This is a genomic window from Acidobacteriota bacterium (assembly GCA_039030395.1).
Taxonomy (GTDB): domain Bacteria; phylum Acidobacteriota; class Thermoanaerobaculia; order Multivoradales; family JBCCEF01; genus JBCCEF01.
Genome location: JBCCEF010000020.1, coordinates 57,672 through 99,081, shown reverse-complemented (window position 1 = coordinate 99,081; position 41,410 = coordinate 57,672). Strand labels below are relative to the sequence as shown.

Annotated in this window: 32 protein-coding genes and 1 tRNA gene (1 of these 33 running past the window's edge); 23 read left to right on the top strand and 10 right to left on the bottom strand. The window is 66.7% G+C overall.

From position 1 onward, the window contains the following. Positions 1 to 365 precede the first annotated feature (365 nt). A complete protein-coding gene (locus AAF481_16315) occupies positions 366 to 659 on the top strand; it encodes a hypothetical protein (protein ID MEM7482740.1) in 294 nt (97 codons plus the stop codon). 5 nt (positions 660 to 664) lie between these two features. On the opposite strand, the gene AAF481_16310 is transcribed toward AAF481_16315, so the two are convergent. From AAF481_16310 to AAF481_16295, 4 genes are read right to left on the bottom strand one after another with little or no spacing between them, the layout of a single operon-like run. After that, positions 665 to 1,684: an endonuclease/exonuclease/phosphatase family protein gene (locus AAF481_16310; GenBank protein MEM7482739.1), complete on the bottom strand. Its 1,020-nt coding sequence runs from the start codon at positions 1,682 to 1,684 to the stop codon at positions 665 to 667. 10 nt (positions 1,685 to 1,694) lie between these two features. Continuing rightward, a complete protein-coding gene (locus AAF481_16305; GenBank protein MEM7482738.1) occupies positions 1,695 to 3,131 on the bottom strand; it encodes a sulfatase in 1,437 nt (478 codons plus the stop codon). Position 3,132: 1 nt separating this feature from the next. Further along, positions 3,133 to 4,197, bottom strand: coding sequence for a uroporphyrinogen decarboxylase (hemE, locus tag AAF481_16300; GenBank protein MEM7482737.1), 1,065 nt, complete (start codon positions 4,195 to 4,197; stop codon positions 3,133 to 3,135). Positions 4,198 to 4,239: 42 nt separating this feature from the next. Then, positions 4,240 to 5,322: a class I SAM-dependent methyltransferase gene (locus AAF481_16295; GenBank protein ID MEM7482736.1), complete on the bottom strand. Its 1,083-nt coding sequence runs from the start codon at positions 5,320 to 5,322 to the stop codon at positions 4,240 to 4,242. 218 nt (positions 5,323 to 5,540) lie between these two features. Here AAF481_16295 and hutH point away from each other — a divergent pair, with 218 nt between their 5' ends. The 16 genes from hutH to AAF481_16215 all read left to right on the top strand — a co-directional run bounded on the left by hutH (position 5,541) and on the right by AAF481_16215 (position 32,254). After that, on the top strand, positions 5,541 to 7,094 hold the full coding sequence (hutH, locus tag AAF481_16290) for a histidine ammonia-lyase (GenBank protein MEM7482735.1): 1,554 nt from the start codon (positions 5,541 to 5,543) through the stop codon (positions 7,092 to 7,094). Further along, positions 7,094 to 8,899 (top strand): sigma 54-interacting transcriptional regulator, encoded by a 1,806-nt coding sequence (locus AAF481_16285; GenBank protein ID MEM7482734.1) that lies wholly within the window; start codon positions 7,094 to 7,096, stop codon positions 8,897 to 8,899. Before hutH ends, AAF481_16285 begins: the two co-directional genes overlap by 1 nt. Positions 8,900 to 9,097: 198 nt before the next feature. Beyond that, the gene (hutU, locus tag AAF481_16280; protein ID MEM7482733.1) at positions 9,098 to 10,783 is read left to right on the top strand and encodes a urocanate hydratase; all 1,686 of its coding nucleotides are present in this window, start codon (positions 9,098 to 9,100) and stop codon (positions 10,781 to 10,783) included. Positions 10,784 to 10,846: 63 nt separating this feature from the next. After that, complete coding sequence (locus AAF481_16275) at positions 10,847 to 14,821, top strand: ATP-binding protein (GenBank protein MEM7482732.1); 3,975 nt, start codon at positions 10,847 to 10,849, stop codon at positions 14,819 to 14,821. A 33-nt stretch (positions 14,822 to 14,854) separates the two neighbouring features. Further along, a complete protein-coding gene (locus AAF481_16270) occupies positions 14,855 to 16,327 on the top strand; it encodes a hypothetical protein (protein MEM7482731.1) in 1,473 nt (490 codons plus the stop codon). A 136-nt stretch (positions 16,328 to 16,463) separates the two neighbouring features. Next, positions 16,464 to 18,584 carry a S9 family peptidase gene (locus AAF481_16265; GenBank protein MEM7482730.1) on the top strand — a complete coding sequence of 707 codons (2,121 nt, stop codon included), beginning with the start codon at positions 16,464 to 16,466 and terminating at the stop codon, positions 18,582 to 18,584. Between the two features lie 6 nt (positions 18,585 to 18,590). Further along, positions 18,591 to 20,528, top strand: a complete 1,938-nt coding sequence (locus AAF481_16260; protein MEM7482729.1) for an oligopeptide transporter, OPT family — start codon at positions 18,591 to 18,593, stop codon at positions 20,526 to 20,528. After that, positions 20,518 to 21,384, top strand: coding sequence for a glutaminyl-peptide cyclotransferase (locus tag AAF481_16255; GenBank protein ID MEM7482728.1), 867 nt, complete (start codon positions 20,518 to 20,520; stop codon positions 21,382 to 21,384). Before AAF481_16260 ends, AAF481_16255 begins: the two co-directional genes overlap by 11 nt. 76 nt (positions 21,385 to 21,460) lie before the next feature. Beyond that, entirely contained in the window at positions 21,461 to 22,486 is a 1,026-nt protein-coding gene (locus AAF481_16250) for a TIGR00266 family protein (GenBank protein MEM7482727.1), read from the top strand. Between the two features lie 51 nt (positions 22,487 to 22,537). Then, positions 22,538 to 23,311, top strand: a complete 774-nt coding sequence (locus tag AAF481_16245; GenBank protein ID MEM7482726.1) for an ion channel — start codon at positions 22,538 to 22,540, stop codon at positions 23,309 to 23,311. 157 nt (positions 23,312 to 23,468) lie between these two features. Beyond that, a complete protein-coding gene (locus tag AAF481_16240; protein MEM7482725.1) occupies positions 23,469 to 24,176 on the top strand; it encodes a response regulator transcription factor in 708 nt (235 codons plus the stop codon). Then, positions 24,177 to 25,511, top strand: a complete 1,335-nt coding sequence (locus tag AAF481_16235; GenBank protein MEM7482724.1) for an ATP-binding protein — start codon at positions 24,177 to 24,179, stop codon at positions 25,509 to 25,511. It abuts the gene before it with no gap. A 105-nt stretch (positions 25,512 to 25,616) separates the two neighbouring features. Beyond that, positions 25,617 to 26,492, top strand: coding sequence for a DUF6268 family outer membrane beta-barrel protein (locus AAF481_16230; GenBank protein MEM7482723.1), 876 nt, complete (start codon positions 25,617 to 25,619; stop codon positions 26,490 to 26,492). Next, positions 26,492 to 27,841 carry a TolC family protein gene (locus tag AAF481_16225; GenBank protein ID MEM7482722.1) on the top strand — a complete coding sequence of 450 codons (1,350 nt, stop codon included), beginning with the start codon at positions 26,492 to 26,494 and terminating at the stop codon, positions 27,839 to 27,841. Before AAF481_16230 ends, AAF481_16225 begins: the two co-directional genes overlap by 1 nt. Beyond that, a complete protein-coding gene (locus tag AAF481_16220) occupies positions 27,838 to 29,013 on the top strand; it encodes an efflux RND transporter periplasmic adaptor subunit (protein MEM7482721.1) in 1,176 nt (391 codons plus the stop codon). The genes AAF481_16225 and AAF481_16220 overlap by 4 nt, the downstream gene beginning before the upstream one ends. Positions 29,014 to 29,074: 61 nt before the next feature. Then, positions 29,075 to 32,254, top strand: a complete 3,180-nt coding sequence (locus AAF481_16215; GenBank protein MEM7482720.1) for an efflux RND transporter permease subunit — start codon at positions 29,075 to 29,077, stop codon at positions 32,252 to 32,254. 121 nt (positions 32,255 to 32,375) lie between these two features. On the opposite strand, the gene AAF481_16210 is transcribed toward AAF481_16215, so the two are convergent. Next, positions 32,376 to 32,705, bottom strand: a complete 330-nt coding sequence (locus AAF481_16210; protein ID MEM7482719.1) for a hypothetical protein — start codon at positions 32,703 to 32,705, stop codon at positions 32,376 to 32,378. Positions 32,706 to 32,831: 126 nt separating this feature from the next. Here AAF481_16210 and AAF481_16205 point away from each other — a divergent pair. The 3 genes from AAF481_16205 (at position 32,832) to ald (ending at position 34,678) form a co-directional block, all read left to right on the top strand. After that, positions 32,832 to 32,907: transfer RNA gene (locus tag AAF481_16205), tRNA-Gly, on the top strand. Between the two features lie 164 nt (positions 32,908 to 33,071). Further along, positions 33,072 to 33,566, top strand: coding sequence for a polymer-forming cytoskeletal protein (locus AAF481_16200; protein ID MEM7482718.1), 495 nt, complete (start codon positions 33,072 to 33,074; stop codon positions 33,564 to 33,566). Further along, positions 33,563 to 34,678, top strand: a complete 1,116-nt coding sequence (gene ald / locus AAF481_16195) for an alanine dehydrogenase (GenBank protein MEM7482717.1) — start codon at positions 33,563 to 33,565, stop codon at positions 34,676 to 34,678. The genes AAF481_16200 and ald overlap by 4 nt, the downstream gene beginning before the upstream one ends. A 14-nt stretch (positions 34,679 to 34,692) precedes the next feature. On the opposite strand, the gene AAF481_16190 is transcribed toward ald, so the two are convergent. The 5 genes from AAF481_16190 to AAF481_16170 all read right to left on the bottom strand — a co-directional run bounded on the left by AAF481_16190 (position 34,693) and on the right by AAF481_16170 (position 39,648). After that, positions 34,693 to 35,658, bottom strand: a complete 966-nt coding sequence (locus tag AAF481_16190) for an RluA family pseudouridine synthase (protein ID MEM7482716.1) — start codon at positions 35,656 to 35,658, stop codon at positions 34,693 to 34,695. Continuing rightward, a complete protein-coding gene (gene lspA / locus AAF481_16185; protein MEM7482715.1) occupies positions 35,648 to 36,133 on the bottom strand; it encodes a signal peptidase II in 486 nt (161 codons plus the stop codon). The genes AAF481_16190 and lspA overlap by 11 nt, the downstream gene beginning before the upstream one ends. A gap of 101 nt (positions 36,134 to 36,234) precedes the next feature. Beyond that, entirely contained in the window at positions 36,235 to 36,846 is a 612-nt protein-coding gene (locus AAF481_16180) for a thiamine phosphate synthase (protein ID MEM7482714.1), read from the bottom strand. After that, positions 36,843 to 37,106, bottom strand: coding sequence for a hypothetical protein (locus AAF481_16175; protein MEM7482713.1), 264 nt, complete (start codon positions 37,104 to 37,106; stop codon positions 36,843 to 36,845). The genes AAF481_16180 and AAF481_16175 overlap by 4 nt, the downstream gene beginning before the upstream one ends. A 103-nt stretch (positions 37,107 to 37,209) precedes the next feature. Continuing rightward, positions 37,210 to 39,648, bottom strand: a complete 2,439-nt coding sequence (locus AAF481_16170) for a DUF6600 domain-containing protein (GenBank protein MEM7482712.1) — start codon at positions 39,646 to 39,648, stop codon at positions 37,210 to 37,212. A gap of 271 nt (positions 39,649 to 39,919) precedes the next feature. Here AAF481_16170 and AAF481_16165 point away from each other — a divergent pair, with 271 nt between their 5' ends. The 3 genes in view from AAF481_16165 to AAF481_16155 are tightly spaced (at most 55 nt apart) and all read left to right on the top strand, a layout consistent with a single transcriptional unit that may run on beyond the window. Then, positions 39,920 to 40,795 carry a cyclic nucleotide-binding domain-containing protein gene (locus AAF481_16165; protein ID MEM7482711.1) on the top strand — a complete coding sequence of 292 codons (876 nt, stop codon included), beginning with the start codon at positions 39,920 to 39,922 and terminating at the stop codon, positions 40,793 to 40,795. A 55-nt stretch (positions 40,796 to 40,850) separates the two neighbouring features. Then, positions 40,851 to 41,378: a peptide deformylase gene (gene def / locus AAF481_16160; GenBank protein MEM7482710.1), complete on the top strand. Its 528-nt coding sequence runs from the start codon at positions 40,851 to 40,853 to the stop codon at positions 41,376 to 41,378. After that, positions 41,375 to 41,410, top strand: the start of a protein-coding gene (locus tag AAF481_16155) for a cohesin domain-containing protein (GenBank protein MEM7482709.1). It continues 552 nt past the right edge of the window; the window shows 36 of its 588 coding nt (coding positions 1–36); its start codon is at positions 41,375 to 41,377; its stop codon lies off the right edge, out of view. Before def ends, AAF481_16155 begins: the two co-directional genes overlap by 4 nt.

Sequence of the window (41,410 nt, the reverse complement as noted above, 5' to 3'; positions counted from 1 at the left end):
TCTACAAACACCTGGGTGAGGGGGCCTCCCCCGAAAACGCTCTACAGATGGCGCAGCTCGAGATGTTCTTCGAAAAAGGCAATCTCTCGGATCCTTTCTTCTGGGCGGGCTTTGTCGTCGTCGGCGGTTCCCCCTAGAGAGTACGAGAACGCTTCCGATCTACCGGAATACCTCAGCGAAGTGATCCGTAGAAAGGGTTGCGCGCACTTTGTAGTAATAAAGAAAAACTCTTTGCCTGTCGTCTAAGGAGGTATACGCGCTACCGGCATGGGCCCTGAGACCGGTTTCCATCTCGTCGAACCCATGCGGTAGGCAGTCACGAACGTTCGTGACGAGATCGTGAAAATCATCGGATGGGAGGCGCAATGACAACGACGGAAAATTACCTTTCTTCTGATCGTCGGCAAGAACCCTCGCCACCTCGACACCCCCCTGAAGAACTGACCGAAGCCAGCCTGAAAATTACCGCACATCTCTTCCGCGACCTCATCGAAGAGTGGGGCGACGAATGGACGGACACTCAGAGCCAGTGGATGAAGTACGTCCACGGGCTGATCGATGACCTATCGAACGTGGTTCAGAGCGCTCGGGATGGCGCGCGACCCAGGACGGAGCAGACGCCCGTCTCCCAAAAGGAAAAGCTCAACGGGCACCACTAACGCGTTCAGTATTCCCGTAGCCGCACCAGGAGCGGCAGGTGGTCGCTGGGGCCGCCCTGGTGCTTTCCTCGGGAGTAGGTTCTAAAAGGTTCCCCTTCGCGCAGCAGGCGGTCGCTGCGGAGCACGCGGAAGCCGCCGCGGCGGGGAAGTCCATAGCCTTGGCGGTCGAGCAGGCCCGGCGAGACGATGATGTGGTCTAGGCGGTTCCAATCGTCGCGGTAGACGTAGGTGCCGGGTACCTTGCTCAGCCCCCACAAATTGAACAGGGCACCGGGCTGTGCGGCCGTCGCCTGGCGCTCGGTGAAGGCCCGCAGGCCTTCAGTGACCGATGGATCCTCGGGTTCGTCATTGAGGTCCCCGAGTACCAGGATGTCGGCGACCGGGTCGTTCTCCAGGAGCAGGTCGATCTCTCGCCGTAGCACCTGAGCCACCTGCATGCGGACCTCCGGCGGGTTCCGCCGCGAGGGCCAGTGGTTGGCGAAGACGTAGAGGCGATCGCCCGATTCGGTCCGTTCGAAGGTGGCGGCCAGAATGTCGCGGGTGGTGTCGCCTTCGAGGGCGATAGCGACCGGTCGGGCGTCGATCTGCCGCAGATGGGCGGGATCCCAGGCGAGGGCGACGTCGATGCCTCGTTCGTCCGGCGACTCGAAGGCCGTGACCCGATAGTCGGGACGTTCCAGGATCTGGTGGAAGAGGGTTTCCACCAGATCCTTGTGCTCGACCTCACAGAGCGCCACGAGAGGCGGTAGCGCCGGGAGATCCCTTACCGTCAGGGCGAGTGAGTCGAACTTGGCGCGCAGGCGCTTTTCGGTCCAGGCCAGCCGGCCCTCAGGGGTGAAGTCGTCGTCGCGGGTCGGATCGTCGACGGTGTCGAAGAGGTTCTCGACGTTCCACCAAAGGACCCACAGTTCGTTGTCTGCCGGCCGGCACGACAGGCTCGCCAGCAGCAGGGCGGTGAGGAGCACGAAGGATCGGGCGAATCCGCGGACCTTCTTGTCCGAGGGAACTTGCTCAGAAGCGGCCATGGCGACGAGTCTACCGACCTTCCTCGGCGGGCGCGGCCGGCGCCTGCGCCAAGCCCCGGCGGGGGTGGAGATTCGGCGGTAGCTGGCGCTCCCGGAGCTCCTCCTCGGGAGTGTCGATCTGCAGGTAGCCGAGGGCGGCCAAGCCCTCGCGTAGCTCGTCGTCCATCACCTCGATCTTGCGGCCAAAGGCGTCGGCGGAAAGTGCGTTGTAGCCGTCCAAGAGCTGGCGACGGAGGTTCTTTCCGCGTTCGTCCAGCACGTTCCAACCGTTCTCCTCGGCCGGGTCTCGGGCGAGGTCGAACAGTTCGTCATGCGGCGCCTGCGTGCGATGGATCAATTTCCAAGGAGGCTCGAAGAGGGCCAGCGCTCCGCGTTGATCGAGATCGAGGTGAAAGCGGAGAGGCCCGGTATCCCTCGCCTGGGAATCGATGACCTGCGCCCAACGGTCCTCCCCGTCGAGGGCCTCCGGCGCCCTCACCCCGAGGGCGGCCAGGACGGTGGGCAGGAAATCGACCTGATGGAATGGATGGTCGGTGCTTCGTGGTCCGAGGGCCGGCGAGGCCCACAGGATGAAGGGCACCCGCAGCACCTCCTCGTAGAGGGTGCGACCGTGCTTCAAGCCGCCGTGCTCGCCAAATTCTTCGCCGTGGTCAGAGGTGATCAGTACCAGGGTACCCTCCAGCCTGCCGGAGGAGCGCAGTCCCTCGAACAGGCGCTCGATCTCGCGGTCCATCTCCCGGATTTCGCCGTCGTAGGCGTCGCGCAGACGGGCGAGATCCTGAGCGCTGAAGGGACGACCGTGATCGAACCGGTCCGGCTGGAGCAGGGAAGCGCGCGGAACATTCTCTCGGGCGCCCCAGGGCCGGCGTGGCTGGTAGGGGTCGTGCGGGTCGATGTAGTGGGCGTAGAGAAAGTAGCGGCCGGTGGTTTCGTTGGCCAGGGCGAGCGCCCAATCGGTGACCCGCGCGGCGTCCACCTTACGGGCGCCTCTTGACTGCCGAAAGGCGTCGAAGCCACGGTCGAAGCCCCACTTCCGGCCGACGTTCATGTTGCCGACGTAGGCCGCGGTGGAGAAGCCGTGTTCCTTGAGCAGAGCGGGCAAATAGGGGGCGGCCACCGGCAGGCCGTCGCTGCGAGCGATGGCCTGGTGTCGCTCCGGGTGGAGGCCGGTCAACAGGGTGGCGACGGAGGGCCGAGTCCAGGAGGATGCCGAATACCCCTGGAGCTGCACACCCTCCGCGGCCAGTCGATGGAGAAACGGCGCTGTGTCGCGCTCGTAGCCGTAGCTCGGCAGGTGATCGCTGCGCAGGGTGTCGATCATCACCACCAGGAGATTTTGGTAAGCCGGCGGTGGGGGCGACCCCTCGCGCCCGCAAGCGAGTGCCCACAGCGCACCGACGAGGAGCAGGCCGGAGCCGGCGCTCTGCCATCGCGAAGGGCCGCTCAACTCAGCCTCCGGAGGAAGTGCCCTGGACGGCTCGCACGAAGGCCTGGGCGTGCTCGACGGGCGTCGATTTGATGATGCCGTGGCCGAGATTGACGATGTGCCGGGTGCCGCGGCCGGCCTCGACCAGGTCGCGGGCGAGGGATTCGATGTGTGGGACCGGACCCAGGAGCGCCGCCGGGTCCAGGTTGCCCTGGATCACCTTGTCCGGACCGATCAGGGACCGGGCCTCCGCCAAGGGCAGGCGCCAATCCACCGAGATGCCGTCCACCGGCAGTTGCCGCGCCGCCTCCAGCAGATGGCTGCCGCCCTGCACATAGTAGATCAGCGGAGTAGCCGGAGCCTGAGCCCGCAATCCCTCGATGATGCGGGCCAGTGGCGGCATAGCCACCTGCCGCCAGCGCCCGGCGGAGAGCAGCCCGCCCCAACTGTCGAAAAGCTGAAGGGCATCGGCACCGGCCTCGACCTGGCCGAGGAGGTACTCCGTCGAGACTTCGGCAATGCGTTCCAGCAGTTGGCCCAGGCCCGCCGGGTCGCGGTAGCTCCATTCGAGGAGGTGGGGATACTGCTTGGAACCGCTGCCCTCCACCAGGTAGGCGGCGAGGGTCCAGGGGGTGCCGCCGAAGCCGAGCACCGGCACCCGGCCGGCGAGTGCCCGGCGCACCGCCCGCAGGGCATCGAACACGTAGCCGAGGGTGCCCTCCACGGAGGGCGCCCGCAGGCGGGAGAGGTCTTCCCGACGGCGCACCGGATCCGGAAACGTGGGGCCGTCGCCCTTGACGAATTTCAGTTCCGCGCCCATCGCTTCGAGGGGAAGAAGGATGTCGGCGAACAGGATCGCCGCGTCCACGCCGAGAATGTCGATCGGCTGCACCGTCACCTCGGCGGCGAGGTCCGGGGTCTTGCAGAGGGTGAGGAAGTCCACCCGCTGGCGGATGGCCCGATATTCCGGCAGGTAGCGGCCCGCCTGGCGCATAATCCACACCGGAGGGCGGTCGACCGATTCGCCGCGGAAGACGCGCAGGAGGCGGTCGTTCTGAAGTTGCGATGGCGGTTGTTGATCGGTCACGGCGGGGAGGATACCAGCGCCTTGGCGCGATGCGGCAGGAGACTACCGCGACTTGTCGATGCGCACCCAAAGATACTCGGCAAAGGGCCGCAGCAGCCGCGGGAACAGCCGTTCGAGGAAGCCGAGCCGCCGCGCCGCCGGAGTCGAGGAACCGAAGACCTTCTCGAATTCGTCCTTGCGCAGCAAGCGGAGGGTTCGTAGAAACACCCGACCGCCGGCCCGTCGTCCGGCGCGGCGCCACCAGGCGGTGGGCCGGAGGTGGCAGTAGAGGGTCGACGGCGGCTGCACCTTCTCCGCTGTGCTGTCGCTTTGGGCATCTCCACCGGGCCAGCGCCGCAGCAGCCCATGGAGCAGCCGGCCGGCCGGTCCCGGAGCGACGTTGGTCAGGATCGAAAGGCTGGAACCACCGGCGAGTACCCGCACCAATTCCGCCAGGGCAGCTTCCTGATCCGCGGCGTCGATGTGCTGCAGCGTGTAGCCCGAGACGGCGCCCTGGAACAGGCCGTCCGGGAAAGGCAGGCGCTTCATGTCGGCCCGCAGGCAGAGGCCGTGGTCGCCGAGGCGGGCGGAGACCTCGCCGAGGGCGGTGATGGAAAGGTCCACGCACACACGGTAGTCATAGAACCACGAGTACGCCCGATATTCCGGATGAGCGAGGGCGCCGCTGGCGGCATCGAGCAAATAGGTGCCACCGGGGAGGTGATCGAGGATTCGCAGGTGGGAACTCATCTCGTACAGGCCGTGCCCGGCGGCGCCCTGTTGGGAGAAGAGGCCGGTGTCGCCCAGTTCTCCAGAATCCGTCCGCTGCCAGCCGAAATCGTCGTACCAGCTACGTACCGCTTCCCGCACCTCGCCGGATGAGGGAGCAGCCGGCATATCCGCGCCTTGCCTCAAGGGCAGGGCGTCGCTTTCCAGAAAGCAGGCGGTGCGGCCGGCCACCGGAAAGGCCAGCTCACCGCCGCGGGTCACCAGCGCCGAATCGGCCTCCGCCGGAAGCCGCTCCGCCCCCCGAGGGGTGAGGAGTTCGAGCAGCCGCTGCCGCGACACGGCTTCGAGGGCCGCGCCGGTGTACGGGCAGCGGGTGATCTTCGCGAAATGGCGAGCGGCGGTGGTAGGTGTGTTCATCGATTGAGGCAGGTTGCGCTGAGAACCTTCGAAAGGTCGGCAGGATAACAACTTGTCCGCGCGAGGTGGGACCGGGTCGGCAATGGACCGACGAGGAGACGAGTGCATATACTCGAATCTCAACGAGCACGCGAGCGCACCAGGCGGCAGATGAAGGGTTACCGAGCACCGGAAAGGGCTTTGGACTGGCGTCTTTTCTTCGCGATGGAGGGTCGAAGTTGCTGGAAATCACCGGACATGGGCTCCGCTTAGAGGACTTTGCCGCCATCGTTCGGGATGGCGAGGGCTGCCGGCTCGGCGACGACGCCCGCACGGCGATGGAACGTGCCTGCCGGGTGATCGGGCGGGCGGCTGCGGGTGGGGGCGCGGTGTACGGCGTGAACACCGGTTTCGGAGATCTAGCGCGGGTGCGTATTCCTTCGGAGCAGCTCTCCAGCCTGCAGGCCCGGCTGCTGTTGAGCCACGCGGCCGGTATCGGCGAGGCGCTGCCCGACGAGGCGATACGCGGCATGTTGCTGCTGCGCTCGAGCACCCTGGCGCAGGGCAATTCCGGCATTCGGCCGCGGGTGGTGGAATCGCTCCTGACCTTGCTGGACAAGGACATCCTGCCGACGGTGCCGAGCCGGGGCTCGGTGGGAGCCAGTGGCGATCTGGCGCCCCTTTCGCACCTGGCACTACCGATCATCGGCCGCGGCCAGGTGCATCTCGGCGAGCGTGCCGTGGGTGGGCCGGACTCTGCGCCGATGCCCGCCAGCGAGGGCCTGCGGCTGGCCGGTCTGGAGCCCCTCGATCTGGGTCCCAAGGAGGGCCTGGCGCTGATCAACGGCACCCAGGCGATGACCTCGCTGCTCGCCCTGGCGGTGCTCGACGCCCGCCGGCTGGCGCGCATCGCGGACCTGGTGGGTGCCCTGGCAACGGATGCCCTGCGGGGAACGGATTCCGCCTTCGATGCGAGGATTCACGCCCTCCGCCCGCATCCCGGCCAGGGAGCGAGCGCCGGCAACCTGTGGCGGCTGCTCGCCGGCTCGGAGATTCGCGAATCGCACCGTGGCGAGAGCGATCTCCGGGTGCAGGATCCCTACAGTGTCCGCTGCATGCCGCAGGTCCACGGCGCGGCGCGGGATCTGCTGGCGGATATCGCCGCCAAGGTCGAGATCGAGATGAACTCGGTGACCGACAATCCGCTGGTCTTTGCAGCGGACGACGAGGCGGCGGGCGAGATCATTTCCGGCGGCAATTTCCACGGCGCTCCGATGGCCATGGCGGCCGACGTGCTGGCGATGGCGGTGACGGAGCTGGCCTCGATCAGCGAGCGGCGGACAGAAAAGCTCACCAACACCGCCTTTTCCGGCCTGCCGCCGTTTCTGGTACGCGACGCCGGTCTCAATTCGGGCTTCATGATCGCTCAGGTGACGGCGGCGGCGTTGGTGAGCGAAAACAAGACCCTCTGCCATCCCGCGTCGGTGGATTCCATCCCGACTTCGGCGGACAAAGAGGACCACGTTTCGATGGGTATGTGGGCGGCTCTCAAGGCGCGGCAAGCGGTGGACAATGCCCGCAAAGTGCTGGCGATCGAGCTGGTGTCCGCCGCGCAGGGCATCGATCTGCTCCGCCCGTTGCGTTCGAGTGAGCCTCTGGAGAGCCTCCACCGGTTGGTGCGACAACGCGTCGAGCGCTGGGACGAAGACCGTGAGATGGCACCGGACCTGGCCGCCGCGGAAGATCTTCTCCGCGGGCCGGACCTCGACCCCCTGCTGGGAGACCTGGCCTGATGTATCGGCTGGTGGTATTCGCTCCGGACGGAGTGCAGCGCTTCCCGATCTCCCGTTCGGAGATGCTTTTGGGGAGCGACGAGGGCTGCGATATCCAGTTGCCGTATACCGGAGTGGCGCAGCAGCACGCGCGCCTGCGGACCGAGGGCGACGGGCTGGTGATCGAGGACTTGGGTTCGCGCCGCGGCGTTCTCGTGGACGGCGAGCGAGTGCGCCAGGCACCGCTCCGGGAACTCGAAGAGATTCGCCTTGGCAGCGCCACCTTGCTGGTCGAGAACGTCCAGCCGGAAGCTGGCGAGAATGTGGCCGCCGAGGCCGAACCGGATCCGGTCGAGAGGGAAACAAGGGAACGGGAGATTTCCGCTGAGCGGATGGTCGAGCATCTCGCCCGGTTGAGTGAGTGGGTGCTCGAAGACGTCGAAAGCCGGGTCACCCTGGACTCGCTGGTCAAGGACCTGCTGGTGGATTTTGGCGGCGGCGTGGTGATCCTGGTCCACGGCGAACTCGCCGACGGCGGCATCAAGCTGCTGGTGGCGAGCGACGACCATTGGCTCACCCAAGGTGAAGAGCTGGTGAGTCAGGTGCTGGACCACCAGGCCGACAGTGAATCGAACGCTCCCTCCTTCTCCGGCGCCCTCGGCGGACGCCCGGCCTGGATCTGCGCTCATTCCTTTCTCGCCGTCGAGCGCAGCTACACGCTGGTCTTCGCCATTCCGGACTTCGATCCCGCCGAGTGGAGCCCGGTGTCCGCTCTGCGCGGCCTCGGCGATCTGATCATCCTCGGCCTGGTGCACCACGTCGGCTGGTACGAACCGATCCTGCCCGGCCGGCGGGAGCAGCCGGACCTCACCCTCGACTCCAGCCTGCTGGCCGGAGAGTCAGCGCCCATGAAGCAGGTGTTGTTGGAATTGCGCGGCGCCATCGATCCGCCGGTGCACGTGCTGCTGCGAGGTGAATCGGGGGTCGGCAAAGAGGCCCTGGTGCGTACCCTGCACATCTCCAGCTCCCACCGCGATGGTCCGCTGGTTTCGGCCACCTGCGACGGCGCCTCGGCGAGCCAAATCGAGGCGGACCTGTTCGGCGCCGAGATCGCCGGCAAGAGCGGCCCGGTGCGGCGCGAGGGCAAACTGCTCCTGGCCGACGGCGGCACCCTGATGCTCGACAACGTCGAGGCCTTGCCGCTGGAACTCCAGGGCCGGCTGGTGCGCTTTCTCCGCACCGGCGCGATCGAACCGGCGGGAAGCCGGGAGACGGTGCAGGTGGAAGTTCGGCTGGTGGCGTGCAGCGGCGGGCCGCTGGAACCCTTCGTGGCGCGCGATCAGTTCCGGATCGATCTCGCCTACCGGCTGTCGCAGGTTGCGATCGACGTGCCCGCGGTGCGCGATCGCCGGGAGGATCTGCCGCTCCTGATCCAGTCCTTCATCAACCAGTTCTGCCACGAAACCGGCAAGCGCATGCAAGGTATCACCGTCAAGGCCAAGGCGGCTCTTCTGGCCTACGACTATCCGGGCAACCTCAAGGAGTTGGAGAACATCACCCGCCAGCTCGTCTACCTCTGTCCGCCGGGGCAACCGGTGGATTTCAATCTACTGCCGGAGAAGGTGCGTCTGAGCGCCGTTTCGCCACCCTCCGCGGCGGACCTGTCGGATCTCAATCTGGATCGCCTGGTCGCCACCACCGAGGAGGTCGCGATTCGCGAAGCGATGAAGCAGACCGGCGGCAACAAGACCCAGGCGGCCAGGCTCCTCGGCCTCTCACGCAACGGCCTTACCGCCAAAATGAAACGCTACGGTATAGACGAGTAGCCGCTGTGGAAAGTCCTACAACCGTACTTTCCACAGCGGCTACTATTGATTCTCAGGGGGCTCAGCGCCCCCTCGCCCGAACGAGATCGTTCGGGCCCACCCATCTACAGCGGCTGCGCCGCCGTCGAACTCTCGCGGGCTCGGTCGCGTGACGACGCAGGATCCCTCAGGTATCGAGGGCGGGTAGAATCGGAGACTATGAGCACGACAACAGCACCGGAGCCCATCGCCACCCGCGGACCGCGGGTGATCCGCGCCCCGCGCGGCACGGAAATCACCTGTCTCGGCTGGCAGCAAGAGGCCGCCCTGCGGATGTTGATGAACAACCTCGATCCGGAGGTCGCCGAGCGGCCGGAGGATCTGGTGGTGTACGGCGGTTCCGGCAAGGCGGCGCGCGATTGGGAGAGCTTCGACGCCCTCGTCGCCACCCTCCGCCGACTGGGATGCGACGAAACCATGCTGGTGCAGTCGGGCAAGCCGGTGGCGGTGTTCCGTACCCACCGCGACGCACCCCGGGTGCTGATCGCCAACTCGATGCTGGTACCCCACTGGGCGACGGTGGATGAGTTCCGGCGCCTCGAAGGGCTCGGCCTGACCATGTACGGCCAGATGACCGCCGGTTCGTGGATCTACATCGGTACCCAGGGGATTCTGCAAGGCACTTTCGAAACCCTGGCGGAGTGCGCCCGGCAGAGTTTCGGCGGCACCCTGGCGGGAACCTTGACGGTGACCGCCGGCCTCGGCGGAATGGGCGGCGCCCAGCCCCTGGCGGTGACGATGAATGAGGGCGTCTGCCTGGTAGCGGAGGTGGACCGCAGCCGTATCGATCGGCGCCTCGAAACCCGCTACCTGGACGAGGTGGCGGAGTCGATCGAAGACGGCGTGGCCCGCGCGCTAGCGGCGAAAGAAGCCAAACGGGCCATTTCCATCGCCGTCGAGGCCAACGCCGTCGATCTGCTGGAACACCTGTTGGCCCACGGCGTGACGCCGGATGCCTTGACGGACCAGACCTCGGCACACGATGCGCTGGTCGGCTACTACCCGAGGGATCTGTCCTTTGACGCAGCCCAAGAGCTGCGCAAGGCCGACCCGGAGGGTTATGTCGAGCGCTCCATGGCGACCATGGCAGACCACGTGCGGGCGATGCTCGCCCTGCAGGAGCGCGGCGCCGTCACCTTCGACTACGGCAACAATTTGCGCGGCCAGGCGCTGACCGCCGGAGTGGAGAACGCCTTCGACTTTGAAGGTTTCGTGCCGCGCTTCATCCGGCCGCTGTTCTGCGAAGGCAAGGGACCCTTCCGCTGGGTGGTGCTGTCCGGTGACGAGGAAGACCTGGCGATTACCGACCAGGCCATCCTGGAGACCTTTCCGGAGGACCGGGCGCTCCACCGCTGGATCCACATGGCGCGGGAGCGGGTCGCCTTCCAGGGGCTGCCGTCGCGCATCTGCTGGCTGGGTTACGGCGAGCGGGCGAAAGCTGGAGCGGTGTTCAATGAGCTGGTGGCTTCGGGCAAGGTCAAGGCACCGATCGTGATCGGCCGCGACCATTTGGACTGTGGTTCCGTCGCTTCGCCCAACCGCGAAACGGAAGGCATGCGCGACGGCTCCGATGCAATCGGCGACTGGCCGATTCTCAATGCCCTGCTCAACGCCGTCAACGGCGCCACCTGGGTCTCTGTGCACCACGGTGGGGGAGTGGGCATCGGCTACTCGCTGCACGCTGGCCAGGTGGTCGTGGCGGACGGCAGCGCCGAGGCCGGCGAACGTCTGGACCGGGTGTTGACCGGCGACCCGGGGATGGGAGTGGTGCGCCACGCCGACGCGGGCTACGAAGACGCCATTGCCTGCGCGCGGGAACGCGGCGTCGACCTACCCATGGTTTAGCCATTGGCAGAGCCGGAAAGTACCGACCAGAACTCGCCTGGGGATGATGTCCCTCCGGAACCGGTGCTCGAACCTCGGCGTCGCTCCCCGCGCCGGGCGGCGGCGGCCCTCCTCCTCGCGTCCTGCGTCGCGGCACCCTGGTTGCCAACCCCCGCCTGGTCCACCCTGGCGCTCCTCTTCGCGATCACCGCGACCCTTCTGCTCAGGTTTTCTCGCCGCGCGCGGGTTTTCCTCCTGATCGCCCTGCTCGTCTCCGGCAGCCTTTTCTCTATCCGCGGTTGGCTCGATCTGCGCTACGACCCGACCACCGAAGACGGCAGAGGGCGGGTCAGTCGCGCCTACGCTGAGCTGTGGCAACGACTGGAACGGGCGGCAGAGTCCACCGCCGAGGAGATTCCCGGCCAGAGCCGCCAGAGCGACGCGCTCTTTGAGTTCCTCGACAGCCGAGGGCCGTCGTCCTTCACCCTGATGGTGCTGGACCCGGACGGCAATCCGCGCGCATGGAGCGGACCGGGCCTGCGCCTCGATCTCGAAGGGTCGGTCGTACCGAAGGAGGGTTCGACCTTTGTGGCAGGCTTCCGCTCCGTCACCCTCGCCCATGTGGTGCCCCTCGACGACGCACGGCGCCCCTGGCGGGTGGCCGCGGCTCGCAGCTATCCGGTGGATCGGCTGCCCTTCGAGCGCGACTTCGCCCGTGGCCGATGGCCGCTGCGATGGTCGGCGGTGGCGGATTCGGCCCAGGCGGATCCGGACGCCGTACTCCTGGTGGCGGAAGGCCGTCCCGGGCTGGTCGTTCAGGCGGCGCCGCAGGAGCACCCGGAGATGCCCTGGGCGGACCCTTGGCGCCGGTCCGCCTTGTTCGCCCTGGCGGCGGCCCTCTTCGGCGCCGTGGTCGCGGGAAGCCGGCAGGATCCGCCCATCGCCCCGATTTTCGCTGCCTCGGCGGCCTTGGTCCTCGGCTGGTCCGCTGGAGCGGCCCCGGCGACGGTGACGATCGCGGCCCTCGGCGCGGCGACCCTATGTCTGAAGGACGAATGGCCTTGGCGTTTCCCACCCTGGGTGAGCGGCGCCCTCGCCGGTGCCTTGGGTGCCGCCGTCGCCTTGGTCGCCCCCTACCGGGGAGCCGACGCGGTGGTCTCGGCCTCCTTGGAGGAGGGATTCTTCGGATCGATCGACGTTTTCTTCGGCCGGGCCACGGTCGCCCTGGTGGTGGCGGCAGTGCTGCGTCTGGGAGGAGCGCGACAGCCGGCGAGGGCGACCTTCCGGCGCGGGTCGATGGTCCTGATGATCTGCGCCTTGGCCGCGGCCCTGTTGGATCTTTGGCCGCTGGCCGTCAGCCTGGTGGTGGCTGCCCTCGCCTTCGGTGCTGGCATGACGGGAAGGCGCCGGCGCTGGATGCAGGCGGCAATTCTCGGCTGTGTGGCGGGAGCCATCCTCAGCGCCTCGGCAGATCGTGGCGCCCTGCGCCGACAGCTCGCGGCACGCGCCATCGAACAGTGGGGAGAAGGACCGGAACGACTGGCTCGCGAGCTGAACGGAGCGGTATCCGAAGAACTCGCTCGCCGAGGACTCGGTGCGATCCTGCCGCGTTCACCGGAAGCCCTCGACCGCCAGGATCTTGCTTACAGCCTATGGGCGGCCTCGCCGCTGGCCCGCCCCGGGGTGCGTTCCACCCTGCGGGTGGAACCCTTCGATGGACCCCCGTCGAGCTTTTCCTTCGGTCTTGCCTTCGAGCGAGAGGAGACCGATGCGCCACCCTCGGAAGGTGCCGAGGCCATCGGTTCGGTGCCTCTCACCTATGGCGGCGATAGCTGGGGGGTGGTGCGCTGGCGGTTGCGGTTGGAACCGGGCCTGGCGCGCAGCGCCTTGCCCGCCGGCGGCCTGGAGGTCGAGCTGATCGAGGATCGCTCCATGGCGTCGCAGGATCTCGAAGGCGGGGCGGTGATCGTCAGTCTGGCGGCTTTGCCGGGGGAGCCGGCGTCCGGCTTTGCCCTGCGTCTGCTGGGCGACGAATGGCGCTGGCTGCAGCCCCTCGGCGTCGGCCGGGCCCTGGCTCTGCCGGTACTCCATCCGGTCCGTGCCCTGGTGCGCAGCGGCGCGGCGACGGTCGGCTTGCTGTTGCTGGCCGCCTCCCTGTACCTGACGGCGCGCATGCTGACCGCGCCGGCGGTTTCCCTCCGCTCTTTGCTCAACCGGATTCTGGGCTCCTATTCCACCCGCCTGGTCGTGGTGTACACGGTTCTGTTGCTGATTCCGCTGATCGTTCTCGATCTGTTCCTGCTGGCGACCATCGAGCAGCGATTGGAGCGGGAGCAGGAGCGCCGCGGTGCGCAGTCCCTCGACTCCGCCCGGCGGCTGGTGACGGAACTGCTGGCCACCCCACAGCCGGGCTTCGGTATCGACCGCTCCTTCGCCGATGCGCGCATGGCCGAAATCTCCGAGGTAGTGCGCAACGAACTCAATCTCTACTGGCGCAACACGGTCTTCGCTTCCAGCCGGAGCGAGCTGTTCGCCGCCGGGCTGTTGCCCAAGCGAATCCCTGGCGACGTGTTCAACGCCCTGCGGCTGGAAGACCGGGCAGGGGAGCCGAATCCGGCGGTGGCCTCCCGTACCGACCGGGTGGGCGACACTTCCTATCTAGAGCTGTACACGGAGGTTCGGGTACCGGGATCCCGCAGCGTGTCCGATCGCTTTGTGCTCTCGATGCCGCTGCTGGCGGAGCGTGAAGAGTTGGCCCGCGGCCTGACCGCCTTGCGCCGCCAGGTGCTGGTGATCACCGCGGCCCTGTGTGCTCTTCTTCTCGCCGTCAGCGTGCGGCTGGCGCGCAACTTCACCTCGCCGTTGACGGAGCTGGTGGAAGGCACCCGGCGAATCGCCGCCGGCGCCACCTCCCTGGAACTGGCGCCGCGCGAACTGGAGCTGGCGTCGCTGGTCGAAGCGGTAGACGACATGGCCGGCAAGATCGCTGCCGGCCGAGCTCGGCTGATGCGCGAAAAGGAAGTGGTGGATCGCATGGTCGACAACATCACCTCCGCAGTGGTGTCCGTCGATCGCGAACGTCGGGTCCTGATGCGCAACCAGGTGGCGGCTCAGCTCCTGGGCGTGCAGGTTGGCGAATTCGTCGACCGGGCCTTTGCCGAGCGGGAGGAACTCGAGCCGGTGCGCCATTTCCTCCGTCGGGCCGGCGAGGAGGCGATCCACGAGACGGTGCAGGTCCGCGCTGCGCGGGCGCCGGGCGCCGAGTTGGAGGAGGAAGAACAGGAGTGGAACCTGGTGTGGGTGCCGCTGCCCGGAGAGCAGGAACCGTCGGCCTTGCTGGTGGTGGAGGATGTCACCGAAACGGTGCGCGGACAGCGTCTGGAGGCGTGGGCCGAAATGGCCCGGATCATCGCCCACGAAATCAAGAACCCCTTGACCCCGATTCGCCTGAATGTCGAGCACATGCGCCAAGTGCGCGGCGACGCCGGCACCGAGGAGCGTTTTGGCGAAATCTTCGAGCGCTGTACTCAGAACGTGCTGGCCCAGGTCGAGGAACTGCAGCAGATCGCCTCGGAGTTCTCGACCTACAGTTCGATCCTGCAGATCGAGCTGCGGGAGGAAGACCTGGTGGCGGCACTGCGAGAACTCGCCGAGCCCTACCTGACGGCACCGCCGGCCGGAGTGCAGGTGGCGTTCGAAGCGCAGCCGCACTCGATCTCGGCCCGCTTCGACCGCAAAGTGCTCGGTCGGGCTGTGCGCAATCTGATCGAGAACGCCCTGCGGGCCAGTGCCGGCGGCGGTATGGTGCTCGTGCAGGTGGCGCGGACCGAGGGCGCCGATTCGCGCCGGGAAGCTCGCATCACCGTGGCGGATACCGGCCCGGGAGTACCCCCGGAACTTCTCGGCCGTATCTTCGATCCATACTTTTCGACCCACGCATCGGGCACCGGTTTGGGCTTGCCGATCGCCCGCCGGGTGGCCACGGAGCACGGAGGAACGATCCAGGCGCGCAACCGCGATAGCGGTGGCCTGGCGGTGACCATTACAATTCCACTGTAGCCCGATGATTGTTCTTCCCCTGACGGATCAGCCTTGAAGAAACTCCTCGCCGGATTCCTGCTGTCCTTGCTGAGCGCGGCCTGCGGTGGCGCGCCGGAGCGGCCTCCTCGCGCGCCCGGATCCGTGTTGTGGGTGGAGCCCGCCTCCCTGGGCCGCCTCGATGCGGCAACCTTCGACGAGCTACGGGCCGCCGGGGTGCGGGAGCTCTTTCTGTCCGGTTTCGAACTCGAGTGGGACGGCCCGCGGGCCCGAATCGAGGCGCCTGCAAACCTGGTCGAAGGGCCGCGGGCACCGGTGAGCCTGGTGATCTCCGGTGCCTGGCCGGAAGGCCTTGGGGACACCGCCGAAGAGGCGGCCCGCTCCCTGCGGGTGGAATTCGAAAGAATGCGCCTCGAAGCGGAGGCCGCCGGGCTGCTGCCGGTCGGCTTTCACCTTGTTCCATCCACGGCTTCTTCCTGGGCAGACGTAGCGGAGGTGGTGGAAGCGCTGATGGCCGGCCTCGGCGAAGGCATGGGGGTCTCATTGCAGATGGAGGAGTCCACCCTAGGTGTCGAAGCCGCCGAGCGCATCGGCCGCGCCGTCGACTGCCTGGTGGTGTTTCTATACGGCCAAGACCCCGGCGAGGCCGAAGTGGCGGCTCGCTGGCGCTTCAATCGGGTGGTGGAGCGGACGCGGGTCCTGGACGAACTGCGGGTGGACTATCTGATCGGCGTCCGCACTCTGGGAGCCGCCTACCGCCTGGCCGCCGACGGACAGCGTATCGCCTGGACGGTCAATGCCTCTCCTGGAGACCTGGTACGCGACCCCGCCCTCGGCCGCGGCCGCGACCGCATCCTCCACGGCCTCGACCGCCGGGCGATGACCATCGAAGCGGAGCGGCCGACGGACTTCGGTTCCTGGCGACTGGCGGAGGGCGAACGGATTCGTGCCGTACAGGTGCTCCCCGTCCACCTGATCGATCTCCGTGAGCGGCTGCGCGAAGCCGCGCTCAAACATCACCTGGGCGAAGTGTTCTACCGCCTGCCGGCGGAGGGCGAGGGAATGGCCCTGGGAGCCGCCGACCTGGCGGCCGCCCTTTCCGGCTTCGCCGCGCCGATGGCGATCGAAGTGGACACCGCGACCGTGAGCGTCGACGGTGACCAATGGACCTTCCGGGTGATCCTGCGAAACGTCGGGCAACGGTCGACGGATATCGCCTTCTTCGACCAGAACTTCGCTCGCGTCGAAGTCGAGGGAGGGGTGGTGTTGTCCGCCCGGGCGGGTGCCTTCCGCCGCTACCAGCTAGACAAGGACGGCGAGGAGATCCGGAACATGCGGGCCCTCCGCACGGCGGACGGGCTGCGCCTGTACGTGCCGGTGCTCGAGCCCGGCGACGAGGTGCGGAGCGGCCCGGTGGTGGTACGCGGTGAAGGCGGACGACCGCCGGCCCTGTTGCTCGGCGGTCACTTCCTCTTGCCCGGCGGTGGGGAACTGGACCTCGACCGTCAACCGCGAAGCGCTCGCTGAGCGAGATGCGACAAGGAATCGTGGCGGGTGTACGCCGAGGGCAGAGTAGAATGCCCGCGCATCAAGAGCCGGTAGTACCCCCGCGGCCGGAGAGGAAGCCGACGGTGGATCAACACGAGAACAACAGGAGCAAGCCATGGTCACGAGTCATCGAACGAGGAGCCGCCGGCTTCTCTACGTCTTCTTCGGAATTCTTCTGCTGACCGCCTTGCCGGCCGCGGCGCAAGGGGCGTCGCCCGCCTCCCGGACGATGACGCCGGAAGATGTGGACTCGTTGCGGCGAGTCTCTGAGGTGGCCATTTCGCCGGACGGAATGCACATTGCCTACACCCTGTGGGTGCCGCGGGATCCTTGGAAAGAGGAGAACGGGCCGGCCTGGAGCGAACTCCACGTGGTCGGAAACAACGGGGAGAGCCGCCCGTTCATCACCGGCGAGGTGTCCGTGCAGGACATTTCTTGGACTCCCTCCGGCGAGGCCATCGCCTTCCGCAGCCAACGCGAGGGTGATGACGAGACGGCCTTATACACCATCGCCCTGGCCGGTGGCGAAGCCCGCCGGCTGGCTTCCCACGCCACCGGCATTCGCGACTACAGCTTCAACGGCGACGGCAGCCGCCTGGCCTTTCTGGCCCGTGAGGAAGGTCCCGACGACAAGCTGAAGGACAAGGGTTTCAACGCCGAAGTCTTCGAAGAGAACGACCGGTTCGTGCACATCTACGTGCAGAACCTCGCCGGAGACTCGAACGACGAGCCGAAGGCCTTGGAGGTGGAGGGGTCCGCCACGGAACTCCACTGGAGCCCGGCCGGCAACCGGCTGGCCGTCGCCCTCGCGCCGACGCCGCGGATCGACGACAACTACACCAGCCGCAAGGTGCACGTGCTGGACGCCGACAGCGGCGAGGTGGTGACGCGCTTCGACAATCCCGGCAAGCTCGGCCCGGTGGCCTGGAATCCCACCGGCACCCATCTGGCGTTCATCTCGGCGGAAGACGCCAACGATCCCTCCGCCGGCCGGCTGATGGTCGGCGATGTCGCCGCCGGCACCTTCGAGAACGTGTTGCCGCACTACCCGGGGCAGGTGGACGACCTCGGCTGGCTGACGGACACCAAACTGGTGTTCCTCGGCTCCGAGGGGGTGTGGACCAGCTTCGGCCGGGTGGGCTCGAATGGCTATGCCCACCGCGACTTGATTCCAGCAGCCGGCAACCCGGCTTGGACGGCCCTGAGCATCTCGCCGAACGGTCCCCGGGCGGCCCTGATCGGCGAAACCCCGGGCCATCCACCGGAGCTCTTCCGCTGGGTCGCCGACCAGGAGGCTGAGCGGCTAACGAACAGCAATCCGGTGCTCGACGAGATCCGCCTCGCCGAGCAGGAAGTGGTCACCTTCGAGGCGCGCGACGGAATGAAGATCGAAGGCCTTTTGATCCGCCCTCTCGACGAACAGGAGGGAACCCGCTATCCGCTCATCCTGACCGTTCACGGCGGTCCCGAGTCGCACCACCGGAACGGCTGGCTCACCAGCTACAACGCGCCGGGGCAGCTCGCCGCCGCCCAGGGTTACGCCGTCTTCTACACCAACTACCGGGGCAGCACCGGCCGCGGCGTGGAGTTCTCGAAGGTCAGCCAGGCGGATCCGGCGGGGGCGGAGTTCGAGGACCTGATCGACGCCGTCGACCACCTGATCGAGATCGGCTTGGTGGATCAGGACAAGGTCGGAATCACCGGCGGCTCCTACGGCGGCTACGCCTCCGCCTGGGGTGCCACCTACTTCACCGAACGCTTTGCCGCCAGCGTGATGTTCGTCGGCATCAGCGCCAAGATCGCCAAGTCCGGAACCACCGACATTCCCAATGAGGAGTACTTGGTGCACGCCCGGCGCTGGCCGTGGGAGAAGTGGGACTTCATGATGGAACGCAGCCCCGTCACCTACGTCGAGCAGGCGCGTACGCCGATTCTCATCCTGCACGGCGAGGAGGATCCGCGGGTTCACCCCAGCCAGTCCCTCATCCTGTACCGCTACCTGAAGCTGGTGGGCAAAACGCCGGTGCGGCTGATCTGGTACCCCGGCGAGGGCCACGGCAACCGCAAGGCGGCGGCGCGCATGGACTACAACCGCCGCATGATGCGCTGGTTCGATCATTACCTCAAGGGACCCGGCGGAGAGCCGCCGGCGCACGACATTGAGTGGCCGCAGATGGCCGACGAGAGCGATGGAGCCGACGACACCGATGACGGTGAGTCCGAGGCTGGGGAGTAGCCCGCCGTGAGCGACGATCGGAAGAACTTCAAGCCCTACATTCCGGCGACCGAGAGCCCCGCCGAGCTGACCTTCAAGGCGATCGGCGCGGGCATTCTCTTCGGCGTGCTGTTCGGCGCCGCCAACGCCTACCTCGGCCTCAAAGTGGGCTTGACCATCTCCACCTCGATTCCCGTGGCGGTGGTGACCGTGGCGGCCTTTCGGGCTCTCGCCACCGCCGGCGTGCGCACCAGCTTGCTGGAGGCCAACCTGTCGCAGACCGTTGGCTCGGCGTCGAGCTCGGTGGCCAGCGGGGTGATCTTCACCCTGCCCGCTCTATTTCTCTGGGGGCTCGATCCCACCCTCCTCCAGATGACCCTGCTCGGCCTCGCCGGCGGCTTGATCGGCGTGCTGTTCATGATTCCCCTGCGGGCCTTCCTGATCGAGCGCGAGCACGGCAAGCTGCCCTATCCGGAAGGGACCGCCTGCGCCGAGGTGCTGATGGCGACGGAGCGGGGCGGTGCGAAGGCCAGGAACGTCTTCCTCGGCCTGGGCGTCGGTGCCCTGTTCAAGGCGGTGACCGGTTGGATGAAGATCGTGCCGGACGACGTCGAAGTGCACATCCCGTTCTTGAAGAAAGGCCAGATCGGTACCGAGATCTCGGCGGCGCTGCTCGGGGTGGGCTACATCCTCGGCGTGCGGGTGGCGGCGGTGATGGTCGGTGGCGGCCTCCTCGCCTGGCTGGTGATCATCCCGGCCATCGCCTACTGGGGCGAAGGGCGGGCCCTGCCGCTCTATCCGGAGACCGTCAAGACCATCGCCGAAATGTCTCCGGGTCAAATCTGGACCCGCTACGTGCGCTACATCGGCGCCGGAGCGGTGGCGACGGCGGGCATCATCACCCTGATCCGCAGCATCCCCACCATGATCGAGAGCTTCAAGGTGGGCGCCAAGCAGCTCCGGAAGCGCCTTGATGCCGGCGGCGACGGAGCCGTCGCCATCCCCCGGACGGCCCGCGACCTGTCGCTCCGCACTGTCGGCATCGGCCTCGGCGCCATCGCCTTGATGCTGACCTTCGTGCCGCAGGCCTTCGGCGCCATCGACGGCCTCGGGCCGCGCGCCGTGGCGGCCCTGCTGGTGGTGATCTTCGCCTTCTTCTTCGTTACCGTATCGTCGCGCATCGTCGGCCTCGTGGGGGTGACCTCCAATCCGACCAGCGGCATGACCATCGCGACCCTCCTGGGCACTGCCAGCATCTTCCTGCTGCTCGGATGGACCGACGATGCCGGCAAGATGGCGGCCCTTACCGTCGGCGCGGTGGTGGCCATCGCCGCCTCCATCGCCGGCGATACCTCGCAGGACCTGAAGACCGGTTTCATTCTCGGGGCCACACCGCGGGTGCAGCAGAGCGGCGAGCTGCTGGGCGTGCTCACCTCGGCCTTTTTCGTCTGCCTGACGGTGATGATGCTCGGCAACGCCTTCGGCTTTGGCACCGAGGAACTGGCGGCGCCCCAGGCGACCCTGATGAAGCTGGTGATCGACGGGGTACTCGAGCAGAATCTACCCTGGGGGCTGGTCGGCATCGGCGTACTGATCGCCCTGGCGGCGGAGATGCTGAAGATCCCAAGTTTGCCCTTCGCCGTGGGCGTTTATTTGCCGGTCGCGACCATGGTGCCGGTGTTCCTCGGTGGCCTCCTGCGCTACATCACGGAACGCCGTGGAGCCTCCGAAGAGGACCGCCAGGGCGGCATTCTCTTCGGCTCCGGCCTGGTCGGTGGCGAAGGCTTGATGGGAGTTGGGATGGCCGCCATGGCCGGCTGGGCGGTGGCCCGCCAGCAGCCCGTGTGGAGCGTTGGCACCGAGTGGGCCGGCGCCGCCGCGCCATGGCTCGCCGGGGTCCTGTTCATCGGCCTGATCCTCTTTTTTGCCCGGCTTGCCGGCGGTTCGAAGGGTCGTGCGACCTAGTCCACTCCCTGGACACCTCGCCGCGGGCCTCTTGATGTTGGCGTTGGCGGCCTGCGGTGAGGTGGCCGGCGGTCCCTCGACCTCAGGCCCGGTAGGTTCCTCGGTGCCGGCTCTCTCCGCCGGGGAATCCGCCGGTGCCGAACCTGCGATGGGCCGTCCGGCGGTCAAGGAGTACACCGTCGAAGTGCTGCGCGCCTTTCCGCACGATCCGACGGCCTACACCCAAGGCCTCGAATGGCACGACGGTGCCCTCCTCGAGTCGACAGGCCAATACGGCAAATCGCGCCTGCGCCGCGTAGACCTCGAAACCGGCGAGATTCGCCGAGAGGTGGTGGTGGACCCGGACCTCTTCGCCGAGGGTGTGACGAGGGTGGGGGAGCGGTTGATCCAGCTCACCTGGCAGGCCGGCCTGGCCCTGGTCTACGATGCGGGCAACTTCGAGGCGCTGGAGCCGCTGCGCTATCGCGGCGAAGGTTGGGGCCTGTGTTTCGACGGTGAGCGTCTGGTGATGAGCGACGGTTCCGATCTGTTGAGCTTTCGCGATCCGGCGACCTTCGATCTCCTCGGCACCGTGGCGGTCACCCTTCACGGCGCGCCCGTCGGCAACCTGAACGAGCTGGAGTGCGTGGAGGGCGAGGTCTACGCCAACGTCTACGGCAGGGAGATTCTGGTGGCGATCGATCCGGCGAGCGGTCGCGTCCGGCGGGTGATCGACGCCGCGGGCCTGCTCTCCGCCTCCGAACGGGCGCACGCCGAAGTGCTCAACGGCATCGCCCACCGGCCCGGTTCGGACCGCTTCTTCCTCACCGGCAAACACTGGCCGAAGCTTTTCGAGGTGCGCTTCGTAGAGCGGTAGAGGACCCCTCCAGAGAGCGGTCGGCGAATCTTTCAGTCATCCGAATCCACAGAATCCAATCAACGAGGAGCATGCGATGAGCGAAGCGGTTTGGTACGTGTCGGTAGCGGGACAACAGCAAGGTCCGATGAGTGCGGAGCAGGTCATTGAAGGCATCCGGCAGGGCCATTTCGATCGTTCCGCCCACGTCTTCACCCAGGGGATGGCGAACTGGGTAGGGATCGATACACGGCCAGAGTTCGCCACCGCCTTTGGCGGCGCGCCGACGGCCGTCACGCCGCCCGCCCCGCCGCCGGCCGCCGCCGGGGGCGCCCACGAGATCGACTACGAGATCATGGGCGAGGAGATGCAGTACGTCGAGATCACCCTCGACCCGCAGGAAGCGTGCATCGCCGAAGCCGGCGCCTTCATGTACATGGACGCCGGCATCGAGATGGAAACCATCTTTGGTGACGGCTCCGCAGCGAGCGACAGCGGCGGCCTGATGGGCAAGCTGATGGGGGCCGGCAAGCGGGTGTTGACCGGTGAGTCCCTGTTCATGACGGTGTTCGCCAACGTCCAGCAGGGGCGCAAGAAGGTCGCCTTCGCCTCACCCTATCCGGGCAGCATCGTACCCCTCGACCTGCGCCAGCACGGCGGCACCATCCTCTGCCAGAAGGATGCCTTCCTGTGCGCCGCCAAGGGTATCTCCGTCGGTATCGCGCTCAACCGCAAGCTCGGCGCTGGCCTGTTCGGTGGCGAAGGCTTCATTCTCCAGAAGCTGGAAGGCCAGGGCCTGGCCTTCGTTCACGCCGGCGGCGCGATCCTCGGTCGGCAGCTCGCCGCCGGCGAGACGCTGCGGGTGGACACGGGCTGCCTGGTGGCCTTCGAACAGACCGTCAACTACGACATCCAGATGGTGAGGGGAATCAAGACGGCGATTTTCGGCGGGGAAGGCTTGTTCTACGCCACTCTCACCGGCCCCGGCAACGTCTGGCTCCAGTCGCTGCCCTTCAGCCGCCTGGCCGGGCGAGTTCTCTCCGCCGCACCGGGCCTCGGCAAGCGGGGCAAAGGCGAGGGTTCGGCCCTCGGCCCGCTGGGCGACCTGCTGATGGGGGACTAGCGTCTCGGGGGGTTGGGCGCGGTTCGACTTCGCTTGAGCCAAGGGGGATCCATGAAACCCGACCAATCGCTGATTCATCGCTTCGAGCGGCGCCTGGAGACCTATCAGGACGCCAGCCTGACGGTATTCCTCGTTGCCTTGTGCTTGCTGGCGTTCGTCATCCTTCCCGTTGTCGAACTGTCGGGCAGAACCGGTGCTTTCATTTCCTTCGCTTTCTCGCTGGTGTTCATGGCCGGCGCGTTGATCGGCGGCTTGTCGGTTGGCTGGCGGCGTTTCGCGATCGCCCTGGCCTGCCTCTCGATCGCCCTTTCATGGCTCGAAGATCTTCCGGGCGCCAAGGCCTTGGACCTCGCCAACCTGGCGGTCTCGATCCTCTTCATGGCTTTTGTCTGCTGGCAGCTCTTGCGCGAGGTCTTCCGGCCAGGAGATGTCAACGCACATCGGCTGCGAGGTGCGGTCGCCGTCTACCTTGTGGTGGGCTTTATCTTTGCGCTGATCTACGGCTTCGTCGAGGCACTGGCGCCGGGCTCCTTCCGGGGCCTTGGCCCAGAAGGGTTCGGCGAGGATCTTCACCACGCGATGTACTTCAGCTTCGTCACGCTGACCACCCTCGGGTATGGCGACATCACACCCGAGAGTGAGTTCGCGCAGATGCTGGTGGTGGTCGAGGCGGTGGTCGGCCAGCTATTCCTAGCGGTTCTGATCGGGCGCTTGGTGTCCCTGTCGGTCCCGAGCCGAGCCAGTACCGAATCGTCAGCGCAGGCAGACAGATCCGAAGACGACACATCCGCGGGCCCGCCGCAGCGAAGAACCACCAACCTATGACCGGCCCAGCTTGCCAATTGGTAACCTTCCAACAAGGTAAGGGCAAAGTAATGGACTTACACTGCTCCTAGCTGCTGCGGCTGAGGCCGTGAAGGCTGAGGCCGTGACTCCCGACCGCAGCCCGTCCCCCCGAGACCCAATGAGGAGAGTGCCTGTGCTGCGCGTGCTGGTGGTTGAAGACGACGAAGCGACTCGGGAGTTCATCAGTCGGGGTCTACAGCAGGAAGGCTTCACGGTCGATACCGCCACGGATGGTGATCTCGGGTATTGGGCGGCTCGGGATGCCACCTTCGACTTGATTGTCATGGACATCATGCTGCCGAGCACGGATGGCCTGTCGGTAGTGCAGCGGCTGCGTCGGGAGAACATCGAGACCCCGGTCCTGGTGCTCAGCGCCAAGGGCGAGTTGGACGACCGCGTGCGAGGCCTCCGGGCCGGTGGCGACGACTACCTGACCAAGCCCTTTGCCTTCGCTGAGCTGATCGCCCGCATCGAGGCGCTGGTCCGGCGGTCGAACCGTCTCGACACATCCCCGCTGCTTCACGTGGGCGAGGTGACGTTGGACAAAGAACGACACCTGCTCTTCGTGGGTAGCGAACAGGTCGACCTGCAGCCAGCAGAATTCAGGCTGATCGGCTACCTGATGCGAAACCGAGGCCGGGTCGTGTCCAAGACGATGATCCTCGACCACGTTTGGGGCTATGACTTCGATCCTCAGACCAATGTGGTGGAAGCGAAGATCTCGAGGCTGCGCTCGAAGTTGGCGGTCCATACCCCCCGGGAGCTGATCCGCACCGTGCGCGGCTTGGGCTATCGATTCGAGGCCGGGGACGGTCCAGGGCCCGATCATGAAGCGTCGAGCTAAATGATCCGCACCCTCCAAGGACGTCTCGTCATCGCGTACATCGGACTCACCGTGGCTCTCCACGTGCTCGTCTTTCACGTCATGGGTCTCGCGATGCGGAGAAGTCTCGAGCAGGGAATTCAGCAGATTATGGAGCAGATGGTGGAGGCAGACGCCACCTATCAACAGGCGCTCGAGACCTACGGCAGCGGCGATTTTAGCGCCGACAAATTCTACTTTCGTCTCTTCGCACCCCAGGGCACCCTCGTGGTCCAGGAAGGCCGCGATCTGGCGCGCGCCGAAGCCTTGGGGTGGGCCCTGGTGCCGGGCCAACGACGGGTCGACACCATCGAGATCGCCCCGGGCACCACCCTGCGTGTCGTCAGCCGCCGATTCGAGGACGGTGCGCTAATCCAAGCTGGTGTGTTGCTCGATGAGAACAGCGACCTCTTCGAGCAGCTCGCCCACCATTGGCGCTGGGGGCTCCTGTCGCTGGCCGTTGTCGCCGCCGGTCTCAGTTGGTGGATGGTGCGAAGCGCAATGGCTGGCGTCAAACAGGTCACCCGCACCGCCGAGGAGATCCTGGACGGTTCCCTCAAGGCGCGCGTACCGGAACGCCAGCACGTGGTGGAGGTCCAGGAGCTCACCGGCACCATCAACCGGATGCTCGACAAGATCGATGTGCTGATCACCGACCTCAAGTTCGTGACGGTGAACGTGGCCCACGACCTGCGTAGCCCGCTGACTCGGATTCGCGGAGCCGCCGAAGTCGCACTGCGCGGCGAGCCTTCGCCGGAGGTCCTCCACGGCCTGGCGGAGCGGGCGATCCAAGAAACAACCCGGCTCGAGGCCGTCGTAGAGACCATGCTCGAAATCGTCCGGCTCGACTCCGGCACCGATCAGTTGGTCAGGGAGCCTGTGGATCCGCGAGCGCTGATGCGCGAGATCATGGAGCTGTACTCCGAGGCGGCGGAGGCCAAGGATCTCTCTCTCCAACTCACCGCCACCGAAACCCCGTGGATCGAGGCGGAGCGCACCATGCTGCAGCGAACGCTGGCCAACCTACTCGACAACGCCGTGAAGTTCACGCCCCACGGCGGTTCCATTCGCCTCGGCTCGGAGCACAACGCCAAAGCCGTGGTCTTGTTCGTGGAGGACTCGGGGCCCGGCATTTCCGAAGCGGACATCCCTCGCATTTTCGAACGCTTCTTCCGCGCCGATTCCTCTCGCCAGAGGTCGGGCCACGGTTTGGGACTCTCCTACGTGAAGTCAGCGGTCTCCGCCCACGGCGGCGAAGTGCGCGTTTTGCGCCCGGATGCGGGCGGTACACGCGTGGAAGTCCGCTTCCCAGCCTGAGTCGTGGCCGACGGTCGACCCTCGGCGCGCGATTTCTAGACCTTTCTTGCCAAATCGCAACATCGCCACAAGGTGGAAGCAAGGTTCCGCCCCTAGCCTGTCGGCATGAAAAACATTAAACACCTCACCCCTGTCGTCTTCGCCATGTCCATCCTCTGCGCCGGCTCGGTGCACGCCGACAAGCCCAGCGCCTCTTTTGATCTCAACCTGACCTCGTTTGCCGACCTCGAATTCACCGACAGCCTCGCCACTGTGGATCTTCAGTCCGCCGAGGTTTCCCTAGGCTTCTTCGACTTCACCCTCTCGGCCTCGGTCCACGACTTCACCTGGAGCGAGGCGGAAGACCTCAGTTTCGCGAACGGCGCTCCGGTGCCCTGGGAGCAGATGAAAAGAGTCAGTTTGCGGCACACCTCCACTCGACCGATCAACGACCGGTTTTTCTTGCTGACGTCCGTAGGTGCCGGTCTCGGCTTCGAGGAGGAGTCGACCGACTCCCATTTCGCCGACGCCCTTGCGGCGGTGATCTGGAACCGTTCCTCGGAGTGGAGTTTTCTGTTCGGCGTCGGCTATTCCTGGCATTCGGCGGTCGATGTGGAGTTCGAGGCCTTTCCCGCCATCGGCCTCACCTACCGGGGCCAGGCAGAGAAAGGCTTCACCGCCAGCCTGGGCATTCCTGAAACCAGTCTGCGCTACCGTTTCTCGCCTCGTTCCTCTCTCGGTCTCGGGGTGGGCGCCACGACCTTCGTAACGCGCTTAGCAGATGACAGCCCAGTGGTTTCCGCGGGGTATTCCGAGTTCATTCAGTTCGACGTCGGACTGACCTACGAGGTCCGAATCCGGGACCGCTTATCTCTTGAGATCGGACCGACCTATGGCCTCGAAGGGGAGTTGAAGATCCACGACAGTGAGGGCATTCTGCTCAGCACCCACGACTTGGAACCCGCGGCGGGAGGCAAGTTCCAACTGAAGTTGTCGTTTTGATGTGGCGGCTCCTCTTCGTGCCCCTGCTCACCATGGGGTGCGTTTCCACCGTCGAGCTTCGGCCGTTGGACGCAGAATCGGAATTGCGAGATACCTGGACTCGCGAGCCTCCCGAAACCGGCGAGACGATCTCTTCCCTGGCAGGGCTGGTGGAGGCTCCGCGTCTCGGCGCTCTCGTGCAGCGCGCCCTGGCAGGAAACCCCGACCTGACCGAGACCAGCCTTCGGCTGCGGGAGTCCGGCGTGCTCCTCGACGTGACACGGTCCCGTCGACTTCCCGAGATCGAGACCGCCTTGTCTCAGTCGCGAGGCAACAGCGCCGTCGCCCGCTCCGCTTCGTCCAGCACGGCCCTCGGCGTCACCCTGAGCTGGGAGGTCGACGTCTGGGGCCGCCTGGCGAACCAGGTGAGCGAAGCCGAGATGCGGCACCGAGCTCTCGAAGAGGATCTGCGATCAGCGCGCAATTCGCTGGCCGCGCGCACCCTGCAAGCGGGCCTCTCGAGGGTGCTGCGCAGCCGTCAGCTCGAGGTCGAGCGGCGCCGCGCCGCCTCGCTCGAATCCACCCTCGAGGCGGTGCGGGAGCGCTACCGCTCCGGTCTCGGCGCGGTCACGGACTGGGACGCCTCCCGATCCGAGCTGGCGGCTTCCGAGGCCGAGATCGAACGGCTGGAGGAAGCCGTTCGAAGTGCAGATCGAGACCTCAGTCTGCTGCTCGGCGATCTCGGCCTGGAGCCTGGGCAGCTACCGCAGCGGCTGCCCGAGGTGGGTCGGCCACCGGCTCCCATGCCTGCCGAAGTCTTGTCGACCCGCCCGGATGTCGCCGCTGCCCTCGCCCGACTGGAGGCAGAGGGCGTGGCGGTGCAGGTGGCGCGAAAGACCCTGCTGCCGAGCTTTCGCCTCGGTGCCGGCCTCGACCTGAGCGCTCCGCGGCCTGGCGATGTCCTCAAATCCGATCCGGTGTGGTCCGTGCTCGGCAACCTGCTGGCACCCCTGCTCGACCGGCGGGCTCTCAACGCCGAGTTCCAAGCGGCCCAGTTGCGGGCGCAGGCGGCGGTCATCGCCTATCGCGGCGTCCTGCTGGCCGCGGTGGTGGAGGTGGAGGAGGCCCTCGGCACCGAGTACGCCCTCACCCACCGGATCCCCCACCTCGAAACCGCTATGGAGCACGCCGAGCGGAGTCGCAGCAGCTTCGAAGGCCAGTTCGTCCGCGGACTCGCCGACATCCTCGACCTGTTGGCCGCCCAACGCACGGCCTTTGATTCGGAGCTGCGACTGCTCGAGGCTCGCTTCGACCTGCTCCGCAACCGCATCGAGCTCGGGCTGGCCCTCGGCCTGGAGGCCGTCGAATGAGGAAGACAATGGTTCTCCTGGTCCTCCTTGCGATCATCGCCGTCGTCATCCTGCTCCGGCTGGTGGCGACTCGCCCCGCCATCGGCGAGACCCTCAGTCCGGCCGCCGATTCCGCGGCCGCACCGGTTCTTTCCTCCCCGACGGTGACCGTGCTCCCCGCACGCCGTTCCTCGGCCCGTCCCGAGATCCACGCCCGCGGTGAGGTCCACGCTCGCTTCCGCACGGTGGTCTCAGCCGAGGTGGCGGGGACCCTGGTCTCGGTCTCCGAGCGGGCGCATTCAGGCCGCCGCGTCGGCAAAGGCGATGTGTTGATGACCCTCGATGAGTCCCGCTACCTCGAGGCGGTGGCCAGCGCGCGGGCTGACCTCGAAGAGGCAAGGCTGCTGGTAGAGGAAGAGGATCTCCGGGCGCGCCAGGCGGTAGCCGACTGGCGGCGTATCGAAGCGCCTGGAGACCCCTCGCGCTTTCTGCTGCGGGTACCCCAGAAACGCTCGGCCGAGCTCGCAGTGCAGGCCGCCGAGGCGGCATTGCTCGAAGCGGAACGGAATCTCTCCCGCACCGCGATCCGAGCCCCGTTCGACGCCGCGGTGGTGCGCCGATTGGCGCCGTTGGGCAGCTACGTACAGCCGGGGACCGAACTGATCGAGCTCGACAGCTCGGATAGCGCAGAATTGCGTTTGCCTCTCACGCCCGCCGACTGGGCACTCCTGCCGCCGGCGGCGGAGCTGATCGGGCAGCGTTGGCCCGTGGACCTCACAACGGGCGGACGACAGCCGAGCCGTTGGCGGGGTCAGGTGAGTCGCATCGAGCGCCACGTGGTCACCGAAACCCGCCAGCGGGCCCTCGTGGTCACGGTTTCCAATCCGCTCGAGCAGGATCCTCCCCTCTACCCGGGCACGTTCGTGCGGGCCTTCCTTCTGGGGCGAGAGCTTCCCGGGGTTCTCGACCTGCCTGCCCATGTGGTCACCGACCAAAACGAACTCTGGTTCGTGGATACCGCAGGGCTACTGGCCAAGGCGGCGGTCGATCCCCAACCGGCAGCGGATGGGCGCATCCTGGTGCCGGCGCCCGAGGCGATGGAAAAAGACACCCTCGACGTGGTTGCCCACCCGATGGCGTCCTACCTGCCGGGTCTGCCGGTGACGAAAGAGATCGCCAATGTCGCACCGTGACGGCGCCCACGAAGGGCGTTCCACCACAGAAGATTCCGCGACGCAGAAGGCCGCGTCAGCGATGTCCTCAGAAGACCGGTCCAAAACCGTGGGACCGCGAGGTGCCATCGCCTGGTTCACGGGCAATCCGGTGGCCGCAAACCTGCTCATGGCCCTCGTGATCGCGCTGGGCTTCGCCAGCGCCCAGGGTCTTCCGCGAGAGTCCTTCCCCGGGTTTCCCCCCCACCTGATCACCATCGAGGTGGGCTTTCCGAGTGGCGCCCCGGAGGTCTCCGAGGAGGGTGTGGTCTTGCCGTTGGAGCGGAGCCTGCGTGGCACACCGGGTATCCAGAGAATCTCTTCCGTGGCCCGGGCCGACGGCGTCACGATGACCATCGAGAAGGCTTCGGGTGTGGATCTCGACCTCCTACTCGCCGACGTCAAGGCCCGGGTCGACGCCGTACCGAACTTGCCGCTCCGCGCCGAGCGGCCGATCCTCGAGAAGCAGCGGACCGACGACCGGGTGATTCGGGCACAGGTCTCCGGCGAGGTCGACCATGGGGTGCTCGAGCGCATCGCCCATGATCTGTGGCGGGACCTTCTGGCCCATCCCGACATCGACCGGGTGGATCGCGTCGGCAACCTCTCTCCGGAAGTGCACGTGGAGGTCGACGATGATTCCCTCGCCGAGTACGGCCTGACTCTCGAGGACATGGCGACAGCCATCGACCGGGAGTCACTCATCGACCTGAGCGGTAGGCTGAGGAGCCCTGAGGGTGACCTCAGTCTGCGCGCGGCGCGCCGTGCCAACTGGGCCGGCGAGGTGGCCCGATTGATGGTCCGCACGCATGCCGACGGCAGCCTCTTGACCGTCGGCGACATCGCGACGGTGAGCGCCTCCTACGGGGATGCGCCGAGGCGTTTCATGCGCTTTGACGGCCAGCCTTCGATCGGCCTGCAGGTCTTCAAGGATGCGGCCACCAGCACCGACCGTGTGAGCCAAGCCGTCCACGAGGTGATCGAGCGCTGGTATGAGAGCGGCCGCCTGCCACGAGGTGTCGACCTCGACACCTGGCATGACCGCAGCGAGCAGATTTCTTCCCGCATTGGCCTGCTTCGAGGCAATGCCCTCGTCGGCATGGCGCTGGTCTTTGCGGTGCTCGCGCTGACGCTCGATCGGCGCATCGCGTTCTGGGTAGCCATGGGGCTGCCGGTGGCGTTCGGCGGAGCTTTCCTGGTGATGCGCGGCTTCGGCCTTTCCCTGAACGACCTCACCACCTTCGGCATGATCGTCGCCCTCGGAATCGTGGTGGACGACGCTGTGGTGGTGGGCGAGAGCATCCACACCTACAAGCTACGAGAGGGCAACTCTCTGGCGAGCGCCGTGCGTGGTGTCCACAAAGTGGCGGTACCCACCATTTTCGGCGTGCTGACGACCGTTGCAGCCTTCTCGGTGCTCGGTCTGGTGAAGGGCGACTTCGGCCTCGTCTTCACCCAGTTCGCTCTGGTGACGGCGGGATGCTTGCTCTTTTCGGTCGTAGAATCGAAGTTCGTCCTGCCGGCCCATCTGGCGCATCTGCGGCTGGGTGACCCGCCGCGTTCTGCCCCCGGGCGCTTGTTCGCCGCATTGCAGCGCGCGGTCAGCCGCTTCTTCGACCGCCTTGGCGACGGGTATCGGGCCTTGCTCTCCCGGGCCTTGCGGCGGCGATACCTCAGCCTCCTGATCATCCTGCTCGTCACCGCCGGATCCCTAGGCTTGGTGGCGGCGGGATTCGTGCGGTCGACCTTCTTTCCGGACATCCCCGGTGAGTTGGTCACCGCAACCCTCACCATGGAGGAGACCGCCGGTCATGGGCTCACCGCAAGGAACCTCACACACCTTGAGCGCTCGCTCGAGCGTGTGGCGCAGCGCTTGGGTCGCGAGGGCGGTGTCGAGAACCTGCTGGCGGCTGTGCAGACCCATATGACCGGCGACCGTAGTGGAGAAGTTCTGGTGGAGCTCTCGGCAGGAAAGCTCGGCGTCACGCCGAAGGAAGTCGCCGACGCTTGGCGTACCGAGACCGGTGCCCTCGAAGGCGCCAAGACCATCATCTTTTCCGCGGCCTTCGACGCGTTTCCTCCGATCAGCCTGGAAATCAGCGCGCCGGACGAGGCGTCCCTACGCGCGGCACACCTGGCGATCGTCGACCATCTGCAGGCCACGCCCGGCGTGCAGGATCTGCGGGACAACCTGGCCCCTGGACGCTCCGAGCTGAGCCTCGAGCTCACCCCACAAGGGCGAGCCCTCGGGCTCCGCACCGCGGAGCTCTCGGACCAACTGCAGCGCGCCTTCCTCGGCTACGAAGTGCAGCGTTTCCAGCGCGGCAACGAAGAAGTCCGCGTCCGCGTGCGCTACCCGGCGACGGACCGTCGGGATGCACAGGACCTCACCCAGAGCCGCATTCGATTGCCTTCCGGTGAGGCCGTGCCACTCTCTCTGGTGGCGGATGCCCACCACCGACCGGCGCCGCCCGAGATCACTCGAGTCGACGGCCAGCGGGTCGGCATTCTGGACGCCTTCGTCGACCGAGACCGCACGTCACCGGAGGCGGCCATGGTTTCCCTTGAGGAGGCGTTGCTGCCCGACCTGCGGCGTCGTTTCCCGGGCCTCACCATCGAGCAGCGCGGGGAGTTGGCGGAGATCGCCGAAACCAGTGCTTCCATCGCCTGGACGCTGCTGCTGGCCTTGGCGGCCATCTTCGCCCTGATCGCGATCCCCCTTCGATCGTATTCCCAACCCATCCTGATCATGGCGGTCATCCCCTTCGGGGTCCTGGGCGCCATCTTCGGCCATTGGTTGCACGGCTTGCCGATGAGCATTCTCTCGTTCTTCGGACTGCTGGCGCTTTCCGGCATCGTGGTCAACGACAGCCTGCTGCTCGTTGCCACCTTCAACGCGAAACGCAGGGCGGGCCAGAAGGACCTCGATGCCTGGCTGAGCGCTGGAAGCGATCGCTTGCGGGCGATCTGCCTGACGTCCGTTACCACCTTCGCCGGCCTGGCGCCGCTCATCTTAGAAACGTCGGAGCACGCCCAGTACCTCATCCCGGCGGCGGTTTCCATCGCCTATGGCATCCTCGCAGCCACCGCCATCACCCTGGTGGTGCTGCCGTTGTCTCAAATGATCTTCGAAGATCTGCGCAGAGCCCTCGGCGGTCGGCGCTCAGGGAATCCGGAGACGAAGGCAGGAGCGCAGGTCGGCGAATCATTGGGCGTACTTTGAAGAGGAGCGCTCCGTCCGCTGGGGTTGATGGCACACGACCTCACCACCGCACCTATCCAACGAAGTCGACCATCAAGGTGGGCGGAGTGGCGGCCCCTTCCGGCCGGGGAATGCCGGTCCGCTATCCGACCGGCGCTTCGATCTTGAGCATCCGACCCCAGGCCTGGCTGAGGCTTTCCGGCAGGTCGAGGGTAGCGAAAATCTCGCGCACCTCGTCGCGGGTGACATACGTCCAGATGTCGTCCCACTGGGCGTAGCGCAGAAGGTGGGAAATGGCCCAGGCACGCTGATCCTCCGGCCCCTCCTCCAGGATCGCCCGCAACTCCTCTTCCATCACCTCGCGGTCCGGAAAGAAGTAGAGCGGCTCCTCCGAGGCTTCGGGGGTGGCCGATTCGCCGCCGTGATCCTTGGCGCTGTGGTTTTTCGCTGGGGTCTTTCCGGAGGCATCCATGACGCCATCAGTATAGCAGCCCGCGGGCCGGGGCCGGCGCGGCGATGAGATGCAATTCGCGACCTTTTGGCTCCTTGACCATCCGCCTCGGCATCCGCTAGATTGCTCGAGCTGAACGGTTTCCATGCGGGCATAACTCAGTTGGTAGAGTGCAAGCTTCCCAAGCTTGATGTCGCGGGTTCGAGTCCCGTTGCCCGCTCCAGCAACCGATCGAGACGACGCAGAACAGGGCTTACCCTTTGCCGTCCCGGAACCATTAGGCCGAGCTTACGGACTCCCCGAATCAACAGACTCCAGTCAACGGAAACCTCCGCCCGCAGGCCTCTTCTAGATGCTGCCTGTGGCCTGAGGTGAAAGGGCCTTTCGATGTCGATCTTCCGCCGCGACCAGGATCCATCCCCTAGAGAGACCACGCCTCCGGCGAAGCCGGCCAGCCGCTCAACCGAGAATTCGTCCGCTAGCCGGCGGACAGCGACCGGCCCGGCCGCCCACAGCCCTTCGGCAATCACCCTGATCGCGCCGGGAACCCGGATCTCCGGCGAGATCGGGGGCGGCACTCGGGTGCAGGTGGAAGGCACCCTGAAGGGAGAAATCCAAGTCGACGCGGAAGTGCTGGTCGGCGCCAGCGGTCAAGTGCAAGGCAACGTCTCGGCCCGTTCGGTGCAGGTGGCCGGCCAGGTCAAAGGCAACGTGTCCGGCCTCGAACGGGTGGAGGTCCTCGCCTCCGGCAAGGTCGAAGGCGACCTGGCGGCGCCGCGGGTGATCATTTCGGAGGGTGCCTTCTTCAAAGGAAGTGTGGAGATGGGGACTCAGGCCGGCGCCGCGGCGGGGGAGTCCACGGCGAAAGGGAGAGCGTCTTGAAGATCGGGATACCGACAGAGATCAAGGATCACGAGTACCGCGTCGGAATGATTCCGGCGGGAGTTCACGCGCTGGTCGAGGACGGCCACGACGTGATGGTGCAGGTGGGAGCCGGGAACGGCAGCGGCTTCGAGGACCAGGAGTACATCGAAGCCGGCGGCACGATGGTGGCTTCGGCGGAAGAGGTGTGGTCCCGGTCGGAGATGATCATCAAAGTCAAGGAGCCGGTAGCCGAAGAGTACGATCGCATGCAGCGGGAGCAGATCCTCTTCACCTACCTCCACCTCGCGCCGCTGCCGGAACTGACCGATGCCCTTCTCGAGGGCAGGGTTACGGGCATCGCTTACGAGACCATTACCGACCGCAGCGGCGGCCTGCCGCTCTTGACCCCGATGTCCGAGGTCGCCGGCCGCATGTCCGTTCTGGCCGGGGCGAGCTTTCTGCAGAAGCCTTACGGCGGCCGCGGCACCCTGCTGCCCGGTGTGCCCGGCGTGCCGCCCGGTGACGTGGTGATCATCGGCGGCGGCATCGTCGGTCTGAATGCCGCCAAGATGGCCTTGGGCCTGGGCGCGCGGGTGACGGTGCTCGAAGCCAGCCTCGACCGAGCCCGCTTCCTCGACAACATCTTCCGCGGCGACGTCACCACCCTGGCGAGCAACCCGCATAATCTGATGTCCGCCCTCGGCCGGGCGGATCTCCTGATCGGCGCGGTACTGATCCCCGGCCGGGCGGCCCCCAAGCTGGTGACCCGCCAGATGCTCTCGCTGATGAAGAGAGGATCCGTGGTGGTGGACGTCGCCGTCGACCAGGGCGGATGCTTTGAAACCACCCATCCGACCACCCACTCGGATCCGGTGTTCGAAGTCGATGGCGTGGTGCACTACTGCGTCGCCAACATGCCCGGCGCGGTGCCCCGCACCTCCACCATCGCGCTGAACAACGCCACCTTGCCCTATGCCCGCGCCCTCGCGACGCGCGGCGTCGAAGCCTCCATCGAGAGCGATCCGGGACTCGCCGAAGGGGTGAACACCTTCCGCGGCCACATCACCTGCCTGCCGGTGGCGGAATCTCAAGGCCGTCCGTTTCAGTCCTTGCCCGAGCTACTGACGTAGAACGAGCCTGCGTCCTAGCTCGCAGCATCGTCCGGCATTGGGCCGCCGGTCCAGCCTTCCCATAGCTTGATGAAGTCGTCCGGTAGGGGAGCCGTGTACACCTGCCGAGCGTCCGTGACCGGGTGCGAAAAGGCGAGGGTTCGGGCGTGGAGTGCCGGTCGCGGGAAGGTGGCGAGGTGGCGCCGTCGGGGGCGGCTGAGACCGCGCCAGCGGTTCTCCCCGTAGACCGGGTCGCCGACCAGCGGATGGCCCGCGTACTTGAAGTGCACGCGAATCTGGTGGGTGCGGCCGGTTTCCAACCGAATCTTGAGCAGCGACACCCCTTCCGCCGTCGACAAGGTGCGGTAGAGGGTGCGGGCCGGCCGGCCGCCCGGGCCGACGGCCATCTCCTTGCGCCTTGTCCGGTGCCGGCGGATCGGGGCGGAGATCTCGCCTTTTGGCCCGGGATCGCCGTAGACCACCGCCAAGTAGTGCTTGTCCACCCGTCGGCCAGCGAAATCGTCCGTCAGCCCGCGATAGGCCGCCTGGGTCTTGGCCACCACCATCACGCCGCTGGTGTCGCGATCCAGCCGATGCACGATGCCGGGCCGGCCCTCGCCGCCGACCCCGGCCATCTCCGGATACCGATCGAGCAGCAGGTTGGCGAGGGTGCCGGAGGCATGACCGGCTCCCGGATGCACGATTTGGCCGGCGGGTTTGTCGAGCACCACCAGGTGCTCGTCTTCGAACAGCAGGGCGAGATCGCCGGCTTCCGGCCGCACCCGCGAATCCACCGGCTGCGGCCTGGTCAGGTGCAGCACCTCGCCGCCCTGCAGAGGATGAGAGGGTCGGACCGTTCGGGCGTCGAGGGTCAGGCGCCCTTCGGAGATCCAGCGCTGGACGCGGTTGCGGCTTTCGTCGAGTTCGGCCGCCGCGTGGCGGTCCAGGCGATCGCCGGCGGCGCCTTCCGGCACCCTCCAGCGCCGCTCGTTACTGGTCACGAGAACGGAAGGAATCGATTGCCAACAGCACAATGCCGACGGTGATCGCGCTGTCCGCCACATTGAAAGCCGGCCAATAGTAGGTGCCGACGTAGAACTCCAGGAAATCCGTCACGGCTCCCTGCGCCAGGCGGTCGATCAGGTTGCCGATGGCACCACCCAGGACCAGCGCGAGGGCCGTGAGGAGAGCCGTCGCCTCAGGCGAGGCCACCACAAAGTAGACGGCCACGGCGACCAGCGCCAGCATTCCGATCGCGATCAACAACCACGACGTTTCGCCGGCTTCGGGACGCGCAAAGAGGCCGAAGGCGGCGCCGGTGTTCTTGCGGTAGACCAGGTCGAAGAAGCCGGCGATCACCTCGCGGGATTCGCCGAGGGTGAAATCACCTTCGATCCACTTCTTGGTCCAGCGATCGAGGGCGACAACCAACAGGGTGATGGCCAAGAACGGGATTTTGCGGCGCAGTCCTTCCATGGCCGGGGATGCTAGCAGGTTGCTGAGAAGGGCCTTCGGCCGATGGTTTCAGCCGCCCTGTTGCCGTTCCTAGTTAGGGGCCTCGGTCGCAGGGGACGACGCTAGGCTGGTCGGTCTGATCCATCCGATGCCAGCCTCTTCCAGGCCTCTACCAGCCGGCTCAAGGCTGCTCGATCATGGAATACCCGGATGCCGGCCACTCCGTGCGCCCCGGTCGCTCGGACCTCGTCCAGCCTTTCTGGCATCACGCCGCCGAGGGCAAGGACCGGTAGGCCCAATTCGACGGCGGCCGCCAGGCCGTCGAGGCCCGTGGACTCACCCTTGCCGGGAGTGGAGAAAACCGGTCCGAAGGTGACGAAGTCGGCGCCCGCATCGCGGGCGGCCTCGACCTCCCGCAGGTCGTGGGTCGAGCAACCGAGGGAGAGGCCCTCTCCGAAGCGCTCTCGGAGGGCCGCCGCCGATACGCCACGAACCGGCAGGTGCACTCCCTCCGCCGCGGCGATCCAGGCGATGTCCGCCCGCCCGTTGATCCACAGTCCGAGGTTGCTGCGGCGGGCGCTTTCGGCCAACGCCAGGATCCCTCGGTCGTCGAGATCCTTCTCCCGAATCTGGAGACCCTCGACACCGGACCTTGCGAGATCAGCGATCCAGTCCTGCCAAGATCGCCCATCCAGCCTTCGGCGATCGCTGATGGCCAGCAGGCGGGGGGTCAAGACTCGCGCATCGCCCGCATCCGGCGGCGGCGGTCGAAAAGGCGAGCGAGGTCGTGGGCCACCCACACGAGATGAATCGCTCCGAATCCGCTGACGGCGCCGCGAAAGGTCGGCGCCAGAAAGAGATCTTGCAGGGTGGGGTAGGCGAGCTGCACCACGGTGCGGTCCCACACGGCGTTCCAGGGCGCCAAGAGCAGGAAGATCCCGGCCTCGGCGCAGTAGATCATGAAGAAGACGAGGTAAAACGCATTGGAATTCATGCCGCTGCGGATTGTAGCTCGACCCGCACGTGCTTAGGGAGTGGCCGGTCCTATCGCACCGTGCATTTCCGTCGCGATAGGACCCAGCGGATTGTCCGATGGCTCAGTTGCGCGGCTTGCTGCGCGGCCGGCTCTTCGAGCCGGACCGCGCCGGTACCTTCTTGGAAGACGAGCCGCTCGACGCACGAGCCTTCGAGCCGCCTCCGCCCCGCGGGGCCGAAGCGCGAGGTGCTTGGCCTCGGGGCGTGCTAGCCCGGGGCGCGCTGCGCGGCGCACTGCGCGGAGCGCTAGCTCGGGGAGTACTCGTCCGGGGCGCGCTAGCCCGCGGCGCGCTAGCCCGCGGAGCCGAACGCTTCACCGGCGGCGAGGTGCGGGGAGCCGACCGAGCCTGCGGCTTGCGCGGCTGCACGCGCGGCGCCGCAGGAGCCCGGTACGTTGGCGCCTTTTTGACCGGAGCGCTGGCCCGCGGACGGTCCGGCTGGGTGCGCGACGCCGACCGTGGGGTCACCTTGGGACGCTCCGCGCGAGGTTGGGCGGCGCGCGGTTTCACCGGCGACGGTGTGGCCGCTCTCGGCTGCCGGACCTGCGGCTTCTGCGTTCGCGGTCGAGGGTTGACCGAGCGGGGTGTGGCCGCCCGCGGCGCACCCGTTCGGGGCGTGCTGACACGCGGTTTGGTCGCGCGCGGCCGATCCGCCCGGGGGCTCTGGACCCGCGGCGTCGCAGCGCGGGGCTTGACGGTCCTCGGCCGGTCGACGGTGCCGGTGCGCGGGGTGGCGGCGCGGGGCTTGACCGTCCTCGGTCGCTGGACGGAAGGTCCGTCGGCGCGAGGCTCGGCCGGCGGCCGGACAGTCCGTGGCTTGACGGTGCGAGGTCCCTCGGCCCCCGGCCTCGTCACCCGCGGCTTGACACCGCGGGCCGACGTTGGATGATCCGTCACCCCCACCGAGACGGCGCGCGGAGAGTCCGGTTGCGCGCCGCCGGTGCGCGGTAGGCCGGTGCGCGGTCCGCCGGGCTTGACGGCGCGGCGGCCGGGATGGTCCGCCAGCCGCGGGCCGGTGTCCGCCAAGCCGGGGGCGAGGGGCGTGCCGGCCAGCCGGCGGCCGCGGCGCTCGTCCACGACGATGCGCTGTTTCACGTCGTCGGGTAGCTCGTCCCGCCGCGCCACGAAGGGCGTGATGTCCGGCAACTGCGCGTTGACGTTGATCCCGCGGCCGTTGCGCCTGGGTCCGTCGCGCAACACCCGGATCGCCGCGCCGGGATCCCGCAGCCGCTTGCGGTGCAGGTGGCGGGTGTCCGTGGTGACGATGCCGCGCGGGATGTCGCGGTGGCCGACGTGCCGCTGAAAGTCGTAGCCGTCGTAGTGATGGCGCCGCTGGTAGCGCGACCCGAAGTAAGAGTTGGTGCAGAAGATCCAGTCCCGGTAGTAGTGCCAATCACCGCCGGCCCAGCCGTAGATGCCGTGGCGGAAGGCCCGGTGGCCGCGATAGTGGCGGGTGTAGTAGCCCACCGGCACCCAGGCCGTGTGGCGGTCGCCGAAGTGCCAGTACACCCAAGCCGGAGCGAAGCGATAGCCCGGATACCAGATCCAGCCATAGTGGTGGTGCCGGCTCCAGGAGCCGTAGTGATACGGCACCCAGCCCCAGCGTTCATAGGAGATCCAGGTCAAGCCGAGGCGGGTGGACTGCCATCGTCCCTGCCAGTACGGACGCCAGTCGCTGCCCACCCGCGGACGCCAGGCCCGTTGGCCGTCGGCTTCGATCCAGTCGCCATGGTCGTCGAGCGGCGCAGCGGCATAGCGCAAGGACTCGTCCACGTACTCGCTGCCCTCGGCCGTATCGAGATGCTCACCCCAGCGTTCGAGAGAGTCGTAGGCGCTGGCGGTGCGGATGCGGGCGTCCGGCCGGGCAGCGCCCTCCACCAGGGCCTCTTCTCCGTCGCGCACCAGAATTCGGCCACGCTCGGTCACGATTTCCGCCTCGCCCTCGCGCACCACCACGGAGGTCCAGTCGCCGCCCTCGGTGGTCACCCGGTAGGAGCCGAAGTCGTTGAGCAGAACTTCCGCGTTGGGAGTGAACAGGCGCGGCAGGTGATCGCCGATCGAACCATCGACCACCACCCACTGTAGATTGCCGAAGCGCAAGGTGACTTCGGTGACCCGATCTTCGGTGTCCGGCGAGTAGGCGAGACGGTCGAAGACGGCCTCCGTGTCGCCGTCCAGACGCAGCAGATTGCCGTCCGACAGGAGGACTTCAGCTCGCGAGCGGGGAGAGGTCCATAGGCGGTCTCCGCGCAGTACCGGCTGGTTGATCTCCGCCTGAGAACGCTCCTCTTCTTCCTCGGGAATCAGGGTCGCCGATCCATCGAGAGTCCGCAGGTAGCTGTAGGTACCGTCGTAGCCGGGGATGTCGGCCAGATCGTCACCGGTAGAGTAGGCGGAGTCTCGATTCTCTTCGGTCGTCCAGCCACCGTTGTCCTGAGCGACACCCACGGCCGGCAGGGCGAAGGCGACGAGAAGGGCGATGAGGCGGTATTTGCTGTTCATGGAGCGGTCCTCCTGTCTGATTGAATCCTACCCGCAATCGGTTCGGCGTTTGCTGCGGACCGGCGGGCGCTACTTCTTCACTTCAAGATCCGGGCCACCTCCTTTCGATACCCGAAAAGCCCTGTCCACGCGCTATACTGCCCCTTCTCCCGAGGTGGATTCGTCCCCTTCCGAGAGCGGTCCCGTCCTCTGTTGCGGGGCCATAGAGCGCGCTTCGGTGGGGGAGGATCGCCGAGGCAACTGGGGTTGAAGGATCTGTGGGAGTTTTTCTGTGGTCTTCAAGGGGCTGTTCAAGGGAGGAGGCTCGAAAGATGGGCCGGCCGAATCTCTCACCGTCGACGATCTGATCGTTCTCGAGCGGTACGAAGAGGCGGAGGATCGCCTACAGGCCAGGGTTCGCTCTCACCCGCACGATCTCCATGCCCATCTCAAGCTGGCAGAGGTTCTGGCCGCCCTCCGAAAGTTGGATCTCGCCGTGGCGTCGTACTCCCTGGTGGCTGACGAATACGCCCAGGAAGGGCAATACGACAAGGGCTTGGCGGTGCTCTCCCGCGCCCTCAAAAGTGCACCGCTGGACCAGAATCTCGCTCGCAAGATCGAACTCTACCGACTGGCGCGCAAGCTGGATCACAAACGGTTGGCGGTGGCTAAGGGTTTGCGCGAGGGACGCATGCCGGCGACCACCGCCGAAACCTGGATTCTGCAGCTCCCCCGCCTGTGGAAGAAGATCATGACCAGCGACCTGATCATGCGGTTGAGCGGCGAGGAACTGGAGCGCCTGTTCGCGGCCTGCGAGATCCTGCGCATTTCCACCGGCCGGCCGCTGGTGCGGGCGGGGCAGAACCAGGCCGAGCTCTACTGGGTGGTGAGCGGTGTTGTCGAGGCGACCTACCGGGGATCGCGAGCTGCGCTGCGCTCCTTCAGCTCGCAGGACCTCATCGGCGAGAGGGCGCTCCTGGAGCAGGAGCCCTGGCCCTGCGATCTGATCGTCAAGGAGAAGGCGGTGGTCGTTCGCTTGGACCGCGAGGGCCTGGAGCGGGCGATGCGGGGCAACTCCGATCCGCGGGGACTGATCGCCCTGCTGCGCGCCCAGGATCATGACCGGCAACTCCAGAAATTGGTAGACTCGATGGAGCAGAGCGGGTAGAGCATCGCCCTACGTTTGCATTGCCCACGCCACACCTTTCGGTGAGCACCGCACCATGGCTCGACGACCCATTCGCAGCATCCCCGATCCCATCCTGCGCCAGACCTGCGAGGAGGTGACGATCTTCGACGGAGAGCTGGAGCGGTTGGCCGAAGACATGGTGGAAACCATGTACGCAGCGCCTGGGATCGGCCTTGCGGCGCCCCAGGTGGGGATTGCGAAGCGGTTGGCGGTGGTGGACGTTTCCGTCGGCGAAGAGCCGGACCAGCTCAAGATCCTGGTCAATCCGCGGATCAGCAACCCGCGCGGTGAGACATCGGAACTCGAAGGCTGTCTCTCGATTCCGGAGTTGACGGACAAAGTCCGCCGGCCGGCGGTGATCCAGGTCGACTACCAGGATCTCCAGGGCAATGCCCACACCATGGAAGCGGAAGAGTGGACGGCCCGGGCGATCAGCCACGAGGTGGATCATCTCGACGGCATCTTGTTCGTCGATCATCTGCGGGGGCTGCGCCGTGAACGCATGCGCCGCCAGCTCAAGAAACTGCTGCGCAGCCTCGAACAGGATAAAGTCACCGCATGAGCGTCTCCCGCTGGACGCCGTTCGTCGCCCGC

Coding starts and splice junctions, on each gene's coding strand:
- AAF481_16315 (MEM7482740.1), top strand. CDS start 366: ATGACAACGACGGAAAATTACCTTTCTTCTGATCGTCGGCAAGAACCC.
- AAF481_16310 (MEM7482739.1), bottom strand. CDS start 1,684: ATGGCCGCTTCTGAGCAAGTTCCCTCGGACAAGAAGGTCCGCGGATTC.
- AAF481_16295 (MEM7482736.1), bottom strand. CDS start 5,322: ATGAACACACCTACCACCGCCGCTCGCCATTTCGCGAAGATCACCCGC.
- AAF481_16285 (MEM7482734.1), top strand. CDS start 7,094: ATGTATCGGCTGGTGGTATTCGCTCCGGACGGAGTGCAGCGCTTCCCG.
- hutU (MEM7482733.1), top strand. CDS start 9,098: ATGAGCACGACAACAGCACCGGAGCCCATCGCCACCCGCGGACCGCGG.
- AAF481_16265 (MEM7482730.1), top strand. CDS start 16,464: ATGGTCACGAGTCATCGAACGAGGAGCCGCCGGCTTCTCTACGTCTTC.
- AAF481_16250 (MEM7482727.1), top strand. CDS start 21,461: ATGAGCGAAGCGGTTTGGTACGTGTCGGTAGCGGGACAACAGCAAGGT.
- AAF481_16245 (MEM7482726.1), top strand. CDS start 22,538: ATGAAACCCGACCAATCGCTGATTCATCGCTTCGAGCGGCGCCTGGAG.
- AAF481_16235 (MEM7482724.1), top strand. CDS start 24,177: ATGATCCGCACCCTCCAAGGACGTCTCGTCATCGCGTACATCGGACTC.
- AAF481_16230 (MEM7482723.1), top strand. CDS start 25,617: ATGAAAAACATTAAACACCTCACCCCTGTCGTCTTCGCCATGTCCATC.
- AAF481_16225 (MEM7482722.1), top strand. CDS start 26,492: ATGTGGCGGCTCCTCTTCGTGCCCCTGCTCACCATGGGGTGCGTTTCC.
- AAF481_16220 (MEM7482721.1), top strand. CDS start 27,838: ATGAGGAAGACAATGGTTCTCCTGGTCCTCCTTGCGATCATCGCCGTC.
- AAF481_16215 (MEM7482720.1), top strand. CDS start 29,075: ATGTCCTCAGAAGACCGGTCCAAAACCGTGGGACCGCGAGGTGCCATC.
- AAF481_16210 (MEM7482719.1), bottom strand. CDS start 32,705: ATGGATGCCTCCGGAAAGACCCCAGCGAAAAACCACAGCGCCAAGGAT.
- AAF481_16200 (MEM7482718.1), top strand. CDS start 33,072: ATGTCGATCTTCCGCCGCGACCAGGATCCATCCCCTAGAGAGACCACG.
- lspA (MEM7482715.1), bottom strand. CDS start 36,133: ATGGAAGGACTGCGCCGCAAAATCCCGTTCTTGGCCATCACCCTGTTG.
- AAF481_16175 (MEM7482713.1), bottom strand. CDS start 37,106: ATGAATTCCAATGCGTTTTACCTCGTCTTCTTCATGATCTACTGCGCC.
- AAF481_16170 (MEM7482712.1), bottom strand. CDS start 39,648: ATGAACAGCAAATACCGCCTCATCGCCCTTCTCGTCGCCTTCGCCCTG.
- def (MEM7482710.1), top strand. CDS start 40,851: ATGGCTCGACGACCCATTCGCAGCATCCCCGATCCCATCCTGCGCCAG.